This is a genomic window from Allobosea sp. FG18, from assembly GCF_057809495.1.
Map to the genome: position 1 here is coordinate 113,481 of NZ_JBMDKB010000008.1, position 55,287 is coordinate 168,767.

54 protein-coding genes and 1 riboswitch (2 of these 55 running past the window's edge) are annotated in these 55,287 nt (G+C 67.0%); of the genes, 27 read left to right on the forward strand and 27 right to left on the reverse strand.

What is annotated here, in order from left to right; genetic code table 11:
- Positions 1 to 120, forward strand: partial view of a non-hydrolyzing UDP-N-acetylglucosamine 2-epimerase gene (gene wecB / locus ACODTJ_RS11220; RefSeq protein WP_488848819.1) — the 3' end only. It extends 918 nt beyond the left edge of the window; only the last 120 of its 1,038 coding nucleotides appear in the window; the start codon falls outside the window, past its left edge; it ends in the stop codon at positions 118 to 120.
- A 56-nt stretch (positions 121 to 176) separates the two neighbouring features.
- Here wecB and ACODTJ_RS11225 read toward each other — a convergent pair whose 3' ends face one another.
- The 7 genes from ACODTJ_RS11225 to asnB (ACODTJ_RS11255) form a co-directional block, all read right to left on the reverse strand.
- The gene (locus ACODTJ_RS11225) at positions 177 to 2,633 is read right to left on the reverse strand and encodes an ATP-binding cassette domain-containing protein (protein ID WP_488848821.1); all 2,457 of its coding nucleotides are present in this window, start codon (positions 2,631 to 2,633) and stop codon (positions 177 to 179) included.
- A gap of 10 nt (positions 2,634 to 2,643) precedes the next feature.
- A complete protein-coding gene (locus tag ACODTJ_RS11230; RefSeq protein ID WP_488848823.1) occupies positions 2,644 to 3,504 on the reverse strand; it encodes an ABC transporter permease in 861 nt (286 codons plus the stop codon).
- Positions 3,505 to 3,546: 42 nt separating this feature from the next.
- Positions 3,547 to 4,608 (reverse strand): NAD-dependent epimerase/dehydratase family protein, encoded by a 1,062-nt coding sequence (locus ACODTJ_RS11235; RefSeq protein ID WP_488848824.1) that lies wholly within the window; start codon positions 4,606 to 4,608, stop codon positions 3,547 to 3,549.
- 53 nt (positions 4,609 to 4,661) lie between these two features.
- The gene (locus tag ACODTJ_RS11240; RefSeq protein WP_488848826.1) at positions 4,662 to 5,606 is read right to left on the reverse strand and encodes an NAD-dependent epimerase/dehydratase family protein; all 945 of its coding nucleotides are present in this window, start codon (positions 5,604 to 5,606) and stop codon (positions 4,662 to 4,664) included.
- A gap of 5 nt (positions 5,607 to 5,611) precedes the next feature.
- A complete protein-coding gene (locus tag ACODTJ_RS11245; protein ID WP_488848828.1) occupies positions 5,612 to 6,571 on the reverse strand; it encodes an NAD-dependent epimerase/dehydratase family protein in 960 nt (319 codons plus the stop codon).
- 25 nt (positions 6,572 to 6,596) lie between these two features.
- A complete protein-coding gene (gene asnB, locus ACODTJ_RS11250) occupies positions 6,597 to 8,534 on the reverse strand; it encodes an asparagine synthase (glutamine-hydrolyzing) (protein WP_488848830.1) in 1,938 nt (645 codons plus the stop codon).
- A 142-nt stretch (positions 8,535 to 8,676) separates the two neighbouring features.
- Positions 8,677 to 10,575 (reverse strand): asparagine synthase (glutamine-hydrolyzing), encoded by a 1,899-nt coding sequence (gene asnB / locus ACODTJ_RS11255; protein ID WP_488848832.1) that lies wholly within the window; start codon positions 10,573 to 10,575, stop codon positions 8,677 to 8,679.
- A gap of 229 nt (positions 10,576 to 10,804) precedes the next feature.
- Here asnB (ACODTJ_RS11255) and ACODTJ_RS11260 point away from each other — a divergent pair, with 229 nt between their 5' ends.
- Positions 10,805 to 12,469: a GMC family oxidoreductase gene (locus tag ACODTJ_RS11260; RefSeq protein WP_488848834.1), complete on the forward strand. Its 1,665-nt coding sequence runs from the start codon at positions 10,805 to 10,807 to the stop codon at positions 12,467 to 12,469.
- Positions 12,470 to 12,564: 95 nt separating this feature from the next.
- Positions 12,565 to 13,092, forward strand: coding sequence for a hypothetical protein (locus tag ACODTJ_RS11265; protein ID WP_488848836.1), 528 nt, complete (start codon positions 12,565 to 12,567; stop codon positions 13,090 to 13,092).
- A 3-nt stretch (positions 13,093 to 13,095) separates the two neighbouring features.
- Here the strand turns inward: ACODTJ_RS11265 and ACODTJ_RS11270 are convergent, their stop codons facing one another.
- The 3 genes from ACODTJ_RS11270 to cobD all read right to left on the reverse strand — a co-directional run bounded on the left by ACODTJ_RS11270 (position 13,096) and on the right by cobD (position 16,419).
- Positions 13,096 to 14,316 carry an MFS transporter gene (locus tag ACODTJ_RS11270; protein WP_488848838.1) on the reverse strand — a complete coding sequence of 407 codons (1,221 nt, stop codon included), beginning with the start codon at positions 14,314 to 14,316 and terminating at the stop codon, positions 13,096 to 13,098.
- Between the two features lie 17 nt (positions 14,317 to 14,333).
- A complete protein-coding gene (locus tag ACODTJ_RS11275) occupies positions 14,334 to 15,305 on the reverse strand; it encodes a D-2-hydroxyacid dehydrogenase (RefSeq protein WP_454658519.1) in 972 nt (323 codons plus the stop codon).
- A gap of 82 nt (positions 15,306 to 15,387) precedes the next feature.
- A complete protein-coding gene (cobD, locus tag ACODTJ_RS11280; protein ID WP_454658520.1) occupies positions 15,388 to 16,419 on the reverse strand; it encodes a threonine-phosphate decarboxylase CobD in 1,032 nt (343 codons plus the stop codon).
- Between cobD and cbiB the strand changes: the two genes are divergently transcribed.
- Entirely contained in the window at positions 16,418 to 17,395 is a 978-nt protein-coding gene (gene cbiB / locus ACODTJ_RS11285) for an adenosylcobinamide-phosphate synthase CbiB (RefSeq protein WP_454658521.1), read from the forward strand. The genes cobD and cbiB overlap by 2 nt on opposite strands.
- Positions 17,396 to 17,399: 4 nt before the next feature.
- On the opposite strand, the gene ACODTJ_RS11290 is transcribed toward cbiB, so the two are convergent.
- The 4 genes from ACODTJ_RS11290 to cobU all read right to left on the reverse strand — a co-directional run bounded on the left by ACODTJ_RS11290 (position 17,400) and on the right by cobU (position 21,117).
- Positions 17,400 to 19,055 carry an acyl-CoA dehydrogenase family protein gene (locus ACODTJ_RS11290; protein WP_454658522.1) on the reverse strand — a complete coding sequence of 552 codons (1,656 nt, stop codon included), beginning with the start codon at positions 19,053 to 19,055 and terminating at the stop codon, positions 17,400 to 17,402.
- On the reverse strand, positions 19,052 to 19,672 hold the full coding sequence (locus ACODTJ_RS11295; RefSeq protein ID WP_454658523.1) for a TetR/AcrR family transcriptional regulator: 621 nt from the start codon (positions 19,670 to 19,672) through the stop codon (positions 19,052 to 19,054). The genes ACODTJ_RS11290 and ACODTJ_RS11295 overlap by 4 nt, the downstream gene beginning before the upstream one ends.
- Positions 19,673 to 19,946: 274 nt before the next feature.
- On the reverse strand, positions 19,947 to 20,555 hold the full coding sequence (gene cobO, locus ACODTJ_RS11300) for a cob(I)yrinic acid a,c-diamide adenosyltransferase (RefSeq protein WP_454658524.1): 609 nt from the start codon (positions 20,553 to 20,555) through the stop codon (positions 19,947 to 19,949).
- A gap of 13 nt (positions 20,556 to 20,568) precedes the next feature.
- Positions 20,569 to 21,117: a bifunctional adenosylcobinamide kinase/adenosylcobinamide-phosphate guanylyltransferase gene (cobU, locus tag ACODTJ_RS11305; protein ID WP_454658525.1), complete on the reverse strand. Its 549-nt coding sequence runs from the start codon at positions 21,115 to 21,117 to the stop codon at positions 20,569 to 20,571.
- Positions 21,118 to 21,267: 150 nt separating this feature from the next.
- Positions 21,268 to 21,453: riboswitch (cobalamin riboswitch) on the forward strand.
- A gap of 37 nt (positions 21,454 to 21,490) precedes the next feature.
- Between cobU and ACODTJ_RS11310 the strand changes: the two genes are divergently transcribed.
- The 9 genes from ACODTJ_RS11310 (at position 21,491) to cobJ (ending at position 31,075) form a co-directional block, all read left to right on the forward strand.
- Positions 21,491 to 21,667 (forward strand): CbtB domain-containing protein, encoded by a 177-nt coding sequence (locus ACODTJ_RS11310; protein WP_454658526.1) that lies wholly within the window; start codon positions 21,491 to 21,493, stop codon positions 21,665 to 21,667.
- Between the two features lie 12 nt (positions 21,668 to 21,679).
- Positions 21,680 to 22,420 carry a CbtA family protein gene (locus ACODTJ_RS11315; RefSeq protein WP_454658527.1) on the forward strand — a complete coding sequence of 247 codons (741 nt, stop codon included), beginning with the start codon at positions 21,680 to 21,682 and terminating at the stop codon, positions 22,418 to 22,420.
- Between the two features lie 9 nt (positions 22,421 to 22,429).
- Complete coding sequence (locus tag ACODTJ_RS11320) at positions 22,430 to 22,819, forward strand: DUF1636 family protein (RefSeq protein ID WP_454658528.1); 390 nt, start codon at positions 22,430 to 22,432, stop codon at positions 22,817 to 22,819.
- A 4-nt stretch (positions 22,820 to 22,823) separates the two neighbouring features.
- The gene (cobW, locus tag ACODTJ_RS11325) at positions 22,824 to 23,894 is read left to right on the forward strand and encodes a cobalamin biosynthesis protein CobW (RefSeq protein WP_454658529.1); all 1,071 of its coding nucleotides are present in this window, start codon (positions 22,824 to 22,826) and stop codon (positions 23,892 to 23,894) included.
- Positions 23,895 to 23,903: 9 nt separating this feature from the next.
- Positions 23,904 to 27,452 carry a cobaltochelatase subunit CobN gene (gene cobN, locus ACODTJ_RS11330; protein WP_454658530.1) on the forward strand — a complete coding sequence of 1,183 codons (3,549 nt, stop codon included), beginning with the start codon at positions 23,904 to 23,906 and terminating at the stop codon, positions 27,450 to 27,452.
- Positions 27,449 to 28,732 (forward strand): precorrin-3B synthase, encoded by a 1,284-nt coding sequence (gene cobG / locus ACODTJ_RS11335; RefSeq protein WP_454658531.1) that lies wholly within the window; start codon positions 27,449 to 27,451, stop codon positions 28,730 to 28,732. The genes cobN and cobG overlap by 4 nt, the downstream gene beginning before the upstream one ends.
- The gene (locus tag ACODTJ_RS11340) at positions 28,729 to 29,361 is read left to right on the forward strand and encodes a precorrin-8X methylmutase (protein ID WP_454658532.1); all 633 of its coding nucleotides are present in this window, start codon (positions 28,729 to 28,731) and stop codon (positions 29,359 to 29,361) included. Before cobG ends, ACODTJ_RS11340 begins: the two co-directional genes overlap by 4 nt.
- Positions 29,362 to 29,364: 3 nt before the next feature.
- Positions 29,365 to 30,105, forward strand: coding sequence for a precorrin-2 C(20)-methyltransferase (locus ACODTJ_RS11345; protein ID WP_454658533.1), 741 nt, complete (start codon positions 29,365 to 29,367; stop codon positions 30,103 to 30,105).
- Between the two features lie 178 nt (positions 30,106 to 30,283).
- Entirely contained in the window at positions 30,284 to 31,075 is a 792-nt protein-coding gene (cobJ, locus tag ACODTJ_RS11350; protein ID WP_454658534.1) for a precorrin-3B C(17)-methyltransferase, read from the forward strand.
- On the opposite strand, the gene ACODTJ_RS11355 is transcribed toward cobJ, so the two are convergent.
- Positions 31,018 to 31,782 carry a cobalt-precorrin-6A reductase gene (locus ACODTJ_RS11355; protein ID WP_454658535.1) on the reverse strand — a complete coding sequence of 255 codons (765 nt, stop codon included), beginning with the start codon at positions 31,780 to 31,782 and terminating at the stop codon, positions 31,018 to 31,020. The two genes, cobJ and ACODTJ_RS11355, sit on opposite strands and share 58 nt — an antisense overlap.
- Here ACODTJ_RS11355 and cbiE point away from each other — a divergent pair.
- The 5 genes from cbiE to bluB all read left to right on the forward strand — a co-directional run bounded on the left by cbiE (position 31,781) and on the right by bluB (position 36,263).
- Positions 31,781 to 33,031: a precorrin-6y C5,15-methyltransferase (decarboxylating) subunit CbiE gene (gene cbiE / locus ACODTJ_RS11360; protein WP_454658536.1), complete on the forward strand. Its 1,251-nt coding sequence runs from the start codon at positions 31,781 to 31,783 to the stop codon at positions 33,029 to 33,031. The genes ACODTJ_RS11355 and cbiE overlap by 2 nt on opposite strands.
- Positions 33,032 to 33,179: 148 nt before the next feature.
- Positions 33,180 to 33,569, forward strand: coding sequence for a cobalamin biosynthesis protein (locus ACODTJ_RS11365; RefSeq protein WP_454658537.1), 390 nt, complete (start codon positions 33,180 to 33,182; stop codon positions 33,567 to 33,569).
- Positions 33,566 to 34,330 (forward strand): precorrin-4 C(11)-methyltransferase, encoded by a 765-nt coding sequence (cobM, locus tag ACODTJ_RS11370; RefSeq protein ID WP_298922784.1) that lies wholly within the window; start codon positions 33,566 to 33,568, stop codon positions 34,328 to 34,330. Before ACODTJ_RS11365 ends, cobM begins: the two co-directional genes overlap by 4 nt.
- On the forward strand, positions 34,327 to 35,655 hold the full coding sequence (locus ACODTJ_RS11375) for a cobyrinic acid a,c-diamide synthase CobB (RefSeq protein WP_454658539.1): 1,329 nt from the start codon (positions 34,327 to 34,329) through the stop codon (positions 35,653 to 35,655). Before cobM ends, ACODTJ_RS11375 begins: the two co-directional genes overlap by 4 nt.
- Positions 35,652 to 36,263, forward strand: coding sequence for a 5,6-dimethylbenzimidazole synthase (gene bluB / locus ACODTJ_RS11380; RefSeq protein ID WP_298922786.1), 612 nt, complete (start codon positions 35,652 to 35,654; stop codon positions 36,261 to 36,263). The genes ACODTJ_RS11375 and bluB overlap by 4 nt, the downstream gene beginning before the upstream one ends.
- Here the strand turns inward: bluB and ACODTJ_RS11385 are convergent.
- Both ACODTJ_RS11385 and ACODTJ_RS11390 read right to left on the reverse strand, forming a co-directional pair.
- The gene (locus ACODTJ_RS11385) at positions 36,238 to 36,594 is read right to left on the reverse strand and encodes a hypothetical protein (RefSeq protein ID WP_488848845.1); all 357 of its coding nucleotides are present in this window, start codon (positions 36,592 to 36,594) and stop codon (positions 36,238 to 36,240) included. The genes bluB and ACODTJ_RS11385 overlap by 26 nt on opposite strands.
- Entirely contained in the window at positions 36,563 to 38,173 is a 1,611-nt protein-coding gene (locus tag ACODTJ_RS11390) for a caspase family protein (RefSeq protein ID WP_454658540.1), read from the reverse strand. The genes ACODTJ_RS11385 and ACODTJ_RS11390 overlap by 32 nt, the downstream gene beginning before the upstream one ends.
- A 440-nt stretch (positions 38,174 to 38,613) precedes the next feature.
- On the opposite strand from ACODTJ_RS11390, the gene ACODTJ_RS11395 reads away from it, so the two are divergent.
- From ACODTJ_RS11395 to ACODTJ_RS11415, 5 genes are all read left to right on the forward strand, one after another.
- Positions 38,614 to 39,384: an ABC transporter ATP-binding protein gene (locus tag ACODTJ_RS11395; RefSeq protein ID WP_454658541.1), complete on the forward strand. Its 771-nt coding sequence runs from the start codon at positions 38,614 to 38,616 to the stop codon at positions 39,382 to 39,384.
- Entirely contained in the window at positions 39,371 to 40,117 is a 747-nt protein-coding gene (locus tag ACODTJ_RS11400) for an ABC transporter ATP-binding protein (RefSeq protein ID WP_454658542.1), read from the forward strand. Before ACODTJ_RS11395 ends, ACODTJ_RS11400 begins: the two co-directional genes overlap by 14 nt.
- Before the next feature lie 60 nt (positions 40,118 to 40,177).
- Positions 40,178 to 41,380 carry an ABC transporter substrate-binding protein gene (locus ACODTJ_RS11405; protein ID WP_454658543.1) on the forward strand — a complete coding sequence of 401 codons (1,203 nt, stop codon included), beginning with the start codon at positions 40,178 to 40,180 and terminating at the stop codon, positions 41,378 to 41,380.
- Positions 41,381 to 41,556: 176 nt separating this feature from the next.
- On the forward strand, positions 41,557 to 42,444 hold the full coding sequence (locus ACODTJ_RS11410; protein WP_454658544.1) for a branched-chain amino acid ABC transporter permease: 888 nt from the start codon (positions 41,557 to 41,559) through the stop codon (positions 42,442 to 42,444).
- A gap of 23 nt (positions 42,445 to 42,467) precedes the next feature.
- Positions 42,468 to 43,460 carry a branched-chain amino acid ABC transporter permease gene (locus ACODTJ_RS11415; RefSeq protein ID WP_454658545.1) on the forward strand — a complete coding sequence of 331 codons (993 nt, stop codon included), beginning with the start codon at positions 42,468 to 42,470 and terminating at the stop codon, positions 43,458 to 43,460.
- A 218-nt stretch (positions 43,461 to 43,678) separates the two neighbouring features.
- On the opposite strand, the gene ACODTJ_RS11420 is transcribed toward ACODTJ_RS11415, so the two are convergent.
- Complete coding sequence (locus tag ACODTJ_RS11420; protein ID WP_454658546.1) at positions 43,679 to 44,209, reverse strand: hydrolase; 531 nt, start codon at positions 44,207 to 44,209, stop codon at positions 43,679 to 43,681.
- A gap of 130 nt (positions 44,210 to 44,339) precedes the next feature.
- On the opposite strand from ACODTJ_RS11420, the gene ACODTJ_RS11425 reads away from it, so the two are divergent.
- From ACODTJ_RS11425 to ACODTJ_RS11435, 3 genes are all read left to right on the forward strand, one after another.
- A complete protein-coding gene (locus tag ACODTJ_RS11425; RefSeq protein ID WP_454659060.1) occupies positions 44,340 to 44,786 on the forward strand; it encodes a MarR family winged helix-turn-helix transcriptional regulator in 447 nt (148 codons plus the stop codon).
- Between the two features lie 136 nt (positions 44,787 to 44,922).
- On the forward strand, positions 44,923 to 46,416 hold the full coding sequence (locus ACODTJ_RS11430; protein WP_488848849.1) for an MDR family MFS transporter: 1,494 nt from the start codon (positions 44,923 to 44,925) through the stop codon (positions 46,414 to 46,416).
- 95 nt (positions 46,417 to 46,511) lie between these two features.
- On the forward strand, positions 46,512 to 47,072 hold the full coding sequence (locus ACODTJ_RS11435; protein WP_454658548.1) for a DUF1269 domain-containing protein: 561 nt from the start codon (positions 46,512 to 46,514) through the stop codon (positions 47,070 to 47,072).
- Between the two features lie 141 nt (positions 47,073 to 47,213).
- On the opposite strand, the gene dapD is transcribed toward ACODTJ_RS11435, so the two are convergent.
- The 7 genes from dapD to ACODTJ_RS11470 form a co-directional block, all read right to left on the reverse strand.
- On the reverse strand, positions 47,214 to 48,056 hold the full coding sequence (gene dapD, locus ACODTJ_RS11440) for a 2,3,4,5-tetrahydropyridine-2,6-dicarboxylate N-succinyltransferase (protein WP_454658549.1): 843 nt from the start codon (positions 48,054 to 48,056) through the stop codon (positions 47,214 to 47,216).
- Between the two features lie 61 nt (positions 48,057 to 48,117).
- Positions 48,118 to 48,876, reverse strand: a complete 759-nt coding sequence (cobF, locus tag ACODTJ_RS11445) for a precorrin-6A synthase (deacetylating) (RefSeq protein ID WP_454658550.1) — start codon at positions 48,874 to 48,876, stop codon at positions 48,118 to 48,120.
- Positions 48,877 to 48,928: 52 nt separating this feature from the next.
- Entirely contained in the window at positions 48,929 to 49,180 is a 252-nt protein-coding gene (locus tag ACODTJ_RS11450; RefSeq protein WP_454658551.1) for a hypothetical protein, read from the reverse strand.
- A gap of 55 nt (positions 49,181 to 49,235) precedes the next feature.
- Positions 49,236 to 49,520, reverse strand: a complete 285-nt coding sequence (locus ACODTJ_RS11455) for a hypothetical protein (RefSeq protein ID WP_454658552.1) — start codon at positions 49,518 to 49,520, stop codon at positions 49,236 to 49,238.
- A gap of 154 nt (positions 49,521 to 49,674) precedes the next feature.
- Positions 49,675 to 50,454, reverse strand: a complete 780-nt coding sequence (locus ACODTJ_RS11460; RefSeq protein WP_454658553.1) for a VOC family protein — start codon at positions 50,452 to 50,454, stop codon at positions 49,675 to 49,677.
- A 25-nt stretch (positions 50,455 to 50,479) separates the two neighbouring features.
- Positions 50,480 to 51,466 (reverse strand): TRAP transporter substrate-binding protein, encoded by a 987-nt coding sequence (locus ACODTJ_RS11465; RefSeq protein WP_454658554.1) that lies wholly within the window; start codon positions 51,464 to 51,466, stop codon positions 50,480 to 50,482.
- Between the two features lie 66 nt (positions 51,467 to 51,532).
- Entirely contained in the window at positions 51,533 to 52,132 is a 600-nt protein-coding gene (locus ACODTJ_RS11470; protein ID WP_454658555.1) for a nitroreductase family protein, read from the reverse strand.
- A gap of 291 nt (positions 52,133 to 52,423) precedes the next feature.
- Here ACODTJ_RS11470 and ACODTJ_RS11475 point away from each other — a divergent pair, with 291 nt between their 5' ends.
- Positions 52,424 to 53,299, forward strand: coding sequence for an aldose 1-epimerase family protein (locus ACODTJ_RS11475; protein WP_488848853.1), 876 nt, complete (start codon positions 52,424 to 52,426; stop codon positions 53,297 to 53,299).
- A 164-nt stretch (positions 53,300 to 53,463) separates the two neighbouring features.
- On the opposite strand, the gene ACODTJ_RS11480 is transcribed toward ACODTJ_RS11475, so the two are convergent.
- Both ACODTJ_RS11480 and ACODTJ_RS11485 read right to left on the reverse strand, forming a co-directional pair.
- Positions 53,464 to 55,053, reverse strand: a complete 1,590-nt coding sequence (locus ACODTJ_RS11480; RefSeq protein WP_454658557.1) for an ABC transporter substrate-binding protein — start codon at positions 55,051 to 55,053, stop codon at positions 53,464 to 53,466.
- Positions 55,054 to 55,123: 70 nt separating this feature from the next.
- Positions 55,124 to 55,287, reverse strand: the 3' portion of a protein-coding gene (locus ACODTJ_RS11485) for a serine hydrolase domain-containing protein (protein WP_454658558.1). It continues 1,342 nt past the right edge of the window; the window shows 164 of its 1,506 coding nt (coding positions 1,343-1,506); the start codon falls outside the window, past its right edge — the gene reads right to left on this strand; it ends in the stop codon at positions 55,124 to 55,126.

Sequence of the window (55,287 nt, forward strand, 5' to 3'; positions counted from 1 at the left end):
GATGCCGGCTGGAACCGCCTCTGGACCGCTTCAGACTATGCGCCGCGGCGCGACATCCCCGACTATGGCGACGGCCGATCGGCGATCACGATCGCGGAGATCCTGAAAGCGGCCCTCTGAGACACCGCAGCTTTCAGGGAAGTCTGCAGTGTCTCACCCGCGAGTCGTCGCGACGCTCAGGCTGTCCGCCGACAATAGGCGATCAGATACAGTCGGCCGTCATGCCCCGCGAAGAACTCCGTGAACAGCGGCGCTGCCTTGGCGAGCGCATTCAGCTGCATCGCCTTGTCATCATCATAAGGGTCGATCAGAATCGAGCGCGGCGTCGGCTCGGCTTCAGTCGGGACCGTGATATCCCAATGATCGCCGGTGGCCGGAACGTGAAGCAGGTCGAAGGCAGCCGGCCCGGCCTGTTCGATCCGCTCGAGCTGCAATCCCGGCAAGCGCTCCATCAGGCGGCTCAGCGCTTCCGCCCCGAACAGGGAAACATGGAAGGGCGGCACTGCGTTCGGTGACGAGCCCTGCGAAATCTCGGCGTTCAGCCGGGTAAACTGCGGTACGACCGTCACCAGCCAGCCGCCCGGCCGCACGAGCTCGGCATAGCTCGCCAGAAATGCCGCAGGATCCGGAATGTGCTCCAGGACAGCGACGGACGACACAACGTCGAACAGCAGTCCCTGCGCCCGTAGCATCTCGGGATTGCCGTCGAGCACCTCCAGATCAAACAGGCTCTTGGCGATCGCGCCCGACTCGCGGTTGAGCTCGTTCAACGCCACCGTCCAGTGAGGACGCTTGCTCTTGACCAGCGCTGCGAAGGCACCAAGCCCACCACCGACATCGAGCCATCGGCCCGAGGGGATATCCCCGCTCACCTGTTCGACGATCTGCTCGAGTACGTCGGCCGGTGCGGAAAACGGCGTCATCTTGCCGCCCTGCCTCAGCAGCGGCAGTTCGAAGAGCTGGCGCGTACGCGTGTAATAGGCGCCAGAATACAATTCGGCGAGGACATGATCGGGCGGAAACGGATCGACGCAGACAAAGCCGCACGCTGCGCAGCGCGCATGGTTGAAGCCATATTTCTTGAAGAGCGGCGCAAGCGCATGCGATCCGCAGGCAGGGCAGTCCTGATGGCGAGGCCATGCATCCGGGTAGCCACCGCGCCCGATGCAGACAGCCTCGATCTCCTCCCGCAAGGTCTTGTAGCTCACGCCGGGCGGTGTGAGCTCAAGCGAGAGGGGCCTGTTGGCCGAAACCGCCTTCTCTAGGGTCCGGCCGCCGGCATCCCCTGCGGCCGGTGTAGCCTCGTACGAGACGCTCGCGTCCAGGAAGATCGGCGCGCCGATATCCATGCCGGCGTCGTCGACACTGAAGATGTAATGGAAGTGGCGGTATTCATAGAATTCCCAGCTTCCCGGTGTATTGGGCAGGAGTCCCAGCGACAGGAAATACTCACCCTTGCGGAAAGGCACCGCTGGAAAGTGCAGCGTCACGATCCCGCTGCGGCCGGCCTTCTTGCGATCCGCGGCATCAGCGTAGCTTTCGCGGGTTTCGGTCGGCCTGATATTCTGCGTGAAGAACTGGGCGACCGGCGCAAGATCGTGACGCCCGTTCACAGCGACCGCAACGCCCAGCGTCGTCTCGGGCAGGTCTCCCTCGACGCGATAGCGAATACGGAGCGAAAAGGGTTTCAGGAGCGTCAGGCGCGTGCTCGATGCTCCTGCGGCATCGAACATCTCGACACCCTCGATGAACACCGGTCCGCGACGAAACACCTGTTTCGTCGCGCCACTCCCCGCTACGATCTCCTTAATCGTATTCGGCTCACCCGTTTCCAGCCCCATTTCCGCTTTCGCGGCGGCAGTCAGGTCGTCCTCGACCGTATCGAGCCAGCCCGCCGAATCGGCCTGCTCATGTGCTGCCAGATCATAGGCCTGGACGACATTGATAGCCGGGCCGACCATCTTGATCCGACCCTTCTCCATCCACATCACCCGCTGACATAACTGGGCGAGCAGCCCCGTGCCATGCGAGACGAGAATCACGGTGCGGCCATGCGAGCAGAGCTGACGGATACGGCGCATGCACTTCTGCACGAAGGCCGAATCGCCTGCCGCCAAGGCCTCGTCGATGATCAGGATGTCCGGATCGACCGCAGTTGCGATCGAGAAGGCCAACCGCGAATGCATGCCGCTCGAATAGGTCTTGACCGGCCGCTCGATGAAGTCTGCGAGTCCGCTGAAATCAATGATGTCGTCGATTTTCCGGTCGATCTCCTGACGGTCCATCCCGTAGAGCAAACCGCTCAGATAGATGTTTTCCCGACCGGAATATTCCGGGTTGAAGCCGAGCCCCAGCTCAAGGATCGCGGTAACCCGCCCTGTGATGTCGACCTGGCCGGAGGTCGGCTCCAGCACGCCGGTGACGAGCTTCAACAGCGTCGACTTGCCGGCCCCGTTCGTGCCGATAATGCCAAGCACCTCGCCGCGCATGACATCGAAGCTCACGCTGTCCAGCGCCCTGAAGATCTGGTGACGCGGCCGGCGTGTCAGGATCTCGAGCGCAAGATCGATCGGCTTGGCATAGACTTCGTATTCCTTGACCAGGTTACGGACCTGGATGGCAACGTCGCTCATCGCGGAACCTTCAGACGACGCTCGAGAAGTGATGCCGGAGCCGGGAGAACACGTAGGAACCGGCGAGCACCGCGGCCCCCGAAAAGACGATCAGCCCAAGCCAGGCAGCCGGCCCACGAACGCTCTCGTAGTAGATGATCTCCTGATAGCACCAGATCAGATAGCTGAACGGATTGAGATCGACGACGAACCTGAGTGCCCCCGGGACCATGTTCGGCAGGTAGACGATCGGAACGAGATAGATGTTGATCGTCACGAAGATACGAACCAGTTCCGGTACATCGCGAAAATAGGGCGTGAGGGAAGCGAGCAGCATCGCCAGTCCCCAGAGCAGCGCGAGATGGAGCCCAAAAACCACAGGCAGAAGCAGGAAGCTCCAAGGCAAATGGCCGCGCGTCATCACCGCGTAAACAATGACGCAAGCGAAGAGCAACCCCTGAACCAGAACCGAAGCGAGAACCGTCTTCGCGATCAGGACTTCCGTCGGAAAGGTGACCTTCTTCACGATGGCAGCGTTCGAAACGATGACGTGCGAGGAACGCGCCAGGACATCGGCGGTCATCAGCCAGGGCGCCAGGCCGGAAAACAGGTAGACGAGATAATCCGTCGGGCCCTTTTCGCCGATGCGCATGCTGAAGACGACTGAGAACAGAAACGCATAGACCGCGAACAGGAAAAGCGGGTGCACGACGAGCCAGATCACGCCGGCCGCCTGCCCGGCATGCAGGTCCGTCAGTTCCCGGCGCGTCATCTCACGCACAAGGGCGCGGTTGTGCCAAACCGATCTCAAGATGCGGCCGACGCCGAGACCGCCCTCACCTGGGCTGGCGCCCCGACGTATGTGCTGTGCGCCCTCCGTCTCGTCGCTCATCCGTTCCGCCGTCATCTCGCGCTACAAAATCGAGCCGGCATATCAGGAGTAGCGCTTCACGTCAGGCACGAAATGCGCGTGGCTCATCATGCAGCGCATGACCGTCTCGCGGTTGGCCTTCGTCCATTCGACCGTGCGGCGAATGCCCTCTTCATGCGGGACGCTCGCCACGAAGCCGAGCTTTTCGCGGGCCTTGTCGGTCGCGGCGAAGCGCTGGCCGGAGCGGTCCCAGTCGCGCGCCGGAGTCAGGGCGATCGGCGTCGCATTGCCGGTCGCCACGTTGATGCGTTCGGCGAGCTCGCGGATCGAAATCTCAGCGCCCGAACCGAGATTGTAGATCTCGCCGGGTTCACCTTTCAGGCCACAGGCCATGAGGCCGCGCGCCATGTCTTCGACGAAGATGAAGTCCCGGGTGGCAATGCCGCCGTTCTCGACCGGCAGCGCTTCGCCATGCAGCGACTTCCAGATGAAGGTCGGGGTCACGTTGCGCCAGACCGTCGCCGGGGTCCCGCGCCAGCGGCCCGCGCCCAGGATCTCGCCCGGACCATAGACGTTCTGGAACCGCGCCTTGACGAAGGGCAGGCCGTGCCGCGTGAAATAATAGTTGCCGTACATCTCGCCGATCAGCTTCGAGATGGAATACGGGCTGTCGTGGAAGAGCGAGACCGGCGCGTCCTCGGTCGTCGCCGTAGCGCCGTCGAAGGTCTTGGCGGCCACGGCGCAGCCGGCGGCCGAATAGACCACCTTCTTCAGCGACTTGATGTCCTTCAGCCGCTCGAACAGCTTCAGCGTGGTCAGCGTGTTGTTCTCATGATCCATCAGCGGATCGTGGATCGAGGATTGGTTCCCGTGGAAACAGGCGAGGTGATAGGCATAGTCGAGATCGCTATCGAGCTCCGCCAGGATGCGATCATTGGTGATCGGCCCGGAGACGAGCTTCACCGCCGGGTCGTCCGGAACGTTGATCGGGTCGGCCGAGAGGAAGTTGTCGACGATCGTCAGCTTGCGCGGCTTTTCACGCAGGATCTGCTTCACCAGATTGGAGCCGACGAAGCCGGCGCCGCCGACGACCAGCACGTTCTTGCCAGCAAAGCTTTCAGTCATGGAAAAAATCCGTTTGGAAGATGAGGCAGAGCGAGCCTGGCAGGCAAAGGCGGTCAGACCTTCGCCGGCGGCGCCTTGAGGTGGCTGTAGATTGCGGTGACGCCGTGCTGGTCGTACCAGGCCAGCATGCGCCGGATGGTCTGTTCGAAGGAGTAACGCGGCTTCCAGCCGAAGGCCTCGATCGTCTTCGAGGGATCGAGCACGACAGCCGGAACGTCGTCGGCCCCCGCCTCGACCTCCGGCACGGGTTCGCTGAGCGTGATACCGAGATGGTCGACGACGATGTCGAAGATCTCCTTGATCGTATGGCCAGTCCCGGTCGAGACGTTGAACAGGCCTGTCGGCGCTCCCTCGGCCATGACCGCATCCATCACCGAGAAGAAATCATCCATGTCGATGAAGTCGCGGATCGTCTTCGAGCAGAAGCAGCCCTTGCCGGCCTTCAGCCGCGTATAGAAGGTCGGAATCGGCCCAATCGCCAGGCGGGGGCCAGTCACATTGGCGAGCCGCAGCGAAACGAAGGGCAGACCCGAGATCGCGAGGTAGTTCTCGCCGGCCTGCTTGGAGATGCCATAGCTGGTGAAGGGGCGCGCCGGCGCATCGGCAGGGATCGGCAGCGCCTCGGGCCTGCCGTAGCCGAGCGCGGTGTGGAAATTCACGAAGCGCTGCACGCCGGCGGCCTTGGCCGCCTCGACGACATGGATCGTGCCCTCGACATTGGTGCGCGTATCCTCGAGCCAGTCGTCCGGATCCTTGTAGGCCGCCGCCGAATGGATGACATGGGTCGGCTTGAATTCGGCGAACAGGCCATCGACCAGTGCGCGGTCCTGAACCTTGCCCTCGACGAGCCGCAATGCAGGATGCGCATCCGGCAGCGAGCCATGATGCCCGGTCGCGAAATTGTCGAGCACCAGAACTTCGTGCCCGGCTTCGAGATAGCGCTCGGTCAGGTTCGAACCGAGGCAGCCGGCGCCACCGGTGATCAGGATACGCATCATCAGTCTCAGCCCTTGGCCGGAGTCTTGATGTCAGCGCGGGCTTCCTTGAGATGGGTATAGCCGCCGACCACGCCTTCCTTCTCCCAGCGCTCGACCGAGAGCCGCGCGATCTCGTCCAGCGGCGTGAACTCGATATCGCCGAAATCGGCGAAGGTGCGCGAGGGATCGAGCAGGATCGAGGCGGCATCATCCGGGCCGAGCGGCTTCACCTCGGGCTCCGGATAGTCGTTGAGCTTCATCGCCTTCACGACGGCGTCATAGAGCTCCTTGATCGCCACGTCCTTGCCGGACGAGAAGTGATAGGTGCCGTTGCCCTTGCCGTTGGCGGCCTGAACGACGACCTTGGCGAGGTCGCCGGCGTAGCAGAAATCGCGGCGAGCCGGCGTGACGAAGCACTTCTTCCCCTCGGCGAGGCGGCCGTAGAAGATCGGCAGCGGGCCGGAGACGTTGCGCGGGCCGATGACGTTGGCGAGGCGGAAGGTCACCCAGTCGATACCGGAGAACTGCACATAGTGCTCGCCCGCGGTCTTGGAGATCGCATAGCTCGAGTTCACCGGATTGATCGGATGGTCCAAGGTGATCGGCTGCTGCAGCGGCTTGGTGCCGTAGCATAGGGCGGTCTGGAAATAGATCAGGCGCCCGACCTTGTGCAGCTTGCAGGCCTTGGCGATGTTGGCGCCGCCGACGGCATTGACCAGCGCATCGGTCTCCCAGTCCTCCGGATCCTTGTAGGAAGCGGCGGTGTGCACGACGACATCGGGCTTGAAGTCTGAGAAGAGCTGGTCGACCAGCTTCCAGTCGGTGATCGACCCCTCAACCTGAGTCAGATTCTCCTGGTCGAGCAGGTTGTCGCGCCGGCCGGTCGAGAAATTCTCGAGCGACATCACGGTGTCGCCCCGCGCCAGGAACATGTCCGCCGCTGTCGAGCCGACCTGGCCGGAGCCACCCGTAATGAAGACCTTCATCGTCTAATTCCCGTGAGTGCTGGAGTTACTGGGCCGCGACCTGAGCAGGCTCGACCTCGTCAAGCATGCGCCGATACGAAGCGGCACGATCATGGAATATCTGTTGCCAGAGTTCGAGGCTGAGCAGCCCCCAGGTCTTGCGCGAGAAGCGCTCGGCCTTGTCGAAATTGGCAAGGATCACGTCGGAGTTGAAGAACGCGCGGTGGCGATTCTTCTGCGTCGCGAAGATGTCGGCGACCATGTCCTTGAGCTCGCCCGAGAACCACTCCTTCAGCGGCACCGGGAAGCCCATCTTGTCACGTCGCTGCGCCAGTTCCTGCGGCAGGTCGCCGGAGAAGGTCGACTTGATGAAGTGCTTCATCTGGCCGCCCTTGAACTTGAGGTCCGCGGGGATGGTTGCGGCGAATTCGACGACGGAGTGGTCGAGCAGCGGCACGCGCGATTCAAGTCCATGCGCCATCGACATCCGGTCCTCGACCTGAAGCAGCGCAGGAAGGAGGCACTTGAAGTCGAAATGCGTCATCGAGTCGAAATAAGCTTCCTTCCTCACGTTCCGCTCGGAATTGAAAATGGCCTGGAAGCGCGTGAAGACGCCGGCCCGATCGAGCGCCGACCAGTCGACTTCATTCTCCATATCTGCGGAGCGGTCGATGAGACGGAAATAGCGCTCGTCGAGCGGGCCGAACAGACCCTTGGAGAAGAGCTGGCGGATCAGCGGCTTGTATTCCTGCAGAACCGTCAGATGCGGGATGATCGATTCCGGCGTCACGACGAAATTGCCGTTGCGCTGGGTCCCGTCGATCGAGGCTTTCAGCGCCTGCTCGAGATAGGCGATCAGGTAGCGGGCATAGCCGCCGAAAATCTCGTCACCGCCCTGGCCGCCGAGCACGACCTTGACGTGCCGCGCCGCCAGTTCCGAGACCATGTATTGCGGGAAGGAGCCCGGCCCACCGACCGGCGTGTCGAGATGATAGAGCACCTTCTCGATATTGTCGCGGAAATCGCTTGCCGTGATGTCGATCTGGTGCAGCTCGATGCCGCCATCCCGGCAGGCCGCCTCGGCATAGACGCTTTCGTCGTAGCCTTCGAATTCGGTGAACTTACCGTGGAAGCCGATGCGGCCGGAAGCCTCCTCGCGGCCGGCAAGGATGCCGATCAGGCTGGAATCGATGCCGCCCGAGATATAGGCCCCGACGGGCACGTCCGAGCGCAGATGCACCTTGATCGAATCCGACAGGCGGGTCCGCATCTCCTCGCCGAACCAGCGGGGCGTGTGGTCCCAGTCGATATCGTAATGGACATCCCAGTAGCGGAAGACCTTGACCTCGCCGTTCTCCACCGTCAGCGCATGGCCGGGGAGGAGGGTCTGAACGTGCTTGAAGAGCGTGTTCTCGCCGATCGTGTACTGGAAGGTCATGTATTCGGCGAGCGCGTCCGGATCGGTCGCGATCTCCGGCAGCACCGGCAGCAGCGCCTTCATCTCCGAGGCGAAATACAGCACCCCGTCGACGACGGCATAGTAGAACGGCTTGATGCCGAAGCGGTCGCGCGCCGCAAAGAAGCGGTCGCCGTCCCAGAGGGCGAAGGCGAACATGCCGCGCAGATGGCTCAGGCAGTCGACGCCCCATTTGGCGTAGGCGGCGAGCACGGTCTCGGTATCGGAAGAGGAGCGGAACGACCAGCCGGCCTTCAGCTCGTCCATCAGCTCGACATAGTTATAGATTTCGCCATTGAAGCTGATGACGGTGCCGCTATTGCCAACCATCGGCTGGTGGCCTGCAGGCGACAGGTCGATGATGGCCAGGCGGCGATGGGCGAGGCCGCAGACATCCGAAGGCGCGCGCCAGAAGCCATGGCCATCCGGGCCGCGATGCGCGATCAGCTGACTCATGGCGGCCAGAGCGCGGTCGAGCTTTGCAATAGGCTGGCGCGTCACCGAGACTGCACCTGCAATTCCACACATGGAAAACTTTCTGACTTATGGAGCCGTGAGCGACCGCCGCCAGGACGAGGCCGGCCATCCATTCCTTCGAACTCGAATACAGAGGCGCTCTGTAACAGGCCCCTGCGTTCTTGTCATGGCAGCCAGTTCCTAGGCCGCCCCACTACAGAGTTACCCCGGTCCGCTCGCCCCAGATCCCGAGATTGACGATCCGCCACAGCGTGAAATCGAGAGGCCGGTCGCCGTCCAACATCTCCCTGGTCAATGCGCGTACGCCATCCGCGTTCATCAACCCCGGATAGCGCGCGAGCGTCTTCTCGATCCCGTCCTCGACCAGGCCGCGCAAAGGTCCGCGGAACCAGATCTGCTCCGGCGTCGCGAAGCCGAGCTTGTCCCGCCGCTCACGAACGCTCTCGGGCAGGACATGAGCCATGCCGCGCCGCAGGACGCGCTTGGTATCGCCGCCAACGATCTTGTGGTCGTTCCCCAGCGCCAGGTCGAACTCGACCAGCGGATGATCGAGGAAGGGTACACGCGCTTCGATCGAATGAGCCATCGAATTGCGATCCTCCCAGTGCAACAGCATGGCGAGGTTGGAGCCATAGGTCATCGTCATGCAGAGCGTGCGCAAATCGGTGACCGGCGGCAGGCCGAGCTCGTCGCTGGCCAATTCGAGAGCAGTCCGCGGATTGCCCTGCTGGCGCAGCACATCAGTCCCCAGCCAGTCATGCTGAGTCAGCGCGCGATGCTGGCGCCGCAGCAGGCCACCAAGCCCGCGCGGCAGCAGCGGCACCAGATGATGCTTGATCTGATCGGCGACAGGCGTGCCGTGATAGCGGTTCCGCTCCAGAATGGTCGTGAGCAGTTGCTTGAACTGCCGACGCCGGGTCAGGTCGGCCATGTAGTAGGAAAAGCCGCCATGGTAGCCGGCAAGCTGCTCGTCGGCCCCCTGCCCGTCCAGCATCACCTTGACGCCGACGCGCCGCGCTTCCTCGAAGACACACCATTGCGCGAAGATCGAGGTCGAGCCGAAAGGCTCATCCTGATGCCAGGTGATGTCCGAGGCGCGCTGGAACACGTCATCGGCCTTCGGGAAGATGTAATGCGGCTCTGTATGGGCGTGCGCGACGACCGCATCCATGAACGGCTTCTCGTCGACGCTCTTCTCGGCATAGCAAGCCGAGACCGTGTTGACCTTCGCGCCGCCCGCCCCCGAGCCCATCATGCCGGACATCAGGCAAACGATGGACGATGAATCGAGGCCTCCCGACAGGCAGGAGCCGACGGGAACATCCGAGCGCAGATGCAATCGAACCGACTCGGTCAAAAGCTCGCGGAACCGCGCCGCAGCCTCGTCCTCGGACACGGAAATATCGCCGGCGGTCGCAGGATACCAACGACGCGATCGGGCTTCGATGGCTGTATCGCGGCTCGCATCGATCGTGACGCACTCGCCACCGCGGAGCTGAAACACGCCCTCGAACATCGTCTCCGCGGTATGGTCAGAGATGCCGGAAGCCAGGAAATCGTGGACGCGGGCGACATTCATCCGGCCCGACACACTTGGAAGACCCAAGAGCTGCTTGATCTCCGAACCGAAGGCGGCTCCGCGGGGCGTCGTCACCATGTATAGCGGCTTGATGCCGTACCGATCGCGGGCGGCGAAGAGCTTCTTGTCGCGATCATCCCATATCAGGAAAGCGAACATGCCACGCAGCCGCGGCAATGCCTCCTCGCCCCAGAGCATATAGGCGCGCAGAAGCACCTCGGAATCGGACTCGGAGACGAAAACCTCGCCCTTCGCCCGCATTTCCTCACGCAGCTCGATGTAATTGTAGATCTCGCCGTTGAAGACGAGCCAATAGCGGCGCGACGCGTCGCACATCGGCTGCAAACCGGCGTCCGAAACGTCGATGATAGCCAGACGACGATGACCGAGGGCGACGGGGCCCTTGGCGCTGGCATAGGTTTCCCAGCCACGCCCATCCGGGCCACGATGAGCGACGATATCAATCCGCTGCGGATCGGATTCGAAGCCGAGCGAGCCAAAAATGCCGCACATCCAAGAGCCTCATAAAAAGGGCCGGCGCCGCGACGGGAGCGAGCGAGCCTCTGGCGCGGCTTATAGTGATCCGTTTCCGATCGGTCGAGAGCGCAGGGCGGACGGCGCAGGGCTGCTGCTCTCAAAAGCCCAAGCGGATTCGGATTTTAGTGGCATTGTCGCGGGGCGTGGCGGCGCTTATCCCTCGTATGGAGAAGCGGATCCTCATCCGTCACCTGCCGGAAACGCCATGCCTGATACCGCATCGACCGACCGACGCCTCATCGGTACCTTCGATTACGTCGTGATCGGGGCGGGTTCGGCCGGTTGCGTCGTCGCTAACCGGCTGGCCGCCGATCCGCAGACCAAGGTCCTGGTGCTCGAAGCCGGCGGCATGGATGACTGGATCTGGTTCCACATCCCGGTCGGCTATCTCTTCGCCATCGGCAATCCCCGCGCCGACTGGCTGTTCCAGACCGAACCTCAGGCCGGGCTCGGCGGGCGGGCGCTGGCCTATCCGCGCGGCAAGGTCGTCGGCGGCTCCTCGGCCATCAACGCCATGGTCTATATGCGCGGCCAGGCCGCCGACTATGACGGCTGGCGCCAGCGTGGCCTCTCCGGCTGGGGCTGGGACGACGTGCTGCCCTATTTCCTGGAGCATGAGGACCATATGGCGCCGCCGCCCGGCGGGCTGCACAAGGCCGGCGGGGAATGGCGCGTCGAGCATCCGCGCGTGCGATGGGCGATCCTCGATGCGATCCGCGACGCAGCGGAAGCTGCCGGCATCGCCAAGATCCCGGATTTCAACACCGGCGACAATGAAGGCTCGTCCTATTTCCAGGTGAACCAGCGGCGCGGGCGGCGCCTGAGTGCCTATCGAGCCTTCCTGAAGCCCCTGCTCGAGCAGAAGGAGCGCCGCAATCTCCGGCTTGAGACGCGGGTCCATGTCGAGCGCATCGTCTTCGAGGATGGCCGGGCCAAGGCGGTCGAATTCACCCATGGGCTGGGCACGCCGAGCGAAGAGAAACTCCGGGTCGAGGTCGGCGGCGAGGTCGTGCTCTCGGCCGGCGCCGTCGCCTCCCCGCTCCTGCTCGAACGCTCAGGCATCGGCAGCGGGGTGCGGCTGCAGGGTCTGGGCATCGAGACCTTGGTCGATGCGCCTGGCGTCGGCGAGAATCTGCAGGACCATCTCCAGATCCGGCCGGTCTACAAGGTCCAGGGCGTCAAGACGCTGAACAGCGATTACGCCAAGCTCTGGCGCCGGCCGCTGATGGCGCTGGAATGGGCGGCCTTGCGTACGGGACCGCTGACCATGGCGCCCTCGCAGGTCGGCGCCTTCGCCAAATCTTCTCCGCATTATGCGACGGCGAACCTGCAATACCATTTCCAGCCGCTCTCGCTCGATAGCTGGGGCTCCGGCCTGCATCCGTTCGATGCCTTCACGGCCAGCGTCTGCAATCTCAGGCCGACGAGCCGCGGCAGCGTGCATCTGCGCTCGGCCGATCCGCGCGACAATCCCGTCATCTCGCCGAACTATTTCGACACGGAGGAGGACCGGCAGGTCGCTGTCGATGCGATGAAGCTGACGCGCCGGATCGTGGCCCAAGAGCCGCTCGCCCGCTTCCGGCCCGAAGAATACATGCCGGGCGAGGCCGCCCAGTCGGACGAAGCCCTGCTGGAGGCCGCCGCCAAGCTCGGCACCACGATCTTCCATCCTGTCGGCACGGCGCGGATGGGGAGCGACGACGATCCGGGCGCCGTGCTCGACGAGCGGCTCAGGGTGCGCGGCGTCTCGGGCCTGCGCGTCATCGACGCCTCGGTCATGCCCGCCATCACCTCCGGCAACACCGCCAACCCGACGATGATGATCGCCGAAAAGGGCGTGGCGATGCTGAAGGAGGATGCGCGCCGCTAAGACCGTGTTTTGAACGGCCTTGCGCGTGCAGCGAGGGGATCATGGATCACCTGCGGCATGGAATTGCCGCAAATCCGGGCTTATGAATCGTAGGGATGCCCGATAACCTTCCGCCCTCACCTGTACCCGAACGCGGCCCGCTGACGCGCGGATTGCTCGCGATCCTGCGCGCCGTCATCGCCGTCTTCATCATCCTCGACGAGCTGCTGCGCCCACTCTATCGGCCGCTGCTGCGCCGGCTTGCGGAATTGCGGGTCATGCGCCGGCTGGAAGAGGCCGTCGCCGTCTTGCCGCCGCCGCTCGTCCTGCTGGCGCTGGCGATCCCCTTCGCCATCGCCGAGCCGCTGAAGCTGTTCGGGCTGCTGCTGTTCGCGCGCGGGCAGTTCTGGGCCGGTCTGGTGGTGACCGCCTTCGCGCATCTGATGAGCTTCGTCTTCGTCGAGCGGATCTATCATGCCGGCCGCGAGAAGCTTCTGAGCTATCGCTGGTTCGCCTGGATCATGGGACAGATCGTGCGCGTGCGCGACAGCGTGCTCGGCTGGGTCCGAGCCACCGCCGCCTATGGCCTGGCGATGCGCACACGCGACGCCGTGCGCCACTGGTGGCGAACGATGCGGGCCTGAGCCTCAGGCCGAGCGGCCGCGTGCCAACAGCATGAGGGCGCCGGCTGCGAGCGCCGAGAAGGCGATCAGCAACAGCGTCGAGACCGTGACGCCGCCACGCTCCAGCGCGATGGCGAAGGCGAGTGGGGCCGTCGCCTTGATGACGAGGCCAGGCGCCGAGAGCTTGCCCATGGTCGCACCGAAGCCGACCGGACCGAAGAGCTGGAGCGGGACAGTGCCGCGCACGATCGAGCTCAGGCCCATGCTGATGCCGAAGGCGATGGCGAAGAGCCCGGCGACGATCGGCCAAGCTCCGCCGATCAGGAGCAGGACAAGACCGATCGGCATCAGCCAGGCCGAGACCCAGGCCGTGGTGACCGGAGAGACGCCGCGGCCGAACAGCATCTCGGCGAGGCGCCCGGCGACCTGAGACGGCCCGAGCATCGCACCGATTCCGACCGCGACGGCGGCGCTGAGGCCAAACCCCTGCAGCAGCGCCAGCATATGCACGGCCATGGCCGAGACGACGAAGCCCTGCAGCGATAAGGCCAGCGCCAGCAGCAGGAAGGCGCGGCGGCGGGTATCACCCGTGAGATAGGCCGTCTCCGGCTCCTGTGGGCTGGACGGGATGGCGGCACCGGTCTCGGCGACGACCGGTCGCTTCACCCGGCCGGGCAGGAAGAAAAGATGCAGGGGCAGGCAGACCAGGATCTGCGAAAGGCCGTAGAGCCGATAAACGCCGCGCCAGTCGAGAAACGCGAGCAGGCTCGACGTCAGCGGCCAGAACAGAGTCGAGGCGAAGCCGCCGATCAGGGTGAGCTGGCTGATGGCGCGGCGCGCCTGGCTACCGCGCGCCTGCGTCAGCGCTGCGAAGGCGGCGTCGTAGAACACGGCGGTTGTCACCGCCTGGACGGCGGCCATCGCGAGCGTATAGCTGACGATGCCGCGCGCCTCGGCCAGCGCGAAGAGCGAGAGGCCCGCCAGCCCGGAGCCGGTCGTCATCACCAGCCGGGTGCCGTAGCGATCGATAAGGCTGCCGGTGACGGGCGCAACCGCGCCACCCAGCAGAAGCCCGACCGCGAAACCGCCGAAGGTCCATTCCGGAGCCCAGCCGAAATCGGCGGTCATGCGCGGCGCCAGCACGGTGAAAGCGTAGAAGAGCGCGCCGTAGCCGAAGACCTGCGTGACACCGAGCGCAGGGATCAGCGACGGCCCGCCTGGCCGGACGAATCGCGGCAACGCCATGCCCACCCTGCCCCGGATCAGACGATCTGGTTGCGCAGGCCCGTTTCGCCGCGCGCCAGCCGATCCAGATTGTCGAGGAGGATATCGACGACATTGCCTTCGTAGGCGCGGGTTTCGCCGGCGCTATGCGGGGTGACGATAACCTGCGGCATGCGCCAGAACGGCGAGATCGGCGGCAAGGGCTCCTCATGGAAGCAATCGAGCCCTGCACCCGCGATGCTACTGTTACCGAGCGCATCGAGCAGGGCCATCTCGTCGACGACGCGGCCCCGCGCGACATTGATCAGGAAGGCGGAAGGCTTCATCGCGCCGAGGATGCGGGCATCGATCAGCCCTTCCGTCTCGGGCGTCAGCGGGCAGGTCAGGGCGACGAAATCGGCCCCGGCCACCACCTCGGCCAGCTTGTCCGGATGGACGACCGCCTCGACATGCGGCTGCGGCTCGGCGCTGCGGCGCACGCCGATGACGCGCATGTCGAAGGCGCTCGCGAGCTTCGCCAGCCTGAGGCCGATGCGACCGAGCCCGACAATGACCAGCGTCTTGCCGCCGAGCTCGTCCTCGCGCAGCGCGCGATCGCCGATCATCGGGCGCCAGACCTGCTTTACCTGATTGTCCCGCGCGAAATGGATCTGGCGGGTCAGCGCCAGGATCAGCGACATCGCATGTTCGGCGACCGCCCGCTCGTTGCCGCCCTGGGCGCTGGCGAGGCGAACGCCGGCTGCGCCGATCGCGGACTTGTCGAACTGGTCCGTGCCGGCGCTGATCGACTGGATGAAGCGCAGCTTCGGCAGGCGCGGCAGCAGGTCATTGCGCCACAGGCCGGAGACGACGAGCACATCGGCTTCCGGAGCGCGCTCGCGCAGTTCGTCGAGACTGCGGACCTCGAAGCTCTTCGCCGCACGGCTGCGCATCAGGAACTCGTCGCGGAGCTGATAGGCGGCGTGAGCGAAGCCAATCGTCAGGTCGCCTTCCGGCGGCAGGAATGCCATGCGTTGTCTCTCCCCGATTCCTTATACGGTCGACGTTAGCCGGCCCGCCGGCTCCTGTCCCCGCATCCGCCGCATGCAAGCTTCACGCTGACGGCGATGCTTCCGGGGCATCGAAGGTGAGCGCCGCGCGCAGACGCGACCATTCGGCCTCATCGCCCGGCAGGCCGAAGCGCAGCCGATCCGGCGCGTTCTGGAAGCGGCGGACATAGATGCCGTGCCGGCCGAGATGGGCAAAGAGCGCCGCGGCCCCGGGGGTTTCGAGCAGGCGGAACAGGGTGGTGCCGCCAATAATCCGGCCATGCGGCGCAAGCAGGGCGTCGAGGCGGGCAGCATCGCGCGCCCGCGCACTGCCAGTCTCGGCAAGCCAGGCAGCGTCCGACAAAGCCAGCGCACCGACATGGAGAGCGGGACCGGCAACGGACCAGGGTCCAAGCGCGGCCTTGAGCTTCGCCACCGGACCGGGCGCGCCGATGGCGAAACCTAGGCGCAGGCCGGCGAGACCATAGGTCTTGCCGAAGGAGCGCAGCACGATCGTGCCATCAGGCAAGTCCGGCACGATGCTGTCCTCGGGCGTGAAATCGGCGAAGGCTTCGTCGACGACGAGTAGCCCTCCGTTGGCGGCACAATGCGCCGCGAGACTTGTCAGTTCGGCCTGCGACAGCACGCGCCCGTCGGGATTGTTCGGATTGACCACGATAATGGTCGCTGCCGCCTCGGCGGGCGTCACGGTTTCGGTGACGGCGTAGCCAGCCTTGCGCCAGGCATGACCGTGCTCGGCATAGGTCGACCCGAGGATCGCGACCGGACCGGCGGATGCGAGGCGCGGCAGCAACTCGATCAGGATCTGCGTGCCGGGCGCCGCAACGATGTCTGCGTGAGACGGCACCCGATAGGCCGCACGGGCGGCGGCGATCAGTGCCGCCTCGTCATCGGCACCAGGCAAGCGCGTCCAGAGGCTTAACGGCAGCGCCGGAAGCGGATAGGGGATCGGATTGATCCCGGTGGAGAGATCGACCCAGGGCTGCGGCGCCTCCGGAAAGAGCGCGCGGGCCGTGGCGAGATCGCCGCCATGCCAGATACCGTCCTCAGCCACGACCTCGCCTGCGCCCCGCATGAACCTCTCCGCCAACCTGCCGCTGCTCGTGCTCGCGCTGACCATCGAGGCGGCATTCGGCTATCCCGAGCGCTTCTATGCCGCGATAGGCCATCCCGTCACCTGGATCGGCCGCTTGATCGGCATGTTCGATCGCGTGCTGAACCAAGAGACCGCCTCCTTCGTCAGGCGGAAGGCCATGGGGGTTCTGGCGCTGACGCTGCTGCTCGCCATCATCATCGCCCTGTCGGCGTTGATCCAGCGGCTGTGCCTCTCCTTCGGCCTCCTCGGCCTGATCCCGCTCGCCCTCCTTGCCTCGACCCTGATCGCGCAGCGCAGCCTGTACGAGCATGTCGCCCGCGTCGCCGAGGGACTGGAACGTGACGGGCTCGAGGGCGGACGGCGCGCCGTCTCGATGATCGTCGGCCGCAATCCGCAGACGCTGGACGAGGCCGGCGTCTCGCGCGCTGCCATCGAAAGCCTCGCGGAGAACTTTTCCGACGGCATCACCGCGCCGGCCTTCTGGCTCGGCGTCGGCGGATTGCCGGGCATCGCCGCCTACAAGGCGATCAACACCGCCGATTCGATGATCGGCCATCGCACGCCGCGTCATCTCGCCTTCGGCTGGGCGGCGGCGCGGCTCGACGATCTCGTCAACCTGCCGGCTTCGCGATTGACGGCGCTTCTGCTGGTCGTCTCGGCCGCGCTGGACCCGAAGGTGGACGCTGTTGGTGCCTGGCGAGCGTTGCGGCGCGATGCCGGCAAGCATCGCTCGCCCAATGCCGGATGGCCGGAAGCCGCCATGGCCGGGGCGCTGGGCCTCAGACTTGCCGGCCCGCGCGTCTATGGCGAGACCCGCGTCGAGGATCACTGGATGGGCGATGGCCGGGCCGAGGCCAATGCCGCCGATATCCGCCGGGCGCTCACCCTCTACAAGCGCTCCTGTACTCTGCTCTGGGCGTCTGCCGCGCTGCTGGCGGCCGTGACGCTGCTCTGAAGCCTCACTCTGACACGGGCACGGCCCGCCGCGCGATGGCCTGCAGATCGGCGCCCTGCGGCAGGGAGCCGAAATGGCCGGACCAGCCGCCCGCCAAGCGCGAGGCGACATAAGCGTCGGCGACCGCATGCGGCGCGTGACGGATCAAGAGCGAGGCCGACAGAGCCAGCGCCATGCGCTCGACGAAGCGGCGCGCCAGATGCTCATGCCTGAGCACATCGACGAGATCGGTTTCCAGCTCGGCGAGGAAGGCGTTGTAGCGCGGATCGCTGCCGCGGGCGGCACGCAATTCATCGAGCAAAGCCGGCACACAATCGGGATAGCGGCGGATCGAGCGGAGCACGTCGAGGCAGACGACATTGCCCGTGCCCTCCCAGATGCCGTTGAGCGGCGCCTCGCGATAGAGCCGCGCCATCAAGTGGTCCTCGATGAAGCCGTTGCCGCCATGGCATTCCAGCGCCTCGACCACGACCGGCGTGGCGCGCTTGCAGTTCCAGTATTTCGCGATCGGCGCGCCGATGCGGCCGATCAGCTTCTCGGCCTCGCTCCCGCCCTCGCGGTCGAGTGCATGGACGAAGCGGAAGGCGAGCCAGGCGGAGGCCTCGGCCTCCAGCGCGAGGTCGGCGATGACGTTCGTCATGATCGGCTGGTCGATCAGCGCCTTCTGGAAGGCACGGCGATGGGCGGTGTGATGCGCGGCCTGCGCCACCGCATGGCGCATCAATCCGGCCGAGCCTACGGCGAAATCGAGCCGCGTATAGTGGTTCATCTCCAGCCCGGCGCGAATGCCGTGACCGGGCTCGCCGATCAGATGGGCGATGACGCCGCGAAATTCGACCTCGGAGGATGCATTCGACTTGTTGCCGCACTTGTCCTTGAGGCGCTGGATCTGCAGGCGATTGCGCGAGCCGTCCGGGAGCCAGCCCGGCACGACGAAGCAGGACACGCCCTCCTCCGTGCGCGCCAGCGTCAGGAACACGTCGGAATGCGGGACGGAGAAGAACCATTTATGGCCAGTGAGGGAGTAAGTGCCGTCGGCATTGCGTGTCGCCACCGTCTGGGTCTGGCGCAGGTCCGAGCCGCCCTGTTTCTCGGTCATCGCCATGCCGACCGTGCCGCCACGCTTCTGCACCGCCGGCAGCGGACGCCCATCGTAGTCGGTGGAGGTGATCAATCGGCCGAACTCGGCCCAGCGCGCGGGATCGCGCTGCAGGACGGGGATCGCCGAATAGGTCATGCCGAGCGGGCAGCAGATGCCGTTCTCGCCCTGGTTCCAGAGATAGGACACCGCCGCCCGCGCCACCTGCGCGCCTTCGCGCGGTTTCGTCCAGCACAAGGAATGGAACTCGTCGCGCATCGCGAGCCCCATCAGTTCGTGCCAGGCCGGATGGAACTCGATCTGGTCGACGCGCCGACCCCAGCGGTCATGCGTGCGCAGTTCCGGCAAGCTGCGATTAGCCTGCCGCGCCAAGTCCTGCACGCGTTGAGAGCCGACATGGTGGCCTACCACGCTCGCCTGCTCGCTGAACCAGCCGGCGCCAAAGGCATCGAGGATCGAGCCGAGCGCCGGATCGGCGGCGAAGGCGTCATAATCCGCCAGCGCCGGCGCCTGATTCAGCACTTCATGGGTGTCGTAGCCGTAAGCGTCGAGCGCGGTCATGCGGCCTGTCCTTCTCGGGAAATCAGCGCGGCGATGGAGAGATCGGCAAGGGCGGCGGCGATCTCGCGGCCGCGCTCAGGTGTGATCGGGCGTTCCGGCGAGAGCGGGCCGATCAGCGCCTCCATGAAGCCGCCGACGATCATCGCGGCGGCGGCATCGGGGTCGACCGGGCGGAAGGCACCCAGCGCTCCGCCTTCGACGACGAGCGCACGGAAGATGCCGGCGATCTCGCGGCGATAATCGAGCCGCGTCGCATCGACGGCGGGGTCAGCGGGCTCGGCGATCATCGACCAGGCCAGGCGCCGATTGGCGAAGGCGCGGCGCGCGAAGGCCTCGACCGCTGCGGTCAGGCGCTCTGCGACGGGGGCGTCGCTCGCGGCGATCTCACGCAGCACGGCGAGCTCGCGCGACGACACGGCCGCGACGATCTCGGCCATCAGTTCGGCCTTCGAAGCGAAATAGGAATAGACGCTGCCGGTCGAGACGCCGCTGGCGGCAGCCACCGCGGCGATCGAGGTCTCATGGAAGCCGACTTCCGACACAATGCCGCGCGCGGCGGCGAGGATCGCCTCGCGCTTGCCGGCCTTGCGGGGTTGCTTCGATGCGCCGTCGGCCATGCTTGATCTCGAAATTGAATTTGAATTCAGATTCAATCTGAAGACTGGATCGATCACCGTCAAGTGGATGAGCCGGTCGAGGCGATCGCTCCACATCGAGGATGGCTTATCGCAACGGGAGGGGTGTTGGCCCGCGCCGGAGATACTTGGTCATCCCGGGCTTGACCCGGGATCCATGCCGGAACCTCTTTCGGGCAGGTTCCGGAATGGATCCCGGATCTCCGCTTCGCTGCGTCCGGGCTGACTCAATGCTGCCGAGGCACAGAGCGGGCTCTCAGAACTCGATGCCTTGCTGCGCCTTCACACCCGCAGCGAAATGATGCTTCACCAGCGTCATCTCAGTGACGAGATCGGCCGCCTCGATCAGCTCCGGCTTGGCGTTGCGGCCGGTGACGACGATGTGCAGGTCAGGCCTGCGGGCAGACAGCGTCGCGACAACCTCGGCGAGCGGCAGATAATCGTAGCGCAGGGCGATGTTGAGCTCGTCGAGCACCAGAAGCCTGATCTCCGGATCGGCCATCAATTCCCTGGCCTTTGCGAAGGCGCGTTCGGCCGCCGCGATGTCACGAGCCTTGTCCTGCGTCTCCCAGGTGAAGCCCTCGCCCATGCTGTGCCAGCTCACCTGATCGCCGAAGGCCTCCAACGCCCGACGCTCGCCGGTCGACCAGGCGCCCTTGATGAACTGCACCACGCCGATGCGCCAACCATGGCCGAGCGCGCGCAGGATCAGCCCGAAAGCTGCCGTCGACTTGCCCTTGCCGGGGCCGGTGTTGACGATCAGCAAGCCCTTCTCGAGCGTCTTGGAGGCAACTTCGGCGTCCTGCACCGCCTTGCGCTTCTCCATCTTGGCCTTGTGGCGGGCGGCGTCCTCGGTCTCCGTCATAGTTTAACCCGCATCATTTCACTCGCATCGGCAATCCGGCGACCATGAAGACCACGCTGGCCGCACGCGCCGCAAGCGCCTGATGGAGGCGTCCGGCTTCGTCGCGGAAGCGGCGGGCCAGCGCATTCTCCGGGACGATGCCGAGACCGACCTCGTTGCCGACCAGCACGAGCGGGGCGGAAACGCGTTCGCAGGCGGCGATCAGGGCCTCGCGTGCGGCGGCGGTGTCGCGCTCGGCGAGGATCAGGTTGGTCAGCCACAGCGTCAGGCAATCGACCAGGATCGGACGGCCCGTCGGCTGGGCGGCGATCGCGCCGGCCAGATCGAGCGGCGCATCGACCGTCTGCCATCCGTCGGGCCGGCGGGCGCGATGCTCGGCGATGCGCTCGCGCATCTCGTCGTCATAGGCCTGCGCGGTGGCGATATAGGTCCAGGGCGTCGGCAGCGCCTCGACCAGCGCCTCGGCATGGCGGCTCTTGCCGGAGCGGGCGCCGCCGAGGACGAGCGTGAGATGGGGGATCGGAAGAGACTGCATCGGCGGCTTGGTTTCGCTGGCCGTCATCCCGGGCGACCATAGGGAGACCCGGGATCCATGCCGGAACGCTTCCGGTAGAGGTTCAGGCATGGATCCCGGCTCTTCGCTGCGCTCCGGCCGGGATGACCGCATGTATGTGTCGGACCGTTCTTGCATTGCACAGCAACACGGCGATGGCTAATGATGATCCGTGACGGTGCCTCCGCGAGGAGGTGAAAAGGGAACGCGGTGCGAGACCGCGGCTGCCCCCGCAACTGTAAGCGGATGTCCTTCGCCATCGGCCACTGGAGCGCTCGCTCCGGGAAGGCGGCAAGGGGCGCGAAGTCCGCGAGCCAGGAGACCTGCCGTCAACCCGCAGAGATCCAACCGGCTGCCGGCGGGGCGGCCACGGAGAACGCTTATGAACACCGCTTCGGTTTCCACCCCTACACTCAGCGTTTCGGAACGCGTCAAGGCGGTTGCCGCCGCGCTCGTGATCGGCGTCGCGCTGATCTACACGACCGGCTTCGCGGCCTCGACCAATGTCCACAACGCCGCGCATGACAGCCGTCACGGCCTCGCCTTTCCCTGCCACTGAGGGAAAGCATCCATGGTCACGCGTGTTCTCACGGTCAGCATCCTGGCCGGGCTTCTGGCTGGCTTGATCGTCGCCGCCCTGCAGCATGTCACCACCACCCCGCTGATCCTCAAGGCCGAGACCTATGAGGCGGCACTCGCCCTGAAAGCGCCGACGCTGGCAACCTTCGACGGCGAGGCGAAGATCATCCACGCGCATGGACCGGCCGGCGACGCGCCCGGCCACGACCATGCCGAATGGAAGCCGCAGGACGGCTTCCAGCGCACGCTTTTCACCAGCGCCGTGACGATCGCGACCGCGATCGGCTTCGCGGGCTTGCTCCTCGCCGGCATGATCGCGGCCGGCGATACGATCGACCAGCGCAGCGCGCTCGTCTGGGGCGCCTGCGGCTTCCTCGCGCTCGGGCTCGCCCCGGCGATGGGGCTGGCTCCCGAGCTGCCGGGTGCAGCCTCGGCCGCGCTGGAGCAGCGCCAGGTCTGGTGGCTGTGGACCGCCATCGCCACCGCGGCCGGGCTCTTTGTGTTCCTGCGCTTCGAGCAGCCCTGGCTCAAGCTTGTGGCGATCGTCCTGATCCTGCTGCCGCATGTCGTCGGCGCCCCGCATCCGGCCGCGCCGGAGAGCAAGGTGCCGGCCGAGGTCGCCGCGCATTTCGCGTCGCTCTCGCTCGGCATCCAGGCCGCGCTCTGGCTCGCCACCGCCTTCATGGTCGGCGTGCTTTGGCCCCGGGCGAGCCGCCGGGCCGCGGAAGCCTGAGGACAAGCCATGTCCGAGGGTGACCTCACCATCCATGTCTGCACGGCCTGCCGCCGCGCCCGCGCCGATCTCCCGGAAGGTTACGACCAGCCGGGACTGGCGCTGGCCGAGCGGCTCACCGCACAGCTTAAAGCCAAGGGCAGCACGATCCCCGTGCTGCCCGTCGAATGCCTCGCCGTCTGCAAGCGGCCCTGCACCATCGCGCTCAGCGCCGACGGGAAATGGACCTATCTGATCGGCGATCTCGACACCGACACCCATCTCGACGAGATCGTCGGCGCCGCGGAGGCCTATGCCGCCAGCGCCAACGGCATCGTTCCCTGGAAAGAGCGGCCGCAGTCCTTCCGCAAGGGCGTGGTCGCGCGCGTGCCGCCTTTGCCGGCGCGCCAGCAAGGATGACATCATGAACGCTCCGCAGACCACCAACCTGGGCAAGACGTCACTCAGCAAGACCCCCTGCACGATCATCACCGGCTTCCTCGGCGCCGGGAAAACGACGCTGGTGCGCCATCTCCTCGAGAATGCGCAAGGCAAGAAGCTCGCAGTACTCGTCAACGAGTTCGGCGATCTCGGCTTCGACGGCGAATTCCTGAAGGGCTGCGGCATTGCCGGCTGCAGCGACGAGGACGTGGTCGAGCTGCCGAACGGCTGCATCTGCTGCACCGTCGCCGATGATTTCGTGCCCGCACTGGAAAAGCTTTTGAACCGGCCGAACCCGCCGGAGCACATCCTGATCGAGACCTCCGGCCTCGCTTTGCCGAAGCCGCTGGTGCAGGCGTTCAACTGGCCGGCGATCCGCTCGCGCGTGACCGTCGACGGCGTCATCGCCGTGGTCGACGGGCCGGCCGTGGCCGAGGGTCAGTTCGCCGATGATCCGGAGGCGCTCGCGGCGCAGACGGCAGCGGACGCCTCCGTCGATCACGACAACCCGCTGGAGGAGGTGTTCGAGGACCAGATCCTCTGCGCCGACCTGATCCTGCTCAACAAGAGCGACCTCGTCGACGAGGCCGGCCGCGCGCGGGTGAAAGCCGAGATCGCCGAGCATCTGCCGAAAGCGATCAAGATCGTCGAGACCGCCCATGGCAAGGTCGAGCCGGCGCTGATCGTCGGCCTCGGCGCTGCCGCCGAAAGCGACCTCGCCGCCCGCCCCTCGCATCATGGCGAAGGCGAGCACGATCACGACCATGACGATTTCGACTCGGTCGCCGTGCCGCTGCCGGCCGGCCTCTCGCCGGAGGAGCTCACGGCGCGCGTCGCCAAGGCGGCCGAGGCCGAGGGCGTGCTGCGCCTCAAGGGCTTCACCGCCGTTCCGGGCAAGCCGATGCGTCTGGTCGTACAGGGCGTCGGCCGGCGCCTCAGTCATCATTTCGACCGGGCCTGGAGCGCGAGCGAACCGCGCGACGGGCGCCTCACCGTGATCGGCCTCAAGGGCTTCGATCTCAAGGCCGTGGAAGCGGCTCTCGCGGGGGCGTAGCATCGACCGATGCATCTTCTCCCGACCAGCGAGATCAGGCTCGACGACGGCGAGGACGCCGTCGATCTCGCCCTGCCGCCGGGAGACGTGCTCGTGCTGTCCTTCACCGACAGCGACCTTTCGGCGCTGGCGGTGGCGGCAGGTGACAGCAAGCTGTCGGTGCGGCTCGCGCCGCTCCGGCGGTTGAGGCACCCGCTCTCGGCCGATTTCCTGATCGAGAAAACGGCGGCGCAATCCCGCTTTATACTGCTGCGTTGCCTCGGCGGGCTCGACTACTGGCGCTACGGCATCGAGCAGCTCGGCATCGCCTGCCGCGAGCGCGGCATCCCGCTCGCGATCCTGCCCGGTGACGAGCGCGACGATCCGAGGCTCGGCGAACATGCGACGGTGCCGGCGGAATTCGCAGGCGAGCTGCTGGCCTATTTTCAGGCCGGTGGCGGCGCCGAGAACATGCGGCGGCTGCTGCGGCGGGTTTCCGATTATGTGACGGAGGTTCAACCCTCATCCGACCCGGCTTCGCCGGGCCACCTTCTCCCCCCAGGGGAGAAGGAAGCGACGGATATCACATCGTCCTTCTCCCCTCGGGGGAGAAGGTGCCGGCAGGCGGATGAGGGCCGGCACGACGCCTCCGACCTAGCTCCCGTCCCGCTGCCATCGTTCTTCGCGCTCGGCAGAGACGGCACCCCCCTGCCATGGCGCGAGGCACTCGCCGCCCTGCCCCCCGATCGCGCGCTCGTCCCGGTCCTGCTCTATCGCTCCGGCGTTGCAGCCGGGGACACCGCCATGGGCGAGGCGATTGCCACGACGCTGGCGGCGCGCGGCCTCGCGCCCCTGCCGTTGGCGCTGACCAGCCTGAAGGACCCCGCCGTCACCGCCGAACTTGCAGCGCTGATCGCGACGCGCAAGCCGGCGCTGATCATCACCACCACCGCCTTCTCCGCCCGCGAAGGTGCGGATTTCGTGCTCGACGGCGCGGATTGCCCGATCCTGCAGGCGATTCCTGTCAGCAGCCCCCGCGAGGCCTGGGAGGCATCGCCGCGCGGGCTATCGGCCGCCGATCTCGCCATGCAGGTGGCACTGCCGGAATTCGACGGGCGCATCGGGGCGATCCCCGTCGCCTTCAAGGCGGAAGCGACCGATCCGGCAACCGGGCTTTCCATCCGCCGGCTGATGCCCGCTCCTGAGGGGGTCGCCGCACTGGCCGATCTGGCGAAGGGCTGGATTGCGCTGGCAGGGAAGCCTGCCGCCGAGCGAAAACTGGCGCTGGTGATGTCGGATTATCCCGCGCGCGGCGGACGGGCCGGCTTCGCCGTCGGGCTCGACACGCCGACGAGCGTGACGGCGATCCGGGAATTGCTGGCAGGAGCGGGGTATGAGGTCGGCTCTACCACCTCCGCCGTCATCCCGGGCTTGACCCGGGATCCATGCCAGAGCGCTTCCAATCAAAGTTCAGGCATGGATCCCGGATCGGCGCCGCTGACGCGGCTTGTCCGGGATGACGGCGCAGATGTGGATGAGAGCGCGCGGCTCATGGCCGCTCTCACCGGCGGCTCGGCCGATCTGAGCATTCCCCTCGCAACCTATCGCAACTGGCTTGCCGCCATTCCTGCCGCAGCCTGTGAGCGCCTTCATGCCGCCCACGGCAAGCCCGAAGCCGACCCCGCCTGCCACGGCGGCGCCTTCCATTTCCGCACCGTCCGCTTCGGCAACCTCACCGTCGCCCTGCAGCCGCCGCGCGATGCGACGCCAGACCGCAAGGCTGTTTATCACGACCCCGACGCGCCGCCGGGCCACGCTTATCTCGCCTTCTATCTCGCACTGCGCCAATCCGAGACCGCCGACGCGCTGATCCATCTCGGCACGCACGGCACCACCGAATGGCTGCCGGGTAAGGCGGTCGCGCTTTCAGGCGGCTGCTGGCCGCGCCTCGCTGTCGGCGGGCTGCCGGTGATCTACCCCTATGTCGTCGACGATCCCGGCGAGGCGGCGCCGGCAAAAAGGCGGCTCTCGGCCGTCACGCTCGGCCATCTGCCACCACCGCTGGCCGAGGCGGAGGCCGCCGGCGAGACCGCGCTCCTGCGCGATCTCGTCGAGGAGTTCTCGCAGGCGCAGGTGCTCGATCCGCGCCGCGCCGATATCGTCGCCGGCGAAATCCGGGCGCGGGCCGAGGCGGGCGGGCTCGCCGCCTCCTGCGGCGTCACCGATGATACCGAGATGAACGAGGCGCTGACGCTTCTCGACGCCCATCTCTGCGACATCGCCGAACTGCCCTTCCGCGACGGCCTGCATATCTTCGGGCGCTCGGAGATCGACCCTGCCTCCGCCCGCAACGAGCGCGAAAACCTGCTCGCCGCTCTCGACGGCCGCTTCGTCCCGCCCGGCCCGGCCGGCTCGCCGCATCGCGGCCGCCCCGATGTGCTGCCGACCGGACGCAATCTCTCGACGCTCGACCCTCGCGCGATCCCGACGCGCGCGGCCGCAAGGCTCGGCAGGTTGGCAGCCCAGGCCGTCGTCTCGCGCCATCTCCAGGATCATGGCGACTATCCGCGCCGGATCGTCATGGACCTCTGGGCCTCGCCAACCCTGCGCTCGGGTGGCGAGGATATCGCGCATGCTCTCGCGCTGATGGGCGTCGAGCCGCTCTGGGACAATGCCTCGACCCGCGTCACGGGCTTCAGCATCGTCCCGCAGCCGAAGCTCGCCTATCCGCGCCTCGACGTGACCGTGCGCATCTCCGGCACCTTCCGCGATACGTTTCCGGGGCAGATCGCGCTGCTCGACCAGGCCGCGCGGGCCGTGGCCACGCTGGACGAGGCGGACGAGTGGAACGAGCCCGCCGCCGCTTATCGCCGGGGCGAGTCTGGCGCGCGCATCTTCGGCGCCGCGCCCGGCCGCTATGGCGCGGCGATGGCGGACCGCGCCCTTGATGGCGACTGGACCCACCGCGAGGAATTGGGTGCGGCCTATCTCGCGGCGTCAGACCATGCCTATGGCGGGGCGGAGGGCGTGGGCGCCGCCGATGCCGGCTTCACCGAGCGCATCCGCGCCTCCGACGCCTTCATCCATGTCAGCGACACGGCGGGGCGCGACATCCTCGAAGCGAGCAGCGCCGCCGACGTGATCGGTGGGCTTGCGGCGGCGGCGAAAGCGCTCGGTGCCGACCCCGCGCTCTACAGCCTCGACAGCTCGAACCCGGAAGCGCCGAAGGCGCGTACGCTGGCACAGGACATCGCCCGGATCGTCCATGGCCGGTTGACGCATCCGCGCTGGATCGCGTCGCAACTCGCCCATGGCTGGCGCGGTGCGGCGGAGCTGGCCGAGGCGGTGGATACCCTCTTCGTCTTCGCCGCCAGCACCGATGCCGTCGCCGACGGGCTGTTCGATTCCGTCTTCCAGGCCTATTGCGCCGATCCGCAGGTCTGGACCGCGCTCGAAGCCGCCAATGCGCCCGCTGCCGCCTCGATCCGTTCGCGATTGGCGGAAGCCGCACGACGCGGGCTCTGGACCAGCCGCCGCAACTCGGTCGGCGCCTTCCTAGCACGGGACGCGGCGGAATGAGCGCGCGGTCACAGGAAACGTTGCGGCGCGGCTGGTGCCCGAGCACGCTCAAGCCGATGGAGACCGGCGACGGCTGGCTGGTGCGACTGCATCCACCGGGCGCGAAGCTGGCACCAGCGCAATTGCGGCGGATCGCGGCGCTGGCAGTAGAGCATGGCAACGGGCTGATCGAGATTTCTGCCCGCGCCAATCTGCAGATCCGCGGCGTGACGATCGAAAGTCATCCGACGCTGATCGAGCGCCTGCTGGGGGAACATCTCGTCGACGAGCACGAGGGCGACGGGCCGCAACGTGTGACACTGGTCTCGCCGCTGGCCGGACGGGACCCGACCGGCCTGATCGACGCCGCCGCACTGGCCGCACAGATCGAGCAACGCGCCCGTACCGTACCCGGCCTGCCGGCCAAGCTCGGCGTCGTCGTGGACGATGGCGGTGCGCAGGCCCTCGATGATTTCTCCGGCGATATCCGGCTGGTTGGGATGGACGCCAAGAGCGCAGCCTTGTGCCTCGCCGATCGTCTCTGGCTCGGCCCTATCCCGGTCACCGAAGCCGTGCCGACCGTGGCCGCGATCCTGCGTGACTTTGCAGCGCTGCGAGCCGCCGCGCCGGATCAGATCCGCCGCCTGCGTGACCTGTCGCCCGAAGCCTTGGCGAGCCTGAGCGCCCTGCCCGAAGCCGCCGCTCCGGCGCCACGGATGCCGCCCCGACGCGCCGGGCTGTTTGCTCTGGAGGGCGATCGTTTCGCCGCGCTCGTCGGCCTGCCCTTCGGCCGCTGCGATGCGGAGACACTCGACAGGCTCGGTGCGGCCCAGGCAAAGGCCGACATCCGGCTTTCGCCCTGGCGCGGGCTGACCTTCCGCGATCTCGACCGCACCGGAGCAGAGGCGCTGCTGCGGCTGGCCGGCGATCTCGGCCTCATCACGCAGGACGACGACCCCCGCCTCTCGGTGCAGGCTTGCGCCGGCAGCCCCGCCTGTTCGCGCGCCGAGGCGCCGACCATGGCGGATGCAGCCAGGCTCGCCGACGCTGCCGCCGATCTGCTCGCGCAGGGTGTGACGCTGCATGTCTCCGGCTGCGTCAAGGCCTGTGCTCATCCGGCAGCGGCCGATCTCACGCTGGTGGGGCGAGACGGGCGCTACGACGTCGTGCCGGGCGGGACGACGCGGGACAAGCCGGTCGCGACGCTTGACCTTTCGGCGCTGCTCACGCGATTGCAGCCCGGACAAGACATTCACGCGCGGCTGGCCAAGGCCCTGCGCACGACGGGATCGCAGGGTTGAGCAAGGCATACGACTACATCCAGGACGGCGCGGCGATCTATGAGCGCTCCTTCGCCATCATCCGCGCCGAGGCTGACTTGACCCGGTTCAGCGGCGCGGCCGAGCGCATCGTCGTCCGCATGATCCATGCCTGCGGCATGACCGACCTGCCCAGGGATGTCGAGATGTCCGCCGGTTTCGCGGAGGTTGCGCAGGCCGCGCTCAGGAGCGGCGCGCCGATCCTCTGCGATGCCAAGATGGTCGCCAATGGCGTGACCCGCGCCCGCCTGCCGGCGAACAACGAGGTTCTCTGCACGCTGGACGATCCGCAGGTTCCGGCGCTCGCCGCTCAGATGGGTACGACCCGCTCCGCCGCCGCGATGGAGCTCTGGAAGCCCCGGCTCGCCGGCTCGGTCGTCGTGATCGGCAATGCGCCGACCTCGCTCTTCCGCCTGCTCGAAATGCTCGATGCCGGCGCGCCGCAGCCGGCGGCCGTGATCGGCATCCCCGTCGGCTTCGTCGGCGCGGCGGAATCAAAGGACGCGCTCGCGAAGGACGGGCGCGTGCCCTTCGTCGTCGTGCATGGACGGCGCGGCGGCTCGGCCATGGCGGCGGCGGCCGTCAACGCGCTGGCGCAGGACAAGGAATAAGCCATGAGTGGGACGAACAGGACCCTGCTCTACGGCGTCGGGCTCGGGCCCGGCGCGCCGGACCTGATGACAGTCAGGGCGCGGGAGATCATCACCACGGCCGACCGGCTGGTGCATTTCTGCAAGCGCGGCCGACGCGGCAATGCCCGCAGCACGGCGGACGCGATCATCGCGCCCGATCCCGCCCGCGAGATCGAGCTTGCCTTCCCGGTGACGATCGAGGCCAGCGTCGGCGAGCCCGACTACGACCGCCCGATCGCGGCTTTCTACGAGGAGGCGGCCGAGCGACTTGCCGCCGAGATGCAGGCCGGGCGGACGCTTGCCGTGCTCTGCGACGGCGATCCGTTCTTCTACGGCTCCTTCATGCATCTGTGGCGGCGGCTCAGCCACCGCTTTCCGACCGAGGTGGTGCCCGGCGTCACCGGCATGACCGGCGCCTGGGGCGAGGCCGGCGCGCCGATCACCTGGGGCGACGACGTCATGACCGTGCTGCCAGGCACGCTGCCGGAAGCCGAGCTGGCGCGGCGCCTCGCCGATACCGATGCCGCCGTCATCATGAAGCTCGGCCGCAACCTGCCGAAGGTGCGCCGCGCGCTTGTCGCTGCCGGGCTGGAAGGGCGCGCGATCTATGTCGAGCGCGCGACGATGGCACGACAGGTGGTGGCGCGCCTTGCCGACAAGAGCGATGACGAGGCGCCTTATTTCGCGATGGTGCTGGTGCCCGGCGAAGGGCGGCGCCTGTGAAGGCACTCCCGTCTCTTTTTCCACCTCCCCGCTGTCATCCCGGACGCAGCGAAGCGGAGATCCGGGATCCATGCCTGAGCTTCCCGAGGTCGGCGTTCCGGCATGGATCCCGGGTCTCCCTGCGGTCGCCCGGGATGACGGCGCGAAGGAATATGGGGCGGAGAAGGAGAGACCAGGCATGACCGGCTCCCTCACCATCGTCGGGCTCGGCCCGGGCACAGCGGAGTGGATCACGCCGGCCGCGCAGGCGGCACTCGATGCCGCGAGCGATATCGTCGGCTACGGCCCCTATGTCGACCGGGTGCCCGAAAGGGCGGGATTGACCAAGCATGCCTCCGACAACCGCGTCGAGGTCGAGCGCGCCTCGCATGCGCTGCAACTGGCGGCGGACGGCCGGACGGTCGCGGTGGTCTCGGGCGGCGACCCCGGCGTCTTCGCCATGGCGGCGGCGGTGTTCGAGGCGCTGGAGGCCGGCCCCCCGGAATGGCGCGGGCTTCCGATCAGTGTCGAGCCCGGCATCACCGCGATGCTCGCGGCGGCGGCGCGGGCCGGGGCCCCACTCGGCGGCGATTTCTGCGCGATCTCGCTCTCGGACAATCTGAAGCCCTGGGACGTCGTGACGGCACGGCTCGAAGCGGTGCTCACTGCGGATCTGGTGATCTGCCTCTACAACCCGATCTCGAAGGCCCGGCCCTGGCAGCTCGGCAAGGCGCTGGAGCTGGCGGCCAAACAGCGCGACGCGACGACGCCGGTGCTCTTCGCCCGCGCCGTCGGGCGACCGGACGAATACCTGCGCATCCTGACGCTGGCGGAGGCCGTCGCGGCTGCCGGCACCGCCGACATGGCGACGCTGGTGATGATCGGGGCGTCGGGCACGCGCCTGATCGCGCGCGAGGGCGCCGCGCCTTACGTCTACACGCCGCGCTCGGTCGCGAAGATGCCCTGCGCCACCAGCCAGGGCAGGACCTGATCGATATGATCGACGGTCTCGACATCGGGCTTGGGCGGGCGCTCCACCATCACCACCGGCAGGGACAGCCGGCGCGCCGCCACGAGCTTGCCGACCGTCGCCGGCCCGCCGGAATTCTTGCTGACCAGGATCTCGACGCCCTCACGGCGCATCAGATCCTCCTCATCGTCGACGTCGAAGGGGCCGCGCTGCTGGATGACATCGACATGCGGCACCGGCAGACGGTCCCCGATCGGTTCGATGACGCGGACGAGATAGCGATGCTGCGGAGCGTCGGCGAAAGTGGGCAGCTCCAGACGACCGACGGTGAGGAAGACGCGCCGTGGCGCGTCGCCCAGCGCCTGTGCGGCGGCCTCGATATCGGGCACGGACTTCCAGCGATCGCCGGCACGCGGCTTCCAGGAATCGCGGCGGATCGCGAGCAGCGGCACGCCTTCGGCCTTGCAGGCATGCTCGGCATGGAAAGGCATGATCGCGGCGAAGGGATGGGTCGCGTCGACGACGGCGACGATGCCTTCCTCGACCAGATAGCGCCTCAAGCCCTCGACACCGCCGAAGCCCCCGATGCGAACCGGCAAATTGGTTGGGCGGGGATCGACGGTGTGGCCCGCCAGCGAGATAATGGCGCGGATATCGGGAGCCTGATCAGCCAGGTGCTGGTCAAGCGCAGCAGCTTCAGTCGTTCCGCCAAGGATGAGGACGGTCATGACGACAGTTTTGCGTGAATCGGGTGTTCTGTCGAGCGTCGAGGTGCCAGCTCCCTGGCTCGCGCTGATCGGTCTCGGCGAGGACGGTGCCACGGGCTTAAGCCGCGAGGCGCTGGCCGCGCTGAACGAGGCCGAAATCGTCTTCGGCGGCGAGCGGCATATCGCGCTCGTCGGCTCCGTGCCGGGAGAGCTTCGGCCCTGGCCGCAGCCTTTCCGCAACGCGCTCCCGCAGATTTTGGCCGAGCGCGGCCGCAAGGTCTGCGTGCTCGCGACCAGCGATCCGTTCCATTACGGCATCGGCAACAGCATCAGCCGGGCGATCCCGGCCGAGGAGATGCGGATCATCCCGCAGCTCTCCTCCTTCTCGATGGCCTGCACGCGGATGCGCTGGCCGCAGGAGGAATGCGCGCTGGTCTCGCTGCATGGCCGCACGCTCTACCGGATCGTGCCGCATCTGCAGCCGGAGGCCCGCATCCTGGCCCTGTCCTGGGACGAGACGACGCCGCGCGCCGTCGCCGAACTGATGACCGCCCGCGGCATGGGCGCGAGCCGCATCGTGGTGATGGAATCGCTCGGCGGGCCACAGGAACGCATCCGCGAGACCCGCGCCGACGCCTTCGCGCTCGACGATATCGTGCCGCTCAACCTGATCGCGGTCGAGGTCGCGGCCACCCGCGACTCCCGCATCCTGCCGCTGGCGCCGGGGCTCGACGAGGAGTGGTTCGCCCATGACGGGCAGATCACCAAGTCGGAAATCCGCGCGATCACGATTTCGGCACTCGCCCCGCGCGGCGGCGAATTGCTCTGGGATGTTGGCGGAGGCTCGGGCTCCGTCGCGGTCGAATGGTGCCAGCGCCACCTGCGCAACCGCGCTATCGCCTTCGAGGCGAAGCCGGAGCGGGCCGAACGCATCAGGCGCAACAAGCTCGAACTCGGCGGCCTCTCCGTCGAGGTCACCGGCGAGGCGCCTGCGGGTTTCGTCGGCCGCGAGGCGCCAGATGCAGTCTTCATCGGCGGTGGTTTGACCGAGGAAGGGCTGTTCGACGCCGCCTGGGCGGCGCTGAAGCCGGGCGGGCGGCTCGTCGCCAATGTTGTGACGATCGAAGGCGAGGCCAAGCTCGCCGCGCTCCATGCCAAGCATGGCGGCTCGCTCAGGCGCATCTCGATCGACCGGCTCGCGCCTGTCGGCGGCAAGCATGGCTGGCGCCCGGCGATGCCGGTGACGCAATGGCGGGTCGAGAAGCCTTGACGCGCCTCGTTCAATCCACGCGGTCATCCCGGACAAGCCGCGTTTGCGGCGCCGATCCGGGATCCATTCCGGAACGGTTCAGGCATGGATCCCGGGTCTTCCTTCGGTCGCCCAGGGTGACGGCGTGTATTATCACAGGGATTTCCCGATGACCGGCCGCCTCATTGCCGGCATCGGCATCCGGCCCGGCACGGAGGCTGCCGATATCCTCGCCTGCCTCGATCAGGCCCTGGCGAGCGCAGGGCTTGCGGGTGCGCAGACGCCGCGCTTCGCCACGCTGGCGAGCCGCGTGGCGGAGGCCGGAATGGTCGCTGCCGCGACCGAACGCGCGGCCGAACTCGTCGCCATCCCCGACGAGGCCCTGAAGGGCTTCGAGGCCGCCTGCGCGACGCGCTCGACCCGAATTGCCTCGCTCTACGGCGTCGGCTCGGTGGCGGAAGCCGCGGCGCTGGCTGCCGCAGGTCCCGGCGGCGAACTGGTGCAGCCGCGCATCGCAACCGCGCGCGTGACCTGCGCGCTCGCCAGAAGCCCCGCATGACCATCCATTTCATCGGCGCCGGCCCCGGCGCACCCGATCTCATCACCTTGCGTGGACGCGACCTGATCGCGGCTTCGCCTATCTGCCTCTATGCGGGCTCGCTGATCCCCAAAGCGATGCTCGACTGGTGCCCGCCCGGCGCGCGCATCGTCGACACCGCCCCGCTCGATCTCGACGCGATCACCGCCGAGATGGAGGCAGCGCATCGCGCCGGGCAGGACTTGGCACGGCTGCATTCCGGCGATCTCTCGATCTGGAGCGCCTGTGGCGAACAGATGCGCCGACTCGACAGACTCGGCATTCCCTATACGGTGACGCCGGGCGTGCCGGCCTTTGCCGCGGCTGCCGCCGTGCTGAAGCGCGAGCTGACCTTGCCTGGCGTCGCGCAATCGCTGGTCCTGACGCGTACCTCCGGCCGAGCCTCGGCCATGCCCGAGAAGGAGAAGCTCGCAACCTTCGCCGCTTCCGGCGCGACGCTCGCCATCCATCTCTCGATCCATGTCGTCGAGCAGGTCGTGGCGGAGCTGACACCTTTCTACGGGGCCGATTGCCCGGTTGCGGTCGTGTTCCGCGCGACATGGCCGGATGAGACCGTGCTGCAAGGCAAGCTCGCCGATATCGCCGGGAAAGTTCGCGCCAGCGCGCTTGAACGCACCGCGCTGATCCTGGTCGGGCCGGCACTGGCCGCCGACGATTTCGGCGAGAGCGCGCTCTATTCGGTCGATTACGACCGCCGTTTCCGGCCACGAGGCGGACAATGAACGCGCGCGGGCTGCTCATCGCCGCGCCGCGCTCCGGCTCCGGCAAGACCACGATCACGCTCGGATTGCAGCGCGCGCTGGCACAACGTGGTCTCACCGTGCGCGGGCTGAAATGCGGACCGGATTATATCGACCCGGCCTTCCATGCCGCTGCGACGGGTGCGCCCAGCGCCAATCTCGACAGTTACGCCATGACCGACGGGTTGCTCGGGCGGATTGCGAGAGAAGCGGTCGATGCCGCCGACATCGTCATCGCCGAGGGCTCGATGGGGCTGTTCGACGCCGTGCCGGGCGAGGTCGGGCATACCGGCGCCGGCGCCGATATCGCCGCGTTGACCGGCTGGCCGGTCGTGCTCGTCATCGACGTATCCGGGGCGGCGCAATCGGTCGCGGCGGTCGCGCTCGGCTGCAAGCTCTACGATCCGCGCATCCGCATCGCCGGCGTGATCCTCAACAAGGTCGCGAGCACCCGTCATGAACGGCTGGTCCGGCAAGGCATGGAGCGCATCGGCTTGCCGGTCCTCGGCGCTCTGCCGCGCGAAGCGAGCCTGATCCTGCCGGAACGCCATCTCGGGCTGGTCCAGGCCGGCGAGACCGCCGACCTGCATGCACGGCTGAATGCCCTTGCGGAAGCCGTCTCGAAGGCCGTCGATCTCGATGCGGTCATGGCAGCTGCCGGCGCGACGACGCTCCCGACAGCGATCGACGACAACGCCCCGGCCCTGCCCGCACCCGGCCGCCGGATCGCCATCGCTCGTGATGCCGCCTTCTCCTTCGTCTATCCGCATGTCGAGGCAGGATGGCGCGCGGATGGTGCGGAGCTTGTGTCGTTCTCGCCTTTGAGGGACGAAGCACCGCCCGAGGATTGCGATTCCTGCTGGCTGCCGGGCGGCTATCCGGAGCTGCATGCCGGCACGATCGCGGCGGCGGGGCACTTCCTTGAAGGCTTGCGCGGCTTCGCCGAAACGCGGCCGGTACATGGCGAGTGCGGCGGATACATGGTTCTCGGGCGCAACCTGACCGATGCCGGGGGCGTCGTGCACGAGATGGCCGGCCTGCTCTCGGTCGAGACCTCCTTCGCGAAGCGGAAGATGAATCTCGGCTATCGCCGGGCGGTTCTGGCGGCGCATGGCCCGCTCGGGGCAGCCGGCACGACCTTGACCGGGCATGAATTCCACTATGCAAGCATCGTCGCGCAGGGCGAGGACCCGCCCTTCGCCGTGGTGACGGACCCGCACGGCTCGGCGCCCGTTCCCGCCGGAAGCCGGCGCGGCCTTGTGACGGGCTCGTTCTTCCACGCGATCGCGACGGCAGGCCCGGCGTGAGCCAGGCGCCGGTCTTCGACGCAAGCTTCGCCCGGCAGTTCGAGGAACTGCTGCGCTGGCGGCGCGATGTCCGGCGGTTCAAGCGTGATCCGGTCCCGGACGCGTTGATCGAAGCGCTCCTGGCACAGACCAGTCTCTCCCCTTCCGTCGGACATGCGCAGCCCTGGCGCTGGGTCGCCGTGGCGCAGCCAGCACAGCGCGCGGCCGTGCAGGAGAGCTTCGGCCGCTGCAATGCGAATGCGCTTGCGTCCTATGACGGCGAACGGGCGGCGCTCTATGCCCGCCTCAAGCTGGAAGGCTTGCGAGAGGCGCCCGTCCAGTTCGCCGTGTTCTGCGATCATGGCACCGAGCGCGGCCATGGCCTCGGCCGGGCCACCATGCCGGAAATGCTGGACTATTCGGTCGTCGCGGCCATCACGCAGTTCTGGCTGTCGGCGCGCGTCCACGGGCTCGGCGTCGGCTGGGTCTCGATCCTCGATCCCGGCGCGATTACCGCCGCCCTTGATACACCGCCGGCGTGGAAGCTCGTCGCCTATCTCTGCGTCGGCTGGCCGGAGGAGGCATGCGACGTGCCCGAGCTGGTCAGGGCTGGCTGGGAGCGCGGCTGAGCGCGAGGCCGGCGAGATCGCGGCGCAGGCCGAAGGAAACCAGCACCGCCAGAAGGGCGAGGATCGCCACGAGCCAGGCCGCGGCCGTCCAGCCGATGCCGGAAATCGCCAGCCCGACCACGGCCGATCCCAGGACCTGGCCGAGATTGCTGCCTTGCATCAGCAGCCCGATGCTGGCCGGAACCAGATTGCGGCGGCGCTGACGCGACTTTGCGCCGAACCACAGCTTCACGACGGCTGAAACGAAGAAGGCCGGCCCAAGGGACCGGCCTTCGATGGTATGAACCAGGAACGGTGCGTCAGCGGCGGAAACCGCCGCCGATCGCGCCACCGAGCACGCCGCCGACGATCCCGCCGAAGATCGCCGCGCCGGCGCTGTCACCGGCATCGCCTTCACGGGTCCGGACGCGGCCCTGATAGCCGGTGCTGGTCGTGCCCCGACGCGGTGTCGTGGTCGTGCCCTGATAGGCTTGGCCACGCTCGCGGGCGAGGTCGCGCTGGTACATCTCGTCGCCGTCATAGGAGGAGACGTTGCGGGTGGCAGCCTTGCCTTCCCCGGCGGTCTTGGTGCTGCGCTTCTTCTCGGCCGCGGCCTTCTCCTCGGCGAGGACAGCCTGATAGGCGGTCTCGCTCTGGACGCGGAGCGCGCTCACCTGCATCGCGGTCAGGAAGCCTGTCTCCGGGATGCTGCGCGACTTCTGCCAAGCCTGGATCGCCTTGCGATGGCTCGGACCGAAGGCGGCGGCAGCCTTGCCCGGCTGGAAGCCGCTGACGCGCAGGCGGGTCTGCACTTCGCGCCGGCCCTTGGCGTCGAGCTTCATCGCGGTCTCGGTCTGCGCGGTGCCGATCTCCTTCTTCAGCGCCTCTTCGGTGACGCCCGGAGGGGTCGCCAGGAAACCGCTCGCAGGCTTCGACGCTTCGAGGCTGGCGAGGCGGTTGCGGGCGAAGGTCGCGAACTGGCCCGACGGGAAGGCGTCGAGATAGGCGCGGTAATCGGCGGCTGAATTGCCGCGCTCGGCGACTTCCCAGGTCTTGATGTCGATCTGGGCGCGATCGAGCGCAGGAGCGGCAGGCATCGCCGGCATCGGCACGGCCGCGTCGATGGTCTTGGTCGCGGCCACGCCGGCATCAACCGCGGCGAGCTTCAACGTCGGGTTCATCTTGAACTCGCCGATGATCGAGGAATTGGTCCAGGGCTTCTGCTTCTTGTTGGTCGTTTCCCAGACATCGGCACGCACGCGGTCCATCACCGTGGTGATCGACACTTCCGGCGTCTCGATATGCTTGAGCAGCGCACTGGTGAAGGGGCTGTTGCCGTCGCGCTCGCCATCGAGCGCCGTGGCGCGCGGGTCGGTCGCGAAGGCGATCAGGATGCCTGAGGCCGATTGCGTCTCGATCGCGGTCAGACCACGGGTGACGGCACGCGACTTCGCGGCGAGCTGGGCGGCGAAGGGGTTGTCGCGGCAGGCGTCGAGGATGACGATGTTGACGCGCTCGTCGCGCTGCATCTGGCGCAGCACGAGCTGGACGTTGACCGCGCGGAAATCGAGATCGGCTTCCGAACGCAGCGAGGCGTCGACGGGGATCAGGTAGTTCTCGTCGCCGACGGCGATGCCGTGGCCGGCATAATAGACGAGGCCGGCCTTGGCGCCGTCGAGCTTCTGCGCGAACTCGCGCACGATGCCCGTCATCTCGTCCATCTTGAGGTCGTAGCCCTCGACGACGTCGAAGCCGAGACGCTTCAGCGCAGCGGAAATGCCCTTGGCGTCACGCTGCGGATTGGCGAGCGGCGGCACCGCCGTATAGGCGCTGTTGCCGATGACGAGCGCGACCCGCCGCTCGGGCACGGCCGCAGAGCCGGGAGAGGCCAGCGCCACCGCTGAGAGCACCAGCGCAAAGGCGACAGCCATTCGGGCACGGAACCCTGGAACCAGAGACGCGAAGTTCACGACAACCTCCCCAATTCGGCAATCGGCTGCCCGCCCGCAACGGTCGGCGCAGCGCACAATCAAAAAACACGGCGGCAATATGGACGAAAGGTGGCCGTCTTTTTTACCGCAACACGCTCCGGTGGTAAACCGGAACATCCCTTCGTCGCGCGAACCCCGGCGTCGGTTCAAACACTGCGCCGAATCGCGCGCCGGATCGCGAGCATCGAACCGGCGCGGAGGCGCCTGCATCCTTCGTTTGCATGAGACGCGCAGCATAAGACGAAGGGATGAGTGCACGCCTGCCAAGACCGCTTTGAAACCCTCCAGCGTTGACTTATGCCCGGAGCGCGGTGCAGCATGACATGCAAGGGGAACCGCTTAAAAAAGAAAGAGCAAGCTGATGAAGGCTGGCAACCGGCATGTCTGAGGATACTATTCTTTCGACATCAGGCCTTACAAAAGAATTTGCCGGCTTTACAGCTGTGAACGGCGTAGATCTCCGTGTACGTCGCGGGTCTATTCACGCTCTGATCGGGCCGAACGGCGCCGGCAAGACAACCTGCTTCAATCTGCTGACCAAATTCCTGGCGCCGACGCGCGGCTCGATCGTCTATAACGGCCGCGACATCACGCGCGAGAAACCGGCCGAGATCGCAAGGCTCGGGCTGGTGCGCTCGTTCCAGATTTCGGCGGTGTTCCCGCAGCTCTCGGTGCTGACCAATGTCCGTATCGCCCTGCAGCGGCGCAAGCGCGGCGATTCGTTCGATTTCTGGCGTTCCGAGAGTTCGCTCAAGGAGCTCGACGCCGAGGCCGCGAGCCTGGTCGACGCCGTCGGCCTCACCCCGTTCCTCGGACTGACCGCAGGCGAACTCAGCTACGGCCGCAAGCGTGCGCTGGAGATCGCGACGACGCTGGCGCTCGACCCCGAAATGCTCTTGCTCGACGAGCCGATGGCCGGCATGGGCCGCGAGGATGTCGAGCGCATCGCGGCGCTGATCCGCAAGATCTCGGCCAACCGCACCATCCTGATGGTCGAGCACAATCTCTCGGTCGTCGCCTCGCTCTCGGACCGGATCACCGTTCTGGCGCGCGGCCAGGTGCTGGCGGAGGGCGACTACGCCACCGTCTCGAAGGATCCGCGCGTGGTCGAGGCCTATATCGGCTCGGGAGTCGGCCATGGCCACCACTGAAGCGCTGAAGAACCCCGTGGCTGCCGCAGGCACCGCCCCGCTGCTCAAGGTCCGCAGCCTGGAAGCCTGGTATGGCGAGAGCCATGTCCTGCATGGCATCGATTTCGACGTGGCGCCCGGCGAAGTGGTGACGCTGCTCGGCCGCAACGGCGCCGGCAAGACCACGACGCTGAAATCGATCATGGGCGTGATCGGCAAGCGCAAGGGCTCGGTCGCGCTGGAGGGCAAGGAGACGATTCAGCTGCCCTCGCGCGCCATCGCAAGGCTCGGCATCGGCTTCGTGCCGGAGGAGCGGGGCATCTACTCGACCCTCTCGGTCGAGGAGAATCTGATGCTGCCGCCGCAGGTGAAGCCGGGCGGCCTGCCGGTCGAGCAGATCTTCACGCTCTTCCCCAACCTCAAGGAGCGGCTGAAGAGCCAGGGCACCAAGCTCTCGGGCGGCGAGCAGCAGATGCTGGCGATCGGCCGCATCCTGCGCACCGGCGCCAACCTGCTGCTGCTCGACGAGCCGACCGAAGGTCTCGCCCCCGTCATCATCGACCAGATCGGTGCCACCATCCGCATGCTCAAGCAAAAGGGCTTCACCATCATCCTGGTCGAGCAGAACTTCCGCTTCGCCCAGACGGTCGCGGACCGGCACTACGTGGTCGAGCAAGGCAAGGTGATCGACATGATCCCGAACGCCGAGCTCGACGCCAATATCGACAAGCTGCATCGCTATCTCGGCGTCTGAAGCAGCGCGATCCACCAGAACAGCACCGGCTCGCCCGGTATCGACAGAGGGAGAACGATCATGAAGCTGAAGACGATTCTCGCGACCACGGCGCTTGCGACCCTGATGGCGGCCCCCGCGCTCGCCCAGCAGATCTCGGTCAAGGCCGGCGTGCTGAACGACCGCTCGGGCCTCTATGCCGACCTCGCCGGCGAAGGCTCGGTGATCGCGGCGCGCATGGCGGTCGAGGACTTCAAGGCGGCCGAGAAAGGCATCAAGGTCGAGATCGTCTCGGCCGATCACCAGAACAAGCCCGACGTCGGCTCGACCATCACCCGGCAGTGGTACGACCAGGACGGCGTCGACCTGATCCTCGACGTGCCGACCTCCTCGGTCGCGCTGGCGGTGAGCCAGATCACCAAGGAGAAGAACAAGATCCACATCAACTCGGGCGCCGGCTCGTCGGACCTCTCCGGCAAGGCCTGCAGCCCCAACACCATCCACTGGACCTACGACACCTATGCGTTGGCGCAGGGCACCGGCGGCGCGATGGTGAAGGCCGGCGGCGACAGCTGGTTCTTCATGACCGCGGACTATGCCTTCGGCCACGCGCTGGAGCGCGACGCCAGCGCCACCGTCATCAAGAACGGCGGCAAGGTGGTCGGCGCGGTCCGCACCCCGTTCCCGGGCACCGACTTCTCGTCCTTCCTGCTCCAGGCGCAGGCCTCCAAGGCCAAGGTCATCGGCCTTGCGAACGCCGGCAGCGACACCACCAACGCGATCAAGCAGGCGGGCGAATTCGGCATCGTCGCCGGCGGCCAGAAGCTCGCGGGCCTGCTCGTCTTCCTGACCGACGTGCACTCGCTCGGCCTGCAGGCGGCACAGGGCCTCGTCCTGACCGAGTCGTTCTACTGGGATCGCGACGACGGCACCCGCGCCTGGTCGGAGCGCTTCGCCAAGCTCAATGGCGGCAAGAAGCCGACCATGGTCCAGGCGGGCGTCTATTCCGGCCTGCTGCACTATCTGAAGGCGGTCGAGGCGACCAAGAGCAAGGACTCGGCCACCGTCATGGCCAAGATGAAGGAGATGCCGACGGAGGATCCGCTGTTCGGCAAGGGCTCGATCCGTCCGAATGGCCGCAAGATGCACGACATGTATCTCTACGAGGTCAAGAAGCCGTCGGAGTCGAAGGGCCCGTGGGATTACTACAAGCAGGTCTCGGTGCTGCCGGCTGAGCAGGCCTTCCAGCCGCTGGCCGAAACCGGCTGCTCGCTCGTCAAGTGACGCCGCGGCTGAACGCCGCCAAGACGTCCTCCGCCGTCATCCCGGGCGACCGCAGGTCGACCCGGGATCCATCGGAGGGCTCCGGAACTCTACGATGGATCCCGGCTCTGCGCTTCGCCTGGCCGGGGTGACGAAGAGGATCGAGAGCCCACCCCACACGATGATCTGAGTCCCGCATGTTCGAGCTTCTAGGCGTTCCGCCGCAAGCGCTGTTTGGTCAGGTCCTGCTCGGCCTGATCAACGGCTCGTTCTACGCCATCCTCAGCCTCGGGCTGGCGGTGATCTTCGGGCTGCTCAACATCATCAACTTCACGCATGGCGCGCAGTACATGATGGGCGCCTTCGTCGCCTGGATGTGCCTGAACTATCTCGGCCTCAACTACTGGGCGGCCCTGCTGCTGGCGCCGATCATCGTCGGCGCGACCGGCGTCGCGGTCGAACGATTGCTGCTGAAGCGCATCGCCCATCTCGACCATCTCTACGGGCTGCTGCTGACCTTCGGCCTGGCGCTGATCATCCAGGGCCTGTTCCGCAACCAGTACGGCTCGTCCGGCCTGCCCTACGCGATCCCGCCGCAGCTGACCGGCGGCCAGAATCTCGGCTTCATGTTCCTGCCGAACTACCGCGCCTGGGTGATCGTCGCTTCGCTGATCGTCTGCCTCGGCACCTGGTTCCTGATCGAGAAGACCAAGCTCGGCGCCTATCTGCGGGCCGCGACCGAGAACCCGACGCTGACCCAGGCCTTCGGCATCAACGTGCCGCTCCTGGTGACGCTGACCTACGGCTTCGGCGTCGCGCTCGCCGCCTTCGCCGGCGTGCTCGCCGCGCCGATCTACTCGGTCAACCCGAACATGGGCGGCGACCTGATCATCGTCGTCTTCGCCGTCGTCGTGATCGGCGGCATGGGCTCGATCATGGGCGCCATCGTCACCGGCTTCTCGCTCGGCCTGATCGAAGGCCTGACCAAGGTGTTCTATCCGGAAGGCGCCGCCACCGTGATCTTCGTCATCATGGTGCTGGTGCTGCTGGTGAAGCCCGCCGGCCTGTTCGGCCGCACGGCCTGACGTAAGACGCAAGGACTGAAGACATGACCGACCTTGCCTCGACCGACGCCCCCGCCGCCGGCCTCTCGCTCGCCGAGACCGACGACGGCACCGCGCGCCTGCACCGCAACCTGTTCATCGCGATCGCCGTGATGCTCGCGATCGCGCCCTTCGTCGCCTATCCCGTCTTCGTGATGAAGGTTTTGTGCTTCGCGCTGTTCGCGCTCGCCTTCAACCTGCTGCTCGGCTATGGCGGGCTCTTGTCCTTCGGCCATGCCGCCTATTTCGGCATGGCGAGCTATGTCTCGGCCTATACCGCCAAGAACTGGGGCCTGACGCCGGAGCTCGCGATCCTGCTCGGCACCGCGGTCGGTGCCGTACTCGGCCTCGTCTTCGGCGCGCTCGCCATCCGCCGCCAGGGCATCTATTTCGCGATGATCACGCTGGCGCTCGCCCAGATGGTGTTCTTCTTCTCGCTGCAGACGCCGCGCTTCACCGGCGGCGAGGACGGCATCCAGGCCGTGCCGCGCGGCAAGCTCTTCGGCCTCGTCAGCCTTGCCGACGACCGCGCGCTCTATTGGCTCGTCGCCGCCATTTTCATGGGCGGGCTGCTGTTGATCTACCGCGTCATCCATTCGCCCTTCGGCCAGGTCTGCAAGGCGATCCGCGACAACGAGCCCCGCGCCATCTCGCTCGGCTACCGCGCCAACCAGTACAAGCTCATGGTCTTCGTGCTCTCGGCGACGCTCGCGGGGCTGGCCGGCGCGACCAAGGCGATCGTCTTCCAGCTGGCCTCGCTCACCGACGTCTACTGGACGATGTCCGGCGAGGTCGTGCTGATGACGCTGGTCGGCGGGCTCGGCACCGTCTTCGGGCCGATCGTCGGCGCCATCGTCATCGTCGCGATGCAGAATTATCTCGCGACGCTCGGCGCCTGGGTCACCGTCGTCCAGGGCGGCATCTTCGTGCTCTGCGTGCTGCTCTTCCGCGAGGGCATCGTCGGCGTCATCTCGAAGGCGATCAAGAAGCCGCTCTAAGAGCCGCGATCAAGGCAGCCGAACGACCGCTGGACCACGTCTGGACACCCTTGTCATTCCGGGGCGCGCCTCAGGCGCGAACCCGGACCCATGACTGGGCGCCCTCGATAGCTCCTTGCTGGCAGCTCACCCGGTCGTGGGTTCCGGGTTCTTCGCTACGCGAAGCCCCGGAATGACAAGGGTATCGCCAAGGCCGCTGCCATCCAGTCAAACGACATCTAACGGATCAACTTCGAGACCGTCCGGAACTGCGGATGCTCGGCACTCCCTAGCCATTCGAACAGCACCATCTCGGTGGTGACGATCTCGGCGCCATGGCTCGCCATGCGCTTCAACGCGATTGCACGCGATTGCGGCGCGCGCGAGCCGATCGCATCGGCGACCACGACGACCCGGCGGCGATGCTCCAGCAAGGTCAGCACGGTCTGCCCGACGCAGACATGCGCCTCGCAGCCGCAGACCACCAGTTCGCGATCTCCCGCCACGGCCTCAAGGAAGGCCGGCTCTGCACAGGCATCGAAACTCATCTTCGCTATGGCCGGCGCCACATCCGCCAGCGCCGGCACCGTCGCGCCGAGGCCGCGCGGATATTGCTCGGTCAGGACCGCCGGCACGTCGAGCAGACGCGCCGCCTCGGCGAGGCGCCCGGCATTGAGCAACACCGTCTCGCCGTCATGGATCGCCGGCATCAGCTTGGCCTGGAAGTCGATGACGACCAGCATGGCATTCTTCGCGGCGAGCAGCGGCATGATGGACCTTTCCTCCTGTGGCCGTCCGAGGACTTTCGCAACGCTCCAGGGCGCAGCTCCGCCGATCAGCGTGGAATCTGCGGAGCAAGCCTGGCTTGACTTGCCTAACGGCAGTCAACATGCAGACGACATGAACGGCAAACGGATCGTTCCCTTCGCGACGACGCTGCATGTGCGCGACCATTGCCTGTGCCTGCATGTGCAGCGCGCGGCGCGGGCGCTGGCGCGCCGTTTCGACGAAGCCTTGCGCCCGGTCGGGCTGACGAACGGCCAGTTCTCGCTGATGATGGCCCTCAATCGCCCGGTGCCGGCCTCGTTCGGCCCGCTGGCGGCGCTGCTGGCGATGGATCGAACGACGCTCACCGCCGCGCTGAAGCCGCTGCAACGGCGCGGACTCGTCGCTGTCGCTGTCGACCCGGCCGATCGTCGTGGTCGCCTGCTGACGCTGACAGAGGACGGGATGGTGCTGCTCGCCTCGGCCGTACCGATCTGGCAACGGACGCACGAGATCGTCGAGGCTGCCATGCCAGACGGCGCTCCCGCGACGTTGCGCGATACCCTGCCCAAGCTGGGCTGAGTCCAAGCTGGGTTGAGCTGCGGCAGCTTGCCCCGCCCGCGCCGCAGAGCCGCTCCGCCAACGCGCATCTGGCGCATGACCCACGCTGCGATTACCGTCCAGCCATTCCTCAGACGCAAGCAAGATCACAATCCACATGGACAAGCGGCTCGACGCCCCAACCCCGGCCGCAGCCATGTCCCCAGCGGATATCCGCTCGGTCCTGATCGGCGTCATGCTGGCGATGTTCCTCGCCGCGCTCGACCAGACCATCGTCGCGACCGCGCTGCCGACGATGGGGCGCGAGCTCAACGACGTGACGCATCTCTCCTGGATCGTCACGATCTACCTGCTGGCCTCGACTGCGGTGACGCCGCTCTACGGCAAGCTCGCCGATATCCATGGTCGCCGGGTGACGCTGCTCGCCGGCATCGTCGTCTTCGTGATCGGCTCGATCGCCTGCGCGCTGGCGCCCTCGCTCTGGCTGCTCGTCCTCGCGCGCTTCGTGCAGGGGCTTGGCGGCGGCGGGCTGATCGCGCTGGCCCAGACCATCGTCGGCGACATGGTCCCGCCCAAGGAACGCGGGCGCTACCAAGTCTATTTCGCCAGCGTCTTCATGTCCTCCTCGCTGCTCGGCCCGGTCCTCGGCGGCTTCCTCGCGGAGAAGCTGCACTGGTCGGTGATCTTCTGGATCAACCTGCCGCTCGGGCTCGGCGCCTACTGGATGTCGAGCGCAGCCCTGAAGCGCCTGCCGCGCCACGAGCGGCCGCACAAGCTCGACGTGCTCGGCGCCATGCTGATGACGCTGGCGACGGTTTCGCTGCTGCTCGCCCTGTCCTGGGGTGGCACCGCCTATCCCTGGCGCTCGCCTGAGATCGCCGGCCTCGTCACGGCCTCGCTCGTACTCTGGGCGCTGTTCGCCTGGCGCCTGCGCCGGGCGGCCGAGCCCTTGATTCCGCTCGACCTCTTCGGCAACCGCGTCGTCCGGCGCGGCACGGTCGCGGCCGGCTTCGGCATGGGCACCTTCATCGGCCTGACCATCTACCTGCCGCTTTATTTCGAGACGGTGATGGGCCTGAGCGCCACCCATTCCGGCCTCGGCCTGCTGCCGCTGACCTGCGGCACGGTGCTGGGCGCGACCAGCTCCGGCCGGGCGATGTCGCATCTCACCCATTACAAGCGCGTGCCGCTGGCCGGGCTGTTCGTCGCGATGACGGGGACGGCTGTTCTCGCCGCCTTCTCCGGCCGGATCCCGCTCCTGCCCTTCAGCATCATCCTCGCCGTGGTCAGCATCGGCTTCGGCACGCTCCTGCCCGTCGCGACCGTTTCGATCCAGAATGCCGTGCAGGCGCATCAGCTCGGCACGGTGACGGCGGTCGCCAATTTCTTCCGCCAGATCGGCGGGGCGCTGATCGTCGCGGTGTTCGGCGCGATCGTGCTCGGTGGCGTCGGCGGCGTCGGCGCGCAGCTCTCGCCCGAAGCGCTGAAGCTCGGCACCGTCGACCGCGAGACCATGGTCGTGTTGTTCCGCTATGTCTTCGGCGCCGCGAGCCTCGGTTTCGCCTTCGCCTGGCTGTCCCTGGCGCGGATGCAGGAACTGCCGCTGCGCGGTCGCGCCGTCGAGGCGGCCAAGGCGATCGGCGGCGAATAGCGGAGAACGGAACCTGGCCGACCGGCTGGGCGTTGCCTTGATCCCGTCATCCGTCCGGGCCAGCATGCCAGCATCCGCTAGCCAGGAGTTCCGCCATGTCCGATCTCGTCGTCATCGTCTATTCGACCGAGGCCCGCGCCGAGGAGATGCGCCAGAAGCTGATCGGCCTGCAGAAGGAATACCTGATCGAGATCGGCGATGCCGCCATCGCGGTGATGCACGAGGGCGGCAAGGTGAAGCTCAACCAGCTCCTGAACACGACCGCGATGGGCGCCGTGTCCGGTTCGTTCTGGGGGCTGCTGATCGGCGCGATCTTCCTGATGCCGATCTTTGGCGCAGCTCTGGGCGCGGCGTCGGGCGCGCTCGGCGGGGCGCTGACCGATTACGGCGTCGACGACAAGTTCATGAAAGACCTGTCCACCAGCCTGCAGCCCGGCAATGCCGCGCTGTTCGTACTGGTCAACAAGGTGACCGGCGACAAGGTGCTGGAGGCGATCCGGGGCACCGGAGGCACGGTGCTCAAGACCTCGCTCGATCGCTCGCAGGAGCAGAAACTGCGCGATGCGCTGGCCGATGCGCACAGCGCGGCGCCCGCGACGCAGACGCCGCCGGAACCTTACTCGCAGGGCACGGGTGCGCCGACGCCGGTGGGTTGAGGCTCAGCACCACCACAGCGTCATTCCGGACAAGCCGCAATAGCGGCGCCGATCCGGAATCCATCCAAGGGCGTCTCGCTCTATGATGGATTCCGGGTCTCCGCTTCGCTGCGCCCGGAATGACGGCGTTGTGTGAGGGGATCAGTCCCTGAGCAGCTCGTTGATGCCGGTCTTGGAACGCGTCTGCGCGTCGACCGTCTTGACGATGACGGCGCAGGAGAGCGACGGGCCCGGCGTGCCGTCCGGGAAAGGCTTGCCCGGCAGCGAGCCCGGCACCACGACCGAATAGGGCGGCACCTTGCCGACATGGACCTGGCCGGTGGCGCGGTCGACGATCTTGGTCGAGGCCGAGATGAAGACGCCCATCGAGAGCACCGAGCCCTCGCCGACGATCACGCCCTCGACGACCTCGGAGCGGGCGCCGATGAAGCAGTTGTCCTCGATGATGGTCGGGTTGGCCTGCAGCGGCTCGAGCACGCCGCCGATGCCGACGCCGCCCGAGAGATGCACGTTCTTGCCGATCTGGGCGCAGGAACCGACCGTCGCCCAGGTGTCGACCATGGTGCCGGAATCGACATAGGCGCCGATATTGATGAAGGACGGCATCAGCACGACGCCCGACGCGATGAAGGAGCCCTTGCGCGCGGCGGCCGGCGGCACGACGCGGAAGCCGGCGGCGCGGAAGCGATTTTCGCCCCAGCCCTCGAACTTCGAGGGGACCTTGTCCCAGAACACGGCCTCACCCGGACCATTCGCCATGATGACGTTATCGGTGAGGCGGAAGGAGAGCAGCACCGCCTTCTTCAGCCATTGGTGGACGATCCAGTCGGCACCCTGCTTCTCGGCGACGCGGGCCTGGCCCGCATCGAGCATCTCGATCGCCTGCTCGACGGCCTCGCGGACGGCGCCCTTGGTCTGGACGCCGATCTCGGCCCGGTTTTCCCAGGCGGCGTCGATGGTCTGGTTGAGATCGGCGAGGGACATCAGGTGGCTCCGGCGCTTCCAGAAAGATCGGCGCGAGCGATGGCGGATGCCGGCGGCTGCGTCAAGCCGGGCGGCGGCGCAGCAGATATGTGTCCATGATCCAGCCATGCCGCGCGCGGGCCTGCGCCCTCGCCTCGGCGATCTCGGCGGAGAGTTCGGCCAGAGGGCCGGCGCGCAGGATTTCGTCGGGCGTGCCGAGATAGGCACCCCAGTAGATGTCCAGCCCGGCGGGATCGATCTTGCCGAAGGTCTGCTCACCATCGAGCATCACGACGACGCTGTCCTGATCGGCCGGAAAGCCAGCCGCCAGCTTACGCCCGGTGGTGATCAGGATCGGCGCGCCGATCGTGTTGAGCGGGATGCGATGGCGCGCGGCGAGCACCTGGACGCTGCTGATGCCGGGATAGACCTGCCAGTCGAGGCCGAGGCCAGAGGCAGCGACGCGATCCATGATGCGCAAGGTGGAATCGTAGAGCGCCGGATCGCCCCAGACCAGCAATGCGCCGGTCTGCCCGTCCTGCAATTCCGCTTCGAACAGGGCGCGGTAGCGGGCCGCGATGCGCTCGTGCCAGTCATCGACGACGCCGTGATAATCATCGCCCGCCTCGGCGCGACGCGGAATTTCTACGGGAACGGTGCGGTAACCGGGCTTGCGGATGAAGCGCGCGCAGATCGCCTCGCGCAGGGCCCGAAGCGCGGCCTTCTCCTCGCCCTTGTCGGGAATGAACAGGATATCGGCGCGGTTCAGCGCCTCGATCGCCTCGATCGTCATGTGCTCGGGATTGCCGGCCCCGATGCCGATGATGAGGATGTTGCGCATGCTGCTCCGCCGTTCGCGGCGGCTTAGCACGGTCTCAAGCGCGAATGCGAGATCAGGCCCGGCCGAGCACGGCCATGCGGGCGAGATCGGCCTGCGTCGCGGGCGTCGCGTTCAGCGCCAGCGCCGCCTGAAGCGCCTCCAGATCCGCCTGGAGGCGCGGATGCCAGCCGCAAGGGCATGGCTGGTCACCGCAATGAGCATCCGCCACCTCTCTGTAGACAGAACCGACCGCTGCCGCCGCCAGCTCGATCAAAGCGAGCGGCGGCAGGCGAGTATCGTGGAGCGCGGCGCAAAAAGCTGTCATGACCGCCTCCCGGATCTCGGCACGGGCGGTCTCCAGCGATTCGGCGCTCCCCCGATCAGGCTGCACGTTCGATGCCCTTGATGGCGGCATGGCGGCGGCGCTGTGGCCCTTGGATGGGTTTGGGCCCCTGCTCAGGCAAGGTGACTGCAAGCAGCTCCACGAGCCGCTGCATATGCGGCGGCAGGGCCGCATCGGCGTCGAGATCGCCCGGCCCTTTGGCCAGCGCGAGCGCCCGGCGCAATTCCGGCCGGCTCGCCCCGGTGCGAACGATCTCGCGGATGATAATCTCGTCGATGCGGCCGATCGCGGCTGCGACATCGACCTCGGTGACGCCACCCATTCGGTTTCTCCGTCGGCTGATTCACTGATCGCAAGGGAGAGATAGGCGCGCCGACGATTCGATGCAAGCTATTGTTTTTACTACAGAAATAGAACTATTTTAAGGTAACGGGCCACTCTCGCCTGCAGGCGTGACCGCATCATGACCGAGAAGCTTAGATGTCGCGAGCAATCGACAGGCGGGCGCCATGGGACAGCCTGTGATCGAGCGTGACGAAGTTCCGACCCTGGAAAGCGACGCTGCTGACGCCCTGCCCACGATTGGCTAGATGTTCCGCGAGCTCTGCGTTGTCGGAACCAGACGCCTCGGACAGCCCGAGCGTCTGTGACCCCGTAGAGAACAAGGCCGATTCAGCACGGCGGCTCGACCTGCTGCCGGTGGCAAACGGCTCCTTTCCGAAAAGAGTTCGGTAGCGGGCAACGGAAACCGAAAAATCCTCAACCACGACGGAAACACACGCAACCCCGGTAACGCCGTTCGCGTGCCGACGTGCAGCACCGGTCGGGACACGCAGCTCGCGCGGTGTGACGTCCGCGACGAGAAAGGGGATGTCCGGCTCCGGCGGACGCGCCGAGCGCCAGGCGATGCGCGTGCCGTCGGGCTGGAGGCGACCGCCATCGATCGGCCCCTCCATGACGATGCCGGCGGCGCGCGCACGGGCGAGATCGGCGTCGAGATCATCCGGCAGCACGGCAAAGTCGACAAGGCCGGGGCCGGCGCGATCCAGCACCTGCCACCAGCGGAAATCCGGCACCGGGCGCGGGAAGGCGATGATTTCGAGATAGGCGCCGTCCTCGAACACGACGAGCGCGTTGCGCGAGCCGCGCGGGTGCTCGCCGCCGGGCAGAACGGTGAAGCCGAGCGCCGTGTAGTCGCGGACAGCCGCGTCGAGATCGGCAACAGCGATGACGATATGGTCGATCGAAAGCGGCATGGGTCTCGTCCCGTCGATGCTGGTCTCAGCGGCTCTGCGCGATAGCCTCGATGCCCGACATGCCGCCGAGCTGCGGCGCAAAACTCTCCCAGACCTTGCGCGCGCCGTCCTGCCAGCCCTGGCGATCCTCGGCCGGCACGACCTTGCCGCCTTCGGCTCTGGCGCGCACCATCGAGGCGTCCTCATCGGCCCGCATCAACTCGTCGAAATAGGCGATGCCCTCGCTGACCGCAGCGGTCAGCGCCTCGCGGTCCTGCTGCGTCAACGCCTTCCAGAAGGGCGCGGCGAACATCACGACGCCGCTTGCCCAGATATGGCCGGTCTCGATCAGCACCGGCACGACCTCGTACAGGCGGAAACCGACATAGGCCGACTTGGTCAGGTCCATGCAGTCGACCACGCCGGTCTTGAGCGCGTTATAGGTCTCGGGGATCGGGATCGGCGTCGGATGGGCGCCGAAGCCCGACCAGAGCGCGGTATGGAGCGGGCTCTGGATGACGCGGATGCGCTTGCCCTTGACCGAGGCTGGGGTGGTCAGCGCCTCCTTCGCGAGGAGATGGCGGGCGCCGTAGTTGATGAAGCCCGGCACGACGAAGCCCTGCGCCTGATAAAGCTCCTTCAGAGCGTCTCCGAGCGGTCCCGCGAGCACGCGCCCGAGATGGCCGCGATCGCGGAAGAGGAAGGGCAGATCGAGGATCTGCCCTGCGGGCACCCAGGTCGAGAGCGAGGACACGGTCGAGAGCGCCGCCTGGATCGAACCGAGGCGCAGGCCCTCGGCGACCTCCTTCTCGCCGCCGAGCGCGGCATTGGGCACGACCCGCAGATCGAAACGGCCGGGCGCCGTGCGCTCCAGGATATCGGCGATGCGCCGCCAGATCTTCGTCTCCGGCTTGTCCTCGCCCAGGAGCGAGGCGACGGTCATGGGCCGGCCGGCGGCGAAGGCCTGTCCGCCCTTCAGGATGGCGGGCGCGGCGAGCGAGCCGGCGGCGAACTGGCGGCGGGTGATCAGCAAGGCGTGGCTCCTTCGGCGGATACAGCGGGATCGCGCGAAACGCGCCCCGCTGCAAGAGGCCGTCGCTCAACCGGAGAAGACGCCCTCGAAGACGGTGGCGCTGATCGGGTTACGCTGGCTCGGCGTCTCGCGTGCCTGCAAGGCCTCCGGCAATTGCGCCTTGTCGCCGGGCTTGCCGATGGCAACGGCGGCCTCGACGCGGTAGCCCGCCGGCAGGTTCAGGGCCTGCGGCGCCCGCGCCTGATCGAAACCGGCCATGCCATGCGCCTGCCAGCCGATACGCACCGCCTGCAGAGCGAGATTGGCCCAGGCCGCGCCAGCGTCGAAGGAATGAGTATAGGACGGCACCTCCTCGGTCTTGCCGGGAACCGCCATGGTCTCCTTGGAGACGACGAAGATCAGCGCAGCGGCATGCTTCGCCCAGGACTGGTTGAACGGGTTGAGCAGGCCGAGCAGTGCCGGCCAATGGGCCGTGCCACGCCGCGCATAGATGAAACGCCAGGGCTGCGAGTTGTAGGAAGACGGCGCCCAGCGCGCCGCCTCGAACAGCACCTTCAGCCCGGCCTCGGAGATGATCTCGTCGGTGAAGGCGCGCGGCGACCAGCGCTCGAGGAAGAGCGGGTCGATGGCGTGATCGGCGGCGCGGCTATTGGCAGTAACGGTCATCGATGGTCCTGACGGCGTGGGCAGCGGCGGCGACAGCCGACGCGATAGAGGCAGCAGAATCGGCATCGCGGATCGACCCGTCAAGGAACGGGAAATCTCTAGAAAGGCCATTTTCTGCAAAGCCTTGCTGATTTCGATTACCTTATGGGGAAGTACCTCCGTCGCATGACCGCTGCGATCGAGGCAATCATTCTTGCGTGAAACGCATGTCATAACCGACCGGCTCCCGCAGCGGTGGATTTTAGCGATGCCGATCGGCTATCCCGAGAGGTGCCGCCGACGGAGACGATGATGACCGAGACCCATGAGATCGCCTCCGACAGGCTACGCGCCACGGTGCGGGCACAAGGCGGCGAATTGATCGCGCTCTCCGACGCAAACGGGCCGGCGCTCTGGAACGGTGGGCCGGAATGGCCGCGCCATGCACCGGTGCTGTTCCCGATGGTCGGGCGCCTCACCGACGACACGTTGATCCATCAGGGGCATTCCTACCGCCTGACCCAGCATGGCTTAGCGCGCGACAGCCTGTTCTCCTGGGTCGAGCGCAGCGCCGACCGGGCGGTGCTGGAATTGCGCGAGAGCCCGGAAACGCTGGCGATCTATCCGTTCCGGTTCGTGCTGCAGATGATCTACGCGGTCGCGGGCGATACGCTGACCGTGACCTCGCGCGTCAGCAATCCGGCCGAGGTGCCCTTGATCTGCGGTGTCGGCGCGCATCCGGCCTTTCTCTGGCCGCTAACCGAAGGCATCGCGAAACAGGCGCATCGGCTGACCTTCCCGCAGGCGGAGCCGGGTCACGGCCTCGGCGTCGAAGCCGGCCTGCTGACCGCGCCGATCCCCCTGCCTTTCTCCGGCAAGGAGCTCGATCTCGACGAGCGCCTCTTCGTCAACGATGCGATCGTGATCCCCGATACCGCCAACCGCTCGGTGCGCTTCGCGGCGATCGACGCGTCAGGACGGGAGAGCCGCGCCGTGACGGTGAGTTGGGAAGGTTACAAGGACCTCGGCATCTGGTCGAAGCCATCAGGCGCGCCGTTCCTGTGCATCGAGCCCTGGTACAGCATGGCGAGCCCCGCCGGCTGGCAGGGCGAAATCGCGGAAAAGCCCGGCATCCTCCGGTTGGCGCCGGGCGAGAGCCGCGATTTCGTCTGGCGGGCGACGCTTTAACGTTTCACCCGCGCCGTCATCCCGGGCGGAGCGAAGCGGAGACCCGGGATCCATGCCGGAGCGCATCCGATAGAAGCTCAGGCATGGATCCCGGATCGGCGCGGCTGACGCCGCTTGTCCGGGATGACCGTTCAAAGGGGAAGCGGGGAGAATTTCCCCTCGCGTCACTTCTTCTCGACGTTCCAGAACAGCATGACCGGCGCGGCCAGGACACCGGCGACATTGGTGCGCCGGGCATAGGGCTGATCGAACTGGCCGAGCACCCGATAGGGCTGCATCTCGGTCAGGCGCTTGTGCAACGCCTCCAGCGCCAGCTTGCGGCTGGCGTCGTCGGGCGCATCGACGAAGGCGCCGCGCAGCTTCTCCGCCTCGGCATCGCAGGGCCAGCCGGCCCAGGCCCGCTCGCAGGCCATGTTGGTGCCGATATTGGTCAGGGGCGACTGCATGGTCGCGCCCGAGGCGTAGGTGACGAAGAGGTTCCAGCCGCCCTGGTCCGGCGTGCTCTTGTTCTGCTGGCGGGTGGTGACGGCGCCCCAGTCGGCGAACTGGACATCGACATTGAAGCCGACGGCCTTGAGCGCGGAGGCCGCGACCTCGGCCATGCGGCCGATCGGGGCGATGTCGTTGCTGGTCGAGAGCACGAGCTTCTCGCCCTTGTAACCGCTCTCCTTCAGCAGCTCGCGGGCCTTGTCGAGATTGGGCTTGGCATAGCCCTCGCTGCCGATCTCCGTGCCGTTCGGGCCGCCGCAGACGAAATAGGCGTTGCAGCGCTTCCACCATTCCTCGTCGCCGAAGCCGGCCGCGAGGAAATCGGCCTGCTCGGTGGCATAGGCCAAGGCGAGCCTCGCCTTCGGATTGTCGAAGGGCGGATGGAGATGGTTCGGCCGCAGCATCACCTGATTGGCGAGGTTGGAATAGCGGTCGACCTTGACCTGCTTGTTGGTCGAGATGACCGGGATCAGGTCCTGGCTCGGCTGCTCCCAGATGTCGATCTCGCCGGTCTGGAGCGCGGCAGCGGCGGTCGCCGCATCCGGCATGATCTGCCATTCGACGCGGTCGACCTTGACGACGCGCCCGCCGGCGAGCCCATCAGCCGGCTCGGAGCGCGGGACGTAATCGGGATTGCGGTCGTAGACGACCTTCGAGCCGCTGCGCCAATCCTCACGGTTGAACTTGAACGGGCCGGAGCCGATCGTCTCGGTGATCGGCTTCATCGGGTCGGACTTGGCGTCGGACTCGCGCATGATGACGGGGATCTGGCCGACGGCGGAACCCAGCGCGAAGGGCACCAGCGCCATCGGCCGCTTCAGCTTGAGGCGGAAGGTGGCGTCGTCCACCGCCTCCATGCCATCGGTGTATTCCGCGAGCTTGCCGCCGATGGTGTCGCGCTTCATCCAGCGGCCGAGCGAGGCGATGACGTCCTTGGTCGTCACCGGCTGGCCGTCATGGAATTTCAGGCCGGGACGGAGCTTGAAGGTCCAGGTCAGCTTGTCCGGCGAGGTCTCGAAGCTCTCGACCATCTGCGGCTTCGGCTGGAGGTTCGAATCCCAGGCGAAGAGCGTCTCGTAGATCATCAGCCCGTGCATACGGGTGATGACGATGGAGGCAGCGACCGGATCGAGCGTCTTGAGGTCGGCATGCGGCGCGACCCGCAGGATGCGGTTCGAGGCCGGCTGCGACTGCGCCGATGCCGGAAGCGGCAGGAACGCGGCCGCCGACAGCAGCAGCGCGGCGGTGAAACGGGATAGTTGCATCAGGCGTTCTCCTCCTTCGTCACCGGCCCTGCGGCTCGCCCCTCTGCGGAGCCGCTTCAGCCGGCGCGTTTCATGCTCGTTGCATCTGCAAAATTCTTGCCCGATGGCCGGCAACCCGCAAGCTGCCTTCCGCATCGAGCCAGAGGCAGGGTCGCGCAAGCCAGGGGCCGTGCTGGTGGCTGGCGAGCGCACGACCATTCGGCAGCGGCGTCAGGCGCGACACCGTCCCGCCGG

Bases quoted from the DNA above. Each gene is read 5' to 3' on its own strand.
- ACODTJ_RS11240 (WP_488848826.1), bottom strand. From the start codon at position 5,606: ATGATGCGTATCCTGATCACCGGTGGCGCCGGCTGCCTCGGTTCGAAC.
- ACODTJ_RS11475 (WP_488848853.1), top strand. From the start codon at position 52,424: ATGACCGAGACCCATGAGATCGCCTCCGACAGGCTACGCGCCACGGTG.
- ACODTJ_RS11230 (WP_488848823.1), bottom strand. From the start codon at position 3,504: ATGAGCGACGAGACGGAGGGCGCACAGCACATACGTCGGGGCGCCAGC.
- ACODTJ_RS11425 (WP_454659060.1), top strand. From the start codon at position 44,340: ATGAACGGCAAACGGATCGTTCCCTTCGCGACGACGCTGCATGTGCGC.
- ACODTJ_RS11365 (WP_454658537.1), top strand. From the start codon at position 33,180: ATGACCGGCCGCCTCATTGCCGGCATCGGCATCCGGCCCGGCACGGAG.
- ACODTJ_RS11225 (WP_488848821.1), bottom strand. From the start codon at position 2,633: ATGAGCGACGTTGCCATCCAGGTCCGTAACCTGGTCAAGGAATACGAA.
- ACODTJ_RS11450 (WP_454658551.1), bottom strand. From the start codon at position 49,180: ATGACAGCTTTTTGCGCCGCGCTCCACGATACTCGCCTGCCGCCGCTC.
- cobJ (WP_454658534.1), top strand. From the start codon at position 30,284: ATGACCGGCTCCCTCACCATCGTCGGGCTCGGCCCGGGCACAGCGGAG.
- ACODTJ_RS11390 (WP_454658540.1), bottom strand. From the start codon at position 38,173: ATGGCTGTCGCCTTTGCGCTGGTGCTCTCAGCGGTGGCGCTGGCCTCT.
- ACODTJ_RS11290 (WP_454658522.1), bottom strand. From the start codon at position 19,055: ATGACCGCGCTCGACGCTTACGGCTACGACACCCATGAAGTGCTGAAT.
- ACODTJ_RS11260 (WP_488848834.1), top strand. From the start codon at position 10,805: ATGCCTGATACCGCATCGACCGACCGACGCCTCATCGGTACCTTCGAT.
- cobO (WP_454658524.1), bottom strand. From the start codon at position 20,555: ATGACGGAGACCGAGGACGCCGCCCGCCACAAGGCCAAGATGGAGAAG.
- cbiB (WP_454658521.1), top strand. From the start codon at position 16,418: ATGAACCTCTCCGCCAACCTGCCGCTGCTCGTGCTCGCGCTGACCATC.
- ACODTJ_RS11435 (WP_454658548.1), top strand. From the start codon at position 46,512: ATGTCCGATCTCGTCGTCATCGTCTATTCGACCGAGGCCCGCGCCGAG.
- ACODTJ_RS11395 (WP_454658541.1), top strand. From the start codon at position 38,614: ATGTCTGAGGATACTATTCTTTCGACATCAGGCCTTACAAAAGAATTT.
- ACODTJ_RS11320 (WP_454658528.1), top strand. From the start codon at position 22,430: ATGTCCGAGGGTGACCTCACCATCCATGTCTGCACGGCCTGCCGCCGC.
- ACODTJ_RS11265 (WP_488848836.1), top strand. From the start codon at position 12,565: ATGCCCGATAACCTTCCGCCCTCACCTGTACCCGAACGCGGCCCGCTG.
- ACODTJ_RS11400 (WP_454658542.1), top strand. From the start codon at position 39,371: ATGGCCACCACTGAAGCGCTGAAGAACCCCGTGGCTGCCGCAGGCACC.
- ACODTJ_RS11420 (WP_454658546.1), bottom strand. From the start codon at position 44,209: ATGCCGCTGCTCGCCGCGAAGAATGCCATGCTGGTCGTCATCGACTTC.
- ACODTJ_RS11415 (WP_454658545.1), top strand. From the start codon at position 42,468: ATGACCGACCTTGCCTCGACCGACGCCCCCGCCGCCGGCCTCTCGCTC.
- ACODTJ_RS11355 (WP_454658535.1), bottom strand. From the start codon at position 31,782: ATGACCGTCCTCATCCTTGGCGGAACGACTGAAGCTGCTGCGCTTGAC.
- cbiE (WP_454658536.1), top strand. From the start codon at position 31,781: ATGACGACAGTTTTGCGTGAATCGGGTGTTCTGTCGAGCGTCGAGGTG.
- dapD (WP_454658549.1), bottom strand. From the start codon at position 48,056: ATGTCCCTCGCCGATCTCAACCAGACCATCGACGCCGCCTGGGAAAAC.
- ACODTJ_RS11275 (WP_454658519.1), bottom strand. From the start codon at position 15,305: ATGGCATTCCTGCCGCCGGAAGGCGACCTGACGATTGGCTTCGCTCAC.
- ACODTJ_RS11430 (WP_488848849.1), top strand. From the start codon at position 44,923: ATGGACAAGCGGCTCGACGCCCCAACCCCGGCCGCAGCCATGTCCCCA.
- asnB (WP_488848830.1), bottom strand. From the start codon at position 8,534: ATGTGTGGAATTGCAGGTGCAGTCTCGGTGACGCGCCAGCCTATTGCA.
- ACODTJ_RS11455 (WP_454658552.1), bottom strand. From the start codon at position 49,520: ATGGGTGGCGTCACCGAGGTCGATGTCGCAGCCGCGATCGGCCGCATC.
- ACODTJ_RS11480 (WP_454658557.1), bottom strand. From the start codon at position 55,053: ATGCAACTATCCCGTTTCACCGCCGCGCTGCTGCTGTCGGCGGCCGCG.
- cobM (WP_298922784.1), top strand. From the start codon at position 33,566: ATGACCATCCATTTCATCGGCGCCGGCCCCGGCGCACCCGATCTCATC.
- ACODTJ_RS11375 (WP_454658539.1), top strand. From the start codon at position 34,327: ATGAACGCGCGCGGGCTGCTCATCGCCGCGCCGCGCTCCGGCTCCGGC.
- cobG (WP_454658531.1), top strand. From the start codon at position 27,449: ATGAGCGCGCGGTCACAGGAAACGTTGCGGCGCGGCTGGTGCCCGAGC.
- ACODTJ_RS11470 (WP_454658555.1), bottom strand. From the start codon at position 52,132: ATGACCGTTACTGCCAATAGCCGCGCCGCCGATCACGCCATCGACCCG.
- cobF (WP_454658550.1), bottom strand. From the start codon at position 48,876: ATGCGCAACATCCTCATCATCGGCATCGGGGCCGGCAATCCCGAGCAC.
- ACODTJ_RS11405 (WP_454658543.1), top strand. From the start codon at position 40,178: ATGAAGCTGAAGACGATTCTCGCGACCACGGCGCTTGCGACCCTGATG.
- ACODTJ_RS11295 (WP_454658523.1), bottom strand. From the start codon at position 19,672: ATGGCCGACGGCGCATCGAAGCAACCCCGCAAGGCCGGCAAGCGCGAG.
- cobU (WP_454658525.1), bottom strand. From the start codon at position 21,117: ATGACGGCCAGCGAAACCAAGCCGCCGATGCAGTCTCTTCCGATCCCC.
- ACODTJ_RS11460 (WP_454658553.1), bottom strand. From the start codon at position 50,454: ATGCCGCTTTCGATCGACCATATCGTCATCGCTGTTGCCGATCTCGAC.
- ACODTJ_RS11345 (WP_454658533.1), top strand. From the start codon at position 29,365: ATGAGTGGGACGAACAGGACCCTGCTCTACGGCGTCGGGCTCGGGCCC.
- cobD (WP_454658520.1), bottom strand. From the start codon at position 16,419: ATGCGGGGCGCAGGCGAGGTCGTGGCTGAGGACGGTATCTGGCATGGC.
- asnB (WP_488848832.1), bottom strand. From the start codon at position 10,575: ATGTGCGGCATTTTTGGCTCGCTCGGCTTCGAATCCGATCCGCAGCGG.
- ACODTJ_RS11245 (WP_488848828.1), bottom strand. From the start codon at position 6,571: ATGAAGGTCTTCATTACGGGTGGCTCCGGCCAGGTCGGCTCGACAGCG.
- ACODTJ_RS11315 (WP_454658527.1), top strand. From the start codon at position 21,680: ATGGTCACGCGTGTTCTCACGGTCAGCATCCTGGCCGGGCTTCTGGCT.
- ACODTJ_RS11235 (WP_488848824.1), bottom strand. From the start codon at position 4,608: ATGACTGAAAGCTTTGCTGGCAAGAACGTGCTGGTCGTCGGCGGCGCC.
- ACODTJ_RS11310 (WP_454658526.1), top strand. From the start codon at position 21,491: ATGAACACCGCTTCGGTTTCCACCCCTACACTCAGCGTTTCGGAACGC.
- cobN (WP_454658530.1), top strand. From the start codon at position 23,904: ATGCATCTTCTCCCGACCAGCGAGATCAGGCTCGACGACGGCGAGGAC.
- ACODTJ_RS11270 (WP_488848838.1), bottom strand. From the start codon at position 14,316: ATGGCGTTGCCGCGATTCGTCCGGCCAGGCGGGCCGTCGCTGATCCCT.
- cobW (WP_454658529.1), top strand. From the start codon at position 22,824: ATGAACGCTCCGCAGACCACCAACCTGGGCAAGACGTCACTCAGCAAG.
- ACODTJ_RS11410 (WP_454658544.1), top strand. From the start codon at position 41,557: ATGTTCGAGCTTCTAGGCGTTCCGCCGCAAGCGCTGTTTGGTCAGGTC.